This is a genomic window from Pseudoalteromonas rubra, from assembly GCF_005886805.2.
Lineage (GTDB): Bacteria > Pseudomonadota > Gammaproteobacteria > Enterobacterales > Alteromonadaceae > Pseudoalteromonas > Pseudoalteromonas rubra_D.
The window spans coordinates 1-57,671 of record NZ_CP045429.1; the positions used below are offsets into that span (position 1 = coordinate 1).

Below are 57,671 nucleotides of genomic sequence, written 5' to 3' on the forward strand. Positions count from 1 at the left end.
GTGTATCTGTCGGTTTGGCAAAGTTGTTTATATGTTTTGCAGGATGAGCTGCCTTCTCAGCAGTTCAATATGTGGGTGCGACCACTACAAGCAGAAAGTACCGAAGATACCTTGACCATCTATGCGCCAAATCGATTTGTTTTGGACTGGGTGAGAGAAAAGTATTTAAATCGCATCAGTGAGCTACTGACAGAGATTTGTGGCGATGAAGCGCCTGAGCTGCGATTTGATGTAGGTAGTAAACCTATTGGCGCTGTTAACAGTGCACCAGCCTCTAGCGAGAGTAGCCAGAGTGCGCAAACTGGAACTGTGACTAAGCCGGCTGCCTCATCGGCGGGCGAGCCCAGCTCGGCTAAAGTAGAACCTGCCCCCAAATCTGGGGTGAAGTCCAATATTAAAGAAAACTATACCTTTGATAACTTTGTTGAAGGTAAGTCGAATCAGCTTGCGAAGGCCGCTGCAACTCAGGTTGCCGATAATCCAGGTTCTGCTTTTAACCCAGTCTTTATTTATGGTGGAACAGGTTTAGGTAAAACCCATCTGTTACATGCGGTGGGTAATGGCATTATAGATAAAAAACCAGATGCCAAGATAGTCTACATGCATTCTGAACGTTTCGTTCAGGACATGGTTAAGGCATTGCAGAACAATGCGATTGAAGAGTTTAAGCGTTATTACCGCAGTGTTGATGCGCTGATGATCGATGACATCCAGTTTTTTGCAAATAAAGAGCGTTCACAGGAAGAATTCTTTCATACTTTTAATGCATTGCTGGAAGGCAATCAGCAGATCATTTTGACATCGGACAGATACCCGAAAGAAATTGAAGGCGTTGAAGATCGTCTTAAATCTCGATTTGGCTGGGGTTTGACGATTGCGATTGAGCCACCTGAGCTGGAAACGCGTGTTGCGATCCTGATGAAGAAAGCGCAACAGAGTAATATCAATTTGCCTCATGAAGTGGCATTTTTTATTGCAAAGAAATTGCGCTCTAACGTCCGAGAGCTAGAAGGGGCTTTAAACCGGGTGATTGCCAATGCCAACTTCACAGGCCGGCCGATTTCCATCGAGTTTGTAAAAGAAGCACTTCGTGACCTGCTGGCATTACAAGATAAGCTGGTAACCATCGACAATATTCAGCGTACAGTGGCCGAGTATTATCGTATTCGTGTTTCAGATTTACTATCAAAACGTCGTAGTCGCTCGGTTGCCCGACCCAGGCAAGTCGCTATGGCGTTGTCTAAAGAACTGACTAACCACAGTTTACCTGAGATTGGTGATGCTTTTGGCGGGCGTGACCACACCACTGTGTTGCATGCGTGTCGTAAAGTAAAAGCACTGCGTGACGAAAGTCACGAAGTAAAAGAAGATTATCAAAACCTGATCCGTACATTGTCGTCTTAAGGGCCTAGTATGCAAATTACGATTTCAAGAGAACAGTTTTTAAAACCCTTGATGCAGGTCTCGGGTGCCATTGAGCGAAAACACACACTGCCGATTTTGTCCAATGTTCTGGTCGAAGTGAAAAATGGCGTGTTATCGATGACAGGCACAGACTTAGAGATTGAGTTGGTTGCAAACGTGACACTGGAAGAGCAAGTCGCAGATGCCAGTATCACGTTGCCAGCGAAAAAGTTACTCGATATATGTAAGAGTCTCCCGGATGGATCTTTGTTGCAACTGAGTAGTCAGGAGCATCAGTTATTACTGACCAGTGGCCAAAGTCGATTCTCTTTAACGACCTTAGCAGCCGAAGACTTTCCAAATCTTGAACAGTGGGATGGCGAGGTTGAGTTTCAAATTACCCGACTTGAGCTGCGCCAGTTATTAGAAGCGACCCATTTTTCGATGGCCAATCAGGACGTGCGCTATTACCTCAATGGTATGTCCTTTGAGGTTGATAATAGTGAGATTAAAACAGTTGCAACCGATGGACACAGGCTAGCAATTGCCCAGCATCAATTAGGTGCGTCATTGAATACACAGCGTCAACTGATCATTCCACGCAAGGGTGTGCAGGAGATCATGCGTTTGTTACCAGCAGATGATGAGCCTCTCACCATTCAGTTTGGCAGTAATCATATTCGTATTTTAGATCCTGAGTTTACTTTGACAAGTAAGTTAGTGGATGGACGTTTCCCGGATTATCGCCGAGTGCTACCACGTGGTGGTGATAAGCTGGTGAATGCAAACCGAGAGTGGTTACGCAGTGCATTTCAGCGCGTCTCTATTCTGTCGAATGAAAAGTTCCGTGGAGTACGTCTTAATCTGTCGAATGGCATGTTAAAGATCAGTGCGAATAATCCGGAACAGGAGCAAGCAGAGGAAACTGTTGAGGTTGAATATCAGGGGGATGACCTAGAAATTGGCTTTAACGTCTCCTATTTGTTGGATGTACTTAACACACTAAAAACAGAAGATGTGCAGTTTACATTAGCAGATACCAATAGCAGTGCCCTGATCGAAGGGGCGAGCGACGACACTGCAATGTATGTCGTTATGCCTATGCGCCTGTAGAAATTAGTGTGTGCTCTTAAATGAGTTTAACTCAAATTAGCCTCAATAATTTTCGCAATATTGAGGCCCTCTCTTTTTCACCAAGCGAACAAATCAATATCATTTTAGGCGAAAATGGCAGTGGAAAAACCAGTCTGCTTGAAGCCATTTATTTCCTTTCTAATGGACGTTCATTTAGAACGAACAAACATAAGTTGATGATCCGTCATGAGCAAGATAAATGTATTGTTCATGGTAAAAAGCAACTTCATAGTTTATCTATCCCCATAGGTATAAGTAAAAACTTACAGGGTGAAACACAGCTCAGGATCCAGGGGCAATCGAGTCGAAAAATCGCTGAATTGGCGCAGATCCTGCCCACTCAGGTGATCACACCAGAGAGCTACGAGTTGTTTTTTGGCGGACCAAAAGAGCGACGAAAGTTTCTCGACCTTGGGGTGTTCCACGTGGAACATCAGTTTTATAGTGTCTGGAAAGACTTCAACAAAGTGCTTAAACAACGAAATGCTTTGCTGAAAACTAAGCCTGCTCAGTACCAACTTCAGATACGTACTTGGGACCGAGAATTTGTTCGTTTGGCTGAGCAAATAAATATGTTCAGAAAGGCGTATATAAGTAGGTTTGAGCGCCATTTTTTTGATAAGATAGGGGTGATAAGCCCCATCTTTAAAGGCCTTGAAATGCGTTATGACGCAGGCTGGAAAGGGGAACTAGCTGAGGTGCTAAATGCCCAACTGGAGCGGGATAGCAAGCTTGGCTATACAACTAAAGGGCCGCATAAAGCCGATTTTAATTTTTATGCTAATGGTCACGGCGTTGAAAATATACTGTCTCGGGGTCAGTTAAAGTTGACACTCTATGCGCTAAAAATCGCACAGAATAATTTAATTGAGGCCGAGACCGAGAAGCAATCCATATTGCTTATCGACGATTTACCTTCGGAGTTGAGCCAGGAGACGATGCTGAGCATCGCGCATTTACTTGCAGAATGTCATTCGCAGCTATTTATCACTGCGATAAACTCCGAAAGTATCCAGGCCATTGTGGAACCCATGAAACGAAATGTTGAGATGTTCCACGTGGAACATGGCCGCTTAATAACAAAATAATTGGAATACACCATGTCTGATAATTACGATTCATCGAGTATTAAAGTACTGAAGGGATTGGATGCAGTAAGGAAGCGTCCGGGAATGTATATCGGGGACACTGATGATGGTACTGGGCTACATCACATGGTCTTCGAAGTCGTCGACAACTCTATTGACGAGGCGTTGGCAGGACACTGTGACGATATTTTCGTTACTATCCATACTGATGGCTCTGTGTCAGTTCGAGACAATGGCCGTGGTATCCCAACGGAACTGCACCCTGAAGAAGGGGTGTCTGCGGCAGAAGTCATCATGACCGTGCTACATGCTGGTGGTAAATTCGATGACAATTCTTATAAAGTATCAGGCGGCCTACACGGTGTAGGTGTTTCTGTTGTAAATGCACTATCAGAAAAACTACAACTAACAATTCGCCGTGATGGCAAAGTGCATCAGCAGAAATACACTATGGGTGTACCAGATGCGCCACTGGGTGTAATTGGCGAAGCTGAGAGCACGGGAACAGAGCTGAGATTTTGGCCAAGTGCGGAGACTTTCTCTGATACCAACTTCCATTATGATATTTTGGCAAAACGACTGCGTGAACTGTCTTTCCTGAACTCAGGGGTAAGTATTATCCTGAGCGATGAGCGTGAAGAGAACAAGCAAGACCATTTCAAATATGAAGGTGGTATTCAGGCGTTCGTTGAATACCTGAACCGTAAAAAAACGCCTGTTCATCAAAATGTATTCAACTTCACTTCAGAACGTGAAGACGGCATTAGTGTTGAAGTATCCATGCAGTGGAATGATGGATTCCAAGAAAATATTTACTGTTTTACTAACAACATTCCTCAGCGTGACGGTGGTACACACTTAGCGGGTTTCCGTAGTGCACTGACTCGTACGCTAAACAACTACATGGAAAAAGAAGGCTTTAACAAGAAAGCTAAAACAGCAAGTAACGCGACAGGTGATGATGCGCGCGAAGGCTTAACGGCTGTAGTGAGTGTTAAAGTGCCAGATCCAAAATTCTCTTCTCAGACTAAAGACAAGCTCGTTTCAAGTGAAGTGAAGGGTGCGGTTGAACAAGCAATGGCTGAAAAGCTAACAGAGTATCTGCTAGAAAATCCAGGCGATGCTAAAACAGTTGTAAGCAAAATCATTGATGCTGCACGTGCCCGTGAAGCTGCACGTAAAGCGCGTGAAATGACACGTCGTAAGGGCGCCATGGACTTAGCAGGTCTACCTGGTAAACTTGCTGACTGTCAGGAACGTGACCCGGCAGAATCTGAACTCTACATTGTGGAGGGTGACTCAGCGGGTGGATCGGCTAAGCAGGGCCGTAACCGTAAGAATCAGGCTATTTTGCCACTAAAAGGTAAAATCCTGAATGTTGAAAAGGCACGTTTCGATAAGATGTTGTCTTCGCAGGAAGTTGCCACACTGATCACTGCATTGGGCTGTGGTATCGGCCGTGACGAATACGACCCGGAAAAACTGCGTTATCACCGCATTATTATCATGACCGATGCGGACGTCGACGGCTCGCACATTCGTACACTGCTGTTGACCTTCTTCTATCGTCAAATGCCGGAAATCATTGAGCGTGGTTACGTTTATATTGCTCAGCCGCCGCTGTACAAAGTGAAAAAAGGCAAACAAGAGCGCTACATTAAAGACGACCATGGGCTGACAGACTACCTGACAACGTTAGCGTTAGATGGTGCCAGTATCTACGCAAGCGAGGGCGCCGAGGCCATTTCCGGTAATCGCCTTGAGAATATGGTCCATGATTATCAGAAAACCATTGACGTGATCGAACGTCTGACACGTAAGTACCCACGTGCCATGATGTCTCGTCTGTTATACCAGAATGAACTTAGTGAAGCAGACCTGAGTGATGAAGCGAAAGTAACAGGCTGGATTCAAGCGTTCGTTGCTGACCTGGATAAGCATGATGAAGATGCCACTATCTACAATGCGGAAGTAAGCTATGATGACGAACGTCACATGTACTATCCGGTTGTGAATATTCGCCAGCACGGCGTGGATAAAGCTTATACACTGAATTACGACTTCATCACATCAAAAGACTATGTTCGCATTGTGAATACAGGTAAGTCAGTTGCACACTTGATCAGCGAAACTGGCTATGTACAACGTGGTGAAAAAACGCAGCCTGTTGAGACATTCGCTGAATCACTGGATTGGTTGATTGCAGAGTCCAAGCGCGGCTTGTATACACAACGCTATAAAGGACTGGGAGAGATGAACCCAGACCAGCTATGGGAAACCACAATGGATCCTGCAGCACGTCGCATGTTGCGAGTGACCATTGAAGATGCCATCGCAGCCGACCAGTTGTTTGCAACCCTGATGGGCGATCAGGTGGAACCGCGCCGCGATTTCATCGAACAAAACGCATTACGCGTTGTGAATCTGGATGTATAAACAAGTTATTACTTGTAGATAATCTTCAAAAAGCCACTCCATAGCGAGTGGCTTTTTTGTTTCATGCGCTCACTTTGATGCTTTGTCTGATATTTAAAGGCCAAAATGAGCGGGTAAACAGAGAGTGGGAAGCGTGGTTTTTTACGTGCTTTTTTAGTGATAACGCTTAAAACAGCGCGACGCTCGCGGTATACTGAGCATAATTTTCAGACATTATTAGCCCGGACTGGCCACTGTTTTGAGCAGCCACACTGGGTTCCATGTACCATACAAAAATAAGCCAACTATGCAAAAATACGATATCAAAACCTTCCAAGGGTTGATCCTGGCTTTACAGGACTATTGGGCACAGCAAGGCTGTGTTATTGCGCAACCACTGGATATGGAAGTGGGTGCGGGCACGTTTCATCCGCTGACCTTTCTTAAATCGATTGGCCCAGAGCCAATGTCGAGCGCGTATGCACAACCTTGTCGTCGTCCGACTGACGGCCGATACGGCGAAAATCCAAACCGCCTGCAACACTATTATCAATTTCAGGTCGTATTGAAGCCATCACCTGAAAATATTCAGGAGCTATATCTGGGCTCACTGGAAGCGCTTGGTATCGATACCCTGACTCATGAAGTGCGTTTCGTAGAAGATAACTGGGAATCACCGACGTTGGGTGCCTGGGGTCTTGGCTGGGAAGTCTGGTTGAATGGTATGGAAGTGACTCAGTTTACTTACTTCCAGCAGGTGGGTGGCCTTGAGTGCGCGCCGGTTACTGGCGAAATCACTTATGGTTTGGAACGTCTGGCAATGTATATACAAGGTGTGGACAGCATCTATGACCTGGTCTGGACCGATGGGCCTATGGGTCGTGTGACTTATGGCGATGTGTTCCATCAGAACGAAGTTGAACAGTCGACTTACAATTTTGAGCATGCGGATGTTGACGCATTGTTCAAGCAGTTTGATCAGTGTGAGCTGGAAAGCCAGAAGCTGATTGAAGCGGGGCTGCCTTTACCAGCCTATGAGCAGGTAATGAAGGCATCGCATGCATTCAATCTGTTGGATGCCCGTCATGCGATTTCTGTGACAGAACGCCAGCGTTATATTCTACGCGTACGTGCGCTGTCTAAGGCCTGTGCTCAGGCTTATTATGAGGCCCGCGAGGCACTCGGATTCCCGCTTTGTAAGGATTAATCATGACCACAGAAAATCTACTTGTTGAAATTGGTACTGAAGAGTTACCACCAAAAGCCTTACGCAAGCTGGCAGAATCCTTTGCTGACAATCTGCAGGTTGAGCTGACCGGCCTTGAGCTGGCATTTGAAGATATTAGCTGGTACGCATCACCACGTCGTCTGGGTTTAAAAGTCGCAAACTTACAAACCCAGCAACAGGACAAAGTGGTTGAGAAGCGTGGTCCGGCAACTAAAGCCGCCTTCGATGCAGACGGTAATCCGACTAAAGCGGCAATGGGCTGGGCACGTGGCTGTGGTATCGAAGTCTCTGAAGCTGAGACACTGGAAACAGACAAGGGGGCCTGGTTGTTGCACCGTGCCACTGTCGCAGGTCAACAGGCCAGCGCGCTGTTATCCGATGCCATTGCCAAGTCACTGGCCAAGTTGCCGATCCCAAAACCAATGCGTTGGGGTGCCAACAAAACACAATTTATCCGCCCGGTTCACACGGTCGCTGCCTTGCTAGGTGGGGAAATTGTACAGGGTGAAGTCCTGGGTAAAGTGATTTCAAACCAGCTACAAGGCCACCGTTTCCACCACCCGGAACGTGTGAGCATCAATCATGCCGATGACGCGTTTGATACGCTGAAAGGGGCCTATGTCATCGCTGACTATGAAGCACGTAAAGCGCTCATTCGTGAACAGATCAATGCTGAAGCGGACAAGCTGGGTGCGGTTGTTGCGATGGATGAAGATCTGCTGGAAGAAGTGACAGCCCTGGTAGAGTGGCCGGTTACTTTGGTGGCCTCATTCGAGGAAGAGTTCCTGTCGGTCCCTGCTGAAGCGCTGATCTACACCATGAAAGACGACCAGAAGTACTTCCCGCTACTGGATAAGTCAGGTCAGCTGATCAACAAATTCCTGTTTGTATCAAACATTGAAAGTAAAGATCCAAGTGTGGTCATCTCTGGTAATGAGAAAGTGGTTCGCCCACGCCTGGCGGATGCACAGTTCTTCTTTGAAACCGATAAGAAGAAAACGCTGGAAAGCCGTCTGGAATCATTAGGTACTGTGTTGTTCCAGAAACAGCTAGGCACATTGAAAGACAAGTCAGAGCGCATTGCCGCGTTGGCTGGCTTCATTGCTGAGCAATTGGGCTCAGATAAAGCATTAGCAGAACGTGCCGGCCTATTGAGTAAAACGGATCTGATGACTGAAATGGTCATGGAATTTACCGATGTACAGGGTGTAATGGGTATGCATTACGCACGTATTGACGGTGAGGCCGAAGAGGTGGCGGTGGCGCAGAATGAGCAGTATATGCCGCGCTTTGCTGGCGATGCTTTGCCTTCAAACCCAATCAGCTGCGCAGTCGCACTGGCTGATAAGTTTGATACCCTGGTGGGGATCTTTGGTATTGGTCAGACGCCAAAAGGTGATAAAGATCCATTTGCCCTACGTCGTGCTGCCATTGGTGCACTACGCATCATGGTTGAGAAAGAGCTGGAGCTGGACATTCATGCGCTGGTCGAAAAGTCTCGGGCTTTGTTCGGTGACAAGCTGACCAACGACAATGTTGGCGAAGAGGTCTTTGAGTTCATGCTGGGTCGCTTCCGTGCCTGGTATCAGGATGAAGGTATTGCGGTAGATGTGATCCAGGCGGTACTGGCGCGTCGTCCTTCTCAGCCGGTTGATTTTGATCGTCGTGTTAAAGCGGTGAGCCACTTCAGAACACTGGAACAGGCAGAAGCGCTGGCTGCGGCCAACAAGCGCGTTAACAACATTTTGGCGAAGAATAATGTCACCAGCGACGCTGAGGTGAATACAGCCTTGTTGTCTGAAGCTGCGGAGCAACAGTTGGCTCAGGAAGTCGCAGCACTGACCGCCGAGCTGGCACCGGTTTATGCGCAAGGGGATTACCAACAAGCGTTGACTCGACTAGCGAGTCTGCGCGAAGCCGTAGATAACTTCTTTGATAATGTCATGGTGATGGCTGACGACGAAGCAGTTAAGCAAAACCGTCTGGCGTTACTCAGCCAGCTTAGCCGTTTGTTCCTCAATACGGCGGATATCTCTGTCTTACAAAACTAAGACAGTCACTCTTAAAACAAGCCAGCATTCGTGCTGGCTTTTATTTTTGTGATCGGGATTAACAATGAAACAGCACATCATTGCCTTGATAATGGCATTGGGTTTGAGTGCCTGTACGACGGCACCTCATCAGTCAACGGATAGTTCAAGTGAGCAGCAAGTCACAAGCAATGCGTCTCCAGCGATGGACAGACCTATGTATTTACGCGGCGACTTTACTTTGTGGGATGCCGACGAAGTCTACCGATTGACACAGACCCAGACGGGTCTGTACAGCGTACGGGTCCGCTTTATGAGCCCTGGTAAAGTGTACGAATTTAAAATTGCGGATGCGAAATGGACGCCAGGTTATAACTGTGGCTTTCGCTACGATGGCAAAGTGAGTGTGGGCAAAGCGGTTGTCGCGGACTGTGACACGGTATATAACTACTTTGGATTTATGCCAGACAGAAAAGGCTGGTACCGCATTTCACTGGATTTGAGAGGCTCTGTCCCTCAGGTTGTTGTGCAGCGAGACTAATATCACGAAAAACAGTTTGCGCAATTTGGCTGGTGAGGTAATCGCACCAGCTTAAAAATCATTTTCCTTTCTTTACCAGGTAGCGGTAAGGGAGGTCATCCACTTCTTTTGCTACCAAAGTGTGATCCATAAACTCACAAAAACTGGGTATGTCCCGGGTAGTAGATGGGTCATCGGCCAGGATCAACAAAGTTTCACCCTCGCGCATCTTCCTCACTTTGCCGCGGATCATCATTACGGGTTCGGGACAACGTAAGCCAATCGCATCAAGAGTATGGTCAGTGTTGTCAAAGTTCATGGCAGTGTCCCCGGAAAGTAAAACGCCTATTCTAGCGCGCCTTGTATGACAAATAAATACTCGTGTGAATGGGTCGCTGCCAGGACATAAAAAAGGCAAGCTACGATATGCAGCTTGCCTTGGTCACCAAGTTAAAATGGTTAGGGAATCGCGTACTGGTTAGTCGTCAACGCGTTCAAACACGGTGGCGATACCCTGGCCAAGACCGATACACATAGTCGCAAGGCCATACTTTGCATCTTTGTCTTCCATAATATGGATTAAGGATGTGCTGATCCGTGAGCCTGAACAGCCCAGAGGGTGGCCCAGCGCAATCGCTCCGCCATTGAGGTTGACTTTCTCATCGGCAACATCCAGTAAGCCAAGGTCCTTCAGAACCGGTAATGACTGTGCAGCAAACGCTTCGTTCAGCTCTGCCACATCGATATCTTCAATGCTCAGACCTGCTTGTTTCAGCGCTTTCTGGCTGGCAGGAACCGGACCGTAACCCATGATGGATGGATCGCAGCCTGCAACCGCCATTGACTTGATACGTGCGCGGATCGGCAGGCCCAGTTCTCTGGCTTTTGACTCACTCATAACCAGCATGGCAGAAGCACCATCCGACAGAGCAGATGACGTACCTGCTGTGACTGTGCCTGAAGCCGGGTTGAATACCGGGCGTAACTGGCTCAGGCCTTCCATGGTGGTTTCCGGACGGATAACTTCGTCGTGTTCAACCAGGACAGGCGCGCCATCGGCATCGTGACCTTCCATCGGCAAAATTTCACGAGCGAAACGGCCTTCGACCGTGGCTGCGTGAGCGCGTTGATGAGAGCGCACCGCAAAGGCATCTTGTTGCTCACGGTTAATGCCGTGCAGGGTAGCCAGGTATTCCGCAGTCAGACCCATGACGCCTGCGGCTTGTGCAACCGAAGTCGACAAACCCGGGTGAAAGTCATTACCGTGCGTCATCGGGACATGACCCATGTGCTCCACACCACCGATCAGGTAAGTATCGCCAGCGCCAGTCATAATCGCACGTGCAGCATCATGCAGTGCCTGCATGGAAGAACCACACAAGCGGTTTACCGTGACCGCAGGTACGGTATGTGGAATACCAGCCAGCAGGGCGGCATTACGGCCCACGTTGAAGCCTTGCTCCAGGGTTTGTTGTACACACCCCCAATAAATGTCATCGATAGAATCCGGTGCCACAGCCGGGTTGCGATCTAGTAGCCCTTTCATCAAGTGGGCACTCAGATCTTCAGCACGTTTGTGTTTGAACACGCCAGCTTTGGAGCGGCCCATTGGCGTACGAATACAATCTACGATTACAGCCTGTTCCATGTTACTGACCCTCCACTTTGTAGAATACTTTACCGGCAGCTGCCCACTCACGGGTTTGCACCGACACCTGATAGATTTCGCCTAAATGTGCGTACTTATCGGCAATTGCTACAAATTCCGCCAGACCCAGTTGATCCAGATAACGGAATGCGCCACCACGGAACGGCGGGAAGCCAATGCCATAGATCAGTGCCATATCGGCTTCCTGTGGTGAGGCAACAATGCCTTCTTGCAGACATAGCAGGACTTCGTTGATCATCGGTACCATACAGCGCTCGATGATGGTTTGTTTGTCAAACTGTGCAGGTGCATCACAAATTTCACTCAGCAGGGCAACGGCGTCGGCATCTTTGCTCTTCTTCAGGCGACCTTTGCGGTCAGGTGCATACTGGTAGAAACCTTTCTGGTTTTTCTGTCCAAAGCGATTTGCGTTGGCCAGGTGGGCAACCGGATCTTTGTCTTGACGTGCCATGCGGGTTGGGAAACCATCTGCCATCACGCCGGTACAGTGATTGGCTGTGTCGATCCCAACAACGTCCAGCAGGTAAGCCGGCCCCATTGGCCAGCCAAAGACATTTTCCATGACTTTGTCGACTTGTGTGAAGTCAGCACCCTCTACGACTAGCTGGCTGAAACCGGCAAAGTATGGGAACAGTACTCTGTTCACGAAGAAACCCGGACAATCGTTCACAACGATTGGCGACTTGCCCAGTTTCAGAGCATAGTCGACAACAGCCGCAACGGTGTCATCGGAGGTTTTCGCGCCACGAATGATTTCAACCAGTGGCATCTTGGGCACTGGATTAAAGAAGTGCATACCACAGAAGTGTTCTGGGCGTTCCAGTCCTTCAGCCAGTTCGTCAATGCGAATGGTTGAGGTATTTGAAGTCAGGATGGTGCCTTGTGGCAATTGTTTTTCAAGACCAGCTAGTACGGTTTTCTTAATCTGAGGGTTTTCGACAACCGCTTCAACGATGATGTCACTGCCTTCCAGGTCACGGTCATTCAGCGTTGGTTTGATCTGCGCCAGTGTGCCAACCATTTTGTCCAGCTTCATGTGACCACGCTCGACTTTTTTGCCCAGCAACTTTGCCGCTTCGCCCATGCCTAAGTCCAGCGCACCCTGACTGATGTCTTTCATGACAATCGGTGTGCCTTTATACGCCGACTGGTAAGCGATACCGCCACCCATGATGCCCGCGCCCAGTACCGCAGCTTGTTTGATATCAGTCTGGCTTTGTTTCGCTTGTTTCTTAGCAACGCCTTTAATGTACTGATCGGCCAGGAAGATCCCGGTTTGTGCCGCCGCTTCAGCGGTTTTAGCCAACTTAGCGAAGCTCGCGTTCTCAACGGCCATGGCTTCATCGCGCCCCATATTGGCAGCAGCTTTGATGGTTTTAACCGCCATCACAGGAGCCGGGTAGTGACCTTTAGTTTTGGCCATCACCATGCCTTCCGCCATTGCAAAGCTCATGCCTTGCTCAACGCGGTTCATTTTCAGCGGGTCAAGCTTAACCTGACGTTTGGCGCGCCAATCCAGCTTGCCAGCAGCTGCTTGTTCCATGGTACGCAGTGCCGCGTCCATCAGCTTATCCTGAGCAACCACCGCATCCACGGCGCCTACTTTCAGGGCATCGGCTGCGCGGTTTTCTTTACCTGTGGTGATCCAGGTCATCGCGTTGTCCGCACCAATGAGGCGTGGCAGACGTACGGTACCACCAAAGCCAGGCATAATGCCCAGCTTCACTTCTGGCAGGCCAATCTTTGCGCTGTCAGAAGCAATACGATAATCGGTAGCAAGTACCCACTCACAACCACCGCCCAGTGCCAGGCCATTGACCGCAGACAAGGTTGGGAAAGGTAAATCTTCCAGGGCATCAAATACGTCGGTGGCTGCTTTAATCCATTCAACCAGTTCGGCTTCCGGGCGGTCAAAGGTGGGCAGGAATTCGAAAATGTCGGCACCAACAATAAAGTGGTCTTTGTCAGAGCTAAAAATCAGGCCGTCGATGTCATCACGTTGTGCCAGCTCTTTGAGCGCCGCATGACAATCTTGCAGGGTTTGCTGAGATAATTTGTTGACCGAACCTGGCAAACAAAACTTAAACTCAGCGATTTTGCCTTTGTAGAAATCCACAACAAAGGACTCGCGTTTCATTAACATACATGTTCTCCCGTGTTTTTACACTGGTACGATGAGTTGTCATTTCATTCAGTGTGGCGTCTTTAAAAGAAAATTGCAATGAAAAATTTACCGCAGGTTTACTGCAAAGGGTTAGGCACAATGCTAAGGTGGTTTGGCTGATTATTTTCCGGATGACAAGGTTTGTCCGGGCGTTAAGCCTTGGGCAAGTTGTCACACAATAGTCTGGTGTTAAACACACGACTGTTTGGTGTGCACACAGTGCGCCCGGGCAGGGAACTCACAGAAAGGAAGGTGTTTTGGTGTGGGCCTTATCTAGTTGCATTTTTGACACCCCAGAACATTGACTGCCAATCAAGAGAATGAAAGTTAAGCACTATGAAATTATGGTTTAGTCGTTTTGCTGTTACTTGCCTTGCAGTGTGCAGCGGGGCCTGGAGCCACCTGGGACAGGCTGCGGATCCGCATCAGGCGTTTAAAGACGCAGAGCGGGTCGCGTGGGGTGGCAATTATCAGGCCTTTAAAAAGTCGCTTGCCGAGCTCGATCACCCCCTCAAGCCTTATGTTGAGGCAACCTTCTATAAACGTCATCCGAAGCTTAAATATCAGGATGAGATAGGGCGCTTTTTGTCGATTTATGATCACACGCCACTGGACTGGATGGTACGAAAGAGTTGGTTGAATTATCTCAAGCGTCGCAATAAAAAAGCCCTCTTTATAGAGCATTATCAGGACACCACCAATGCGGATCTGAAATGTACCTACTTACAGTTCCAGCTGGACCTGGGCGCGCCAGAGAAAGCCATTTTGGATCAGGTAGAACCATTGTGGGTTGTCGGTAAATCACAACCTAAAGCTTGCGACAAGTTGTTTAGCCGCTGGCAAAAAGCCGGGTATCGGACACAAGCGTTGGTGTGGCAAAGGATCACGCATGCCGCGCAGGGCGGTCAGGCGTCGCTACTCAAGTATTTAAAAACCTTGTTGCCCCGCAAAGAAGCCTACTTGGCAGATCTCTATCTTAGCGTACGGCGCGATCCCAGCGCATCTGCTGGTCTTTACCGATATAAGCAGCGCTCTGCCAAAGAAGCAGAGATAGCCGTCTATGGTGTCCGGCGTTTGATCTGGCGCGATCCTAAGCTGGCATTGCGCGCCTGGGATAAATTGCAGGGCATGTTTACCTTTACGCAGGCACAACAGGACAGTGTGGCATATCGGTTTGCCCTGGCACTGGCTTCCAAAGGGCATGAGCAGGCTAAGTTCTGGCTCAACAAAGTGCCCCAGGAGTTACAGGATAAGAAACTGCGCCAGTGGCTGATGAGTAACATGCTTAAAGAGCAGGACTGGGAAGGGATCGCCGTGTTGTTTACGGGTATGGAAAATCTCAGTCATGGTCAGACATACTGGTTGGGCTATAGCTATGCCAAACGTAATCAGACGGAGAAAGCGCAAGCCTTGTGGCGACAAATTGCATCAAAGCGCGATTACTATGGCTTTCTTGCCGCTGCGCGCCTGGATCTGCCTGCGCAACTCAATGCTGAGCCGTTGAATGTGCCGCCGAGCATTGTGGCCAAGGTATCGGAAGCGCCAGGCTTCAAAAGGGCAAAAGCGCTCTATGAGCTGGAGCGTTTTACCGCAGCGCGGCGCGAGTGGAATTATTTAACCAATACTTCAAGCACCGCGGAAAAACTGGCGGCGTCGCTACTGGCCGCTGAACTCGATTGGTATGACAGCACCATTTATACGCTGGCACAGATCAAAGCCTGGAACTATGTAGACTTACGTTTTCCAATGGCATTTGACGATCTGTTCGTTCGTTACAGCGAACGCAATAAGGTTGATTTGGCGTGGAGCTTTGCCATTGCCCGCAGAGAAAGTTCATTCGCACCCGATGCGCGTTCCCATGCAGATGCATATGGTTTGATGCAGCTCCTGCCCAGCACCGCGAAGTATGTGGCTAAGTCACGGGTATCGACACGTCAATTAATGAAACCGGCGACCAATATTCGTCTGGGTACCGATTATCTCGATTACCTGAAAGGCAAGAATAAAGGCAATGAGATCCTGGCCACAGCCTCTTACAATGCCGGCTTTCATCGTGTGAAGCGCTGGATCCCGAAAGAGGCCATGCCTGCGGAGTTATGGATCGAATTGATCCCTTATCGGGAAACCCGTGACTATGTCAAAAATGTTATGGCGTATCGCCAGGTTTATCACACCAAGTTAGGTCGTGAGGGGAACATTCTGGCTGGCATTCTCGATATGCAGATTGGCGGTAAGTAAAGCGCATACCCTGTTCAGTTGTCGGTTTGTCTCGCGATAGCGAGGCTGACCGCGGCCGGCTTTACTTCTTTAAACCTGTGGCGCTATGTTAGACTCAGTGACAAGCGAATTAAATAAAATGGGTACACCAATGGAACAATTAGCAAATTTGTATGCCGAGCATATCGCAACGCTGCAACAGCGTACGAAGACCATAATTGAACGTGAGAATCTGGATGGGCTCGTGATCCACTCCGGGCAGGCCAAGCGCCAGTTTCTGGATGACATGTATTATCCGTTCAAGGTGAACCCGCAATTCAAGGCGTGGTTACCGGTCATCGATAATCCGCACTGTTGGCTGGTCGTGAATGGCACTGATAAGCCTAAATTGATTTTCTATCGCCCAGTGGATTTCTGGCACAAAGTACCGGACGAGCCCAGTGACTATTGGGCTGACTATTTTGACATTCAACTGCTGCTTCAGCCCGATCAGGTTGAACAATACTTACCGTACGACAAAGCAAACCTGGCTTATATTGGCGAGTATCTTGAGGTGGCACAGGCACTTGGTTTTACTCAGGTGAACCCGGAGCCGGTGATGAACTATTTGCATTTCCACCGCGCTTACAAGACCCACTATGAACTTACTTGTTTACGCGAAGCAAATCGCCTGGCAGTGCTGGGCCACAAAGCCGCGCGCGATGCTTTTTATGCCAAAGAGTCTGAGTACGGTATTCAGCAGGCCTATTTGCAGGCCACTGAACACATGGAAAATGACACGCCGTACGGCAACATTGTGGCGCTAAACGAGAATTGTGCGATCCTGCATTACACGCACTTTGAGCGTCGTGCGCCGCAGCAGCATTTATCTTTCCTGATTGATGCAGGGGCTAACTTCAATGGCTATGCATCTGATATTACGCGTACTTATGATTTCGCACGGCAGGGGGAATTTTCTGATCTTATCCAGGTGATGAATACCCATCAGATTGAATTAGGTCAAGGGTTACAACCGGGTAAGCTATATGGCGAGTTGCACCTGGACTGCCACAAGCGCATTGCTCAGGTACTGGTGGATTTTGATCTGGTGCGTGGTCTGAGCGTTGACGGGATCCTGGCGCAGGGCATTACATCGACGTTCTTCCCGCATGGTCTGGGCCACCACCTGGGCTTACAGGTTCATGACATGGGCGGTTTCATGGCGGATGAGCAGGGTACGCATCAGGCACCACCTGAAGGTCATCCGTTCTTACGCTGTACGCGTAAGATTGAAGCTGGTCAGGTATTTACCATTGAACCTGGTTTGTATTTTATTGATTCTCTGCTAGGTGAGCTGGCGCAAACGGACAACAAGCAGTACATTAATTGGGATAAGGTCGATACGTTCAAACCATACGGCGGGATCCGCATCGAAGATAATATCATTGTCCATGATGACCATCTGGAGAATATGACCCGGGATCTGGCGCTGGATTAACCCAGCGTCTGAGTTAACTGTGTTAGACTGGGAGCCTTGTGCTCCCTGTGTTGTTTTGTTGAATTCCCATGTCTGAATACGCCATTCCAAGCAGTACCATTTCACATCACGAAGAAATTAAGAAAAGCACGTTTATCGTGCACATTGCCCATACGCCCACTCTAGAGGATGCTAAAGCGTTTATCCGGGCTATTAACGAGCAATATCCGGATGCCCGGCATAATTGCTGGGCCCATATCGCCGGGGCGCCGGGTGGCAGTCATGTACTGGGCTTTTCAGATGATGGGGAACCCAATGGCACGGCCGGTAAACCAATGCTGAATGTGTTGCTGGGCTCCGGACTTGGAGAGATCACCGCCGTGACTACGCGTTATTTTGGGGGTATCAAGCTTGGTACGGGGGGGCTGGTGCGTGCTTATGGCGGAACACTCAACAATGCGCTGGACACACTGCCGACACAAATCAAGATCCCTGCCAGTACCTTAGTAGGTGAATCTGACTATGGTCTGCAGGGGAGTATAGAGCAGCACCTTAATAGCCAGTACACCGTGCTTAACATAGATAAGCAGTATGGTGCCTCTATCTCTTGGGAGATTGAACTGGATAGTCGTGAAGCAAAAACAGCGATTGCGTCGGTGCATGATCTGACTCATGGCGCCGTGTCACTGAGGTTCAAAGCGTCTTGAGACGGGTTTCGCGGTTTACTAACTGAGTGATGTATTAGACAATCAGGTGTAATTACAATAACTCGCGAATCGCGCCATGCAATTTCGTACCATTATAAAGATACTCGGACAGCTTGTAGCGCTCTTTAGTCTGACTATGGTGCCACCGGCTCTGGTGTCTTTGATCTATAAGGACGGCGGTGGTGTGCCGTTTGTCCTGGCATTTATCTTTAGCGTGCTGATTGGCCTGATGGCCTACTACCCAAACCGCAAAGAGCAGGGCGATCTGAAAGCCAGAGAGGGCTTCTTGATCGTGGTCTTGTTCTGGCTGGTACTGGGGGCTTTTGCGGCTGTGCCGCTGATCTTCTTAAGTGAACCCAATCTGTCGTTTGCCGATGCGGTTTTTGAGGCCTTTTCTGGCCTGACAACCACAGGGGCAACGGTATTGACGGGCATCGAATACTTGCCCAAATCTGTCCTTTTTTATCGTCAGCAATTGCAATGGCTCGGTGGTATGGGGATCATTGTTTTGGCCGTTGCGGTATTGCCAATGCTAGGCGTTGGTGGCATGCAGCTATACCGGGCCGAGACACCCGGTCCGGTTAAAGACTCGAAAATGACCCCCCGGATAGCCGATACCGCCAAGCATTTATGGTATATCTATGTGACTTTGACACTGGCCTGTACGCTGGCTTATGCCTGGGCCGGGATGAGCTGGTTCGATGCTATCTGTCATGCGTTTGCAACCATTGCTATTGGCGGGTTCTCAACCTATGACGCTTCAATAGGCCACTTCGACAGCCCAATGATCAATGCCATTTGTGTGTTCTTCCTGCTCATTGCCGCAGCCAACTTTTCACTGCATTATGCCGCCGTGGCGGGTCGTAACATTAAAGTTTACTTCAGAGACCCTGAGCTCAAAGTCTTTTTGTTTATTCAGCTTGCGCTGGTGGTGTTATGTTTTGCGGTGCTGTCGTCTAAGCAGGTATACAGCAATGGTGATGAAACGCTGGATCATGCGCTGTTTCAGGCGGTCTCTATCAGTACCACCGCAGGTTTTGCCACAGACAGCTTTGCGGCCTGGCCATTATTCCTGCCTATTTTGCTGATCTTTTCCAGTTTCATTGGGGGTTGTGCTGGGTCAACCGGCGGTGGCATGAAAGTGGTGCGGGTATTCCTGCTTTACTTACAGGGGATCCGAGAGCTGAATCGTCTGGTGCACCCTCGTGCCATATATTCCATTAAGCTGGGGCGTAAGGCACTGCCCGATAAAGTAGTCGAAGCCGTATGGGGATTTTTCTCGGCCTATGCACTGGTCTTTGTGATCATCATGATTGCTTTGCTGGGCACCGGACTGGATAACATCACGGCGTTCTCAGCAACCGCGGCATGTTTAAATAACCTTGGCCCGGGATTGGGTGATGTTGCGGCACATTATGGGGATATCCCCGACTCAGCGAAATGGATATTAACCTTGGCCATGGTATTCGGCCGTCTTGAAATTTTCACCCTGTTAGTACTGTTCACCCCCACGTTCTGGCGTGGGTGAGGCCAGACCGATATGCCAGTGGCATATCGCAGCTGGCCGAACGCGAGACCTTGGATGGTCGAGCCGGAATACACCGCCATGGATGGCTTTCTGCACCAATCTAAACTGGTTGGCCGAACGCGAGGCCGGGGGCACCGAGCTGTGGCTGGCCGAGCCGGAATACATCGCCATGGAAGGCTTTCTGCATCAATCTAAATTAGCTGGCCTAAGTGTCGAGGGGTTGGCTGGTTTTTATTTGTTTCAGCTTCCATCCAAAAAAGACCTGCCTGATTGCTTAGTTGTTGACACAAAGTAAGACAAGCCTATTGCTCAGCGTACTGCTTTTGCATATTAAAATGACCTGATTAAGGTATGTTTGTAAATTTTTTAATATTTGTTCTTCTGACTTTTACATTTCAAAAAAATTACAATTCTATTTAAATCATTGGTTTATTTTGTTTCCTATAAACTCACGCATTAGTCAAATTAACGCCAGTTAAAAAAATATATCAAAAAACGCAAAAAATGCATTTTTTCATTAGCAGTGGTGTCATATTTGTATCGTCAGGGTAAATACCCTACTTTTTAAGTTACCCACACCGGACAGTGGGTGTTGCCAGAAAACAAAACTATGAGGAATGGCCGAGATGTTTGCCATGTCACATCAAAATAAACATAAAGCAATTCAAGCAGGGATGATCAGCCGGGTAAATCTGGCTGGCGGCGCCAGTGACTTAACTGAATGTGTGGCTCAGCTCAACCAATATATGAGTGGGACCGGGTGCTTACAGTACGATAGCTGTTTGCCATCCGCTCACGGCAGTGTCCCGTTACAGCGTTACGATGGCGTCGAAGTCAGTGAGTGTGTGATCGGTATTATTTCAGAAAATGCATTGTGGCAAACGCGTACTTTGCCTCCTCTGGTACTCAAAGAACACACCGGAAAGCTAACACACACTGATCACGAGCACATGCTGGGTATTACTTTTATTACAAAACGTAATGGTGAACCTATGCTGTTCTTTACCGAACATTATGAGCAACATCTGGCACTGAGTACTCTTGAAGTGCAAAGCCGTATGATGACACTCAGAGATGCGGCAATTTTGCTGAAAGGACATTTACAACAGGGGTAAGCCTGTTCCTGTAATGGGGTTGAAACCATTATATTAATTGCATTTTGCTGCTACACTATCAGCAGAGTAGTTAGCAGGGTTACAAGATGTTGAAGCGTAAAACGCAACGGAGCAGGAAGCACTTAACGCAGATCCCCGCGGGCAGTCTGATTGATATTGAAATTGTCATGCCAGCCAGCCGGAAACGCGTCCGTACTGAGTTTATCGGGGTGCTTGAAGATCAGTATATTATTTTAAATTATCCCAACCCTAAGCGACTCGGCGCGGCGGCTGATTATGTGAAGACGGGGACGGAGATCATCGTCCGGGCCCTGCCTGAAGATAGTAATGGGCAGATCATTGCTTTCAAAGAGACCATTAAAGCCATTAGTAATCACCCCGCGCGGCTTATTTTTCTTTACTATCCCCATGAAGTACAAACCTATCAGCTGCGCGCTCAAACCCGCGTACCAGCCCTAATTCCTGCCATTTTGCAGTTGCCCGATTACAATGAAGTGGGCGTGATCAAAGACATTTCGCTGTCGGGTATGATGTTTGATATTCAAAAAGAACACCTGCCTGACGATCTGGAGTCAGAAAACTGTGAAGTATTGATTGAAGGTAAAGACGACAATGCGTCTGCTATCAAAGGCAAAGTGTGCCGTATTATTGAAAGTGCAGAGGGCAATGTGTCGTTGGGGATCCAGGTCGTGGGCCCGGATACGACCATCAAAGCGGTGTTAAAAGACTACCTGATAGATTTGTCTATTCTGTCTGAAGAAGACGAGCACTAGCTGACCAAACCAGTTGGTCAGCCAGGGTCTGAGCATTACACAAACAGTGCGCTGACCTGGAAGAGCTTTTCAACCACACCAATCTGTTTTTTGTCGATCAGAAACATGATGACATGATCTCCTGAGAGGATGATGGTGTCATCGTGGGCTATCAGTACTTCGTCGTCACGAACTATGGCACCAATGGTAGTGCCTGCTGGCAACTTGATGTCCCGAATGGCACGGCCAACCACTTTTGAGGTGTTCTCGTCGCCGTGTGCAACGGCTTCAATGGCTTCAGCAGCGCCCTTACGAAGTGAGTAAACGTTCACTATATCACCACGTCTGACGTGGGTGAGCAGGGCTGAAATGGTCGCTTGTTGAGGTGAAATCGCAATATCGATTTCTCCTCCCTGTACCAGGTCAACGTACGCGCCTCGCTGGATGAGCACCATGGTCTTCTGCGCACCCATGCGTTTGGCCAGCATCGCTGCCATGATGTTGGCTTCATCGTCATTGGTGACCGCAATGAACACATCAACCTGTTCAATATGTTCTTCGGATAACAGTTCCTGATCAGACGCATCACCACAAAAGACCACGGTGTTGTCGAGCATTTCTGACAAGGACGATGCCCGGTCATGATTACGCTCGATGAGTTTAACACTGTGATTTTTTTCTAATGATCTGGCCAGACCGGCACCGATATTACCACCACCTGCGATCATAATTTTACGATAAGACCGTTCGAGCTTTTGCAGCTCGTTCATGACCGCACGGATATGTTTAGTGGCTGCAATGAAGAACACTTCGTCGTCGGCTTCTATCACAGTGGTGCCTAACGGCTTAATGGCTTTGCCCTGACGGTAAATGGCAGCGACCCGGGTATCTACATTCGGGATATGCTCTTTTAATGCAGACAGTGCATAGCCAACCAGCAGACCACCATAGTAAGCCTTAACAGCCACTAGAGATAACATACCCTCGGCAAATTGCAGTACCTGCAATGCGCCGGGGTAATCGATCAGGCGGCGAATATAACGGGTCACCAGTTGCTCTGGTGCAATATAGTGATCGACCGGTAAGTCGTCGTTATGAAATAACTTTTCCCGATACTTCAGATATTGCTCAGAGCGGATCCGGGCAATTTTAGTGGGCGTATTAAAAATACTATATGCCACCTGGCAGGCGATCATATTCACTTCATCCGAACTGGTCACCGCAATGACCATATCGGCATCTTCGGCACCGGCTTGTCGGAGCACATCCGGGTGGGCACTATGTCCCGTCACGCCTTGCAGGTCATACTTGTCCTGCAATTCCCTTAATCGTTCTCCGTCAATATCGACAACGGTAATTTCATTCTGTTCGCCGACCAGGTTTTCGGCCAGTGTACCACCGACTTGTCCGGCACCTAAGATTATGATTTTCATACGTTAGTTAAGCGCTATTATTGTTTTTCCAGCCGTGCGTAATAAAAGCCATCAGTATGACCTGGCAGCAGTTGCAAGCCAGGCGTGTCTGGTGTGTCCTGGTCGTGCAATGGCGTGAGTTGAGCATCCGCCGTGCGTGATAAAAACGCTGCGACTTGCTCTGCGTTTTCCTGAGGCAACACGGAGCAGGTCGCATACACTAAGGTACCGCCGGGCTTGAGTAATGGCCAGATTGCATCCAGAATACTGGCCTGTAAAGTTGCGAGCTCATCAATGTCGGTGGCGCGACGCAACCATTTGATGTCCGGGTGTCGACGGATCACGCCAGTTGCTGAGCAGGGCACATCTAATAAAATGCGATCGAACTGTTCACCTTGCCACCAGGTATCTGGTGCGGCCGCATTGGCTTCAAGGCACTGCGCACTGAGATGCAGACGCTGCAGGTTTTCGTCAACGCGTTTCAGGCGCTCACCATCGGCATCCAAAGCAATCACATTGGCATCGGCTAATTCGAGAATATGACAGGTTTTGCCTCCTGGTGCGGCACAGGCATCCAGAATATGCTCGCCGTCTTGTGGTGCAAGCAAACGGGCGGCCATTTGCGCTGCTGCATCTTGCACTGAGCTGGCACCTTGAGCAAACTCAGGCAATTGTTGAACATCAACAGGTTTGGTCAGCAAAATGCCATCTGCAAAGTCCGCATCCAGGGTATGAGCAATGCCTTGTGCATCAAGACGCTCTGCATAATCTGCTGTGGTTGATTGACGCTGGTTAACGCGTAGCCACATAGGTGCCTGTTGCTGATTGGCTGTTAAAATTTCTTCCCACTGCTGTGGGTAAGCGGCTTGCAGTTTCTTAATGAACCAGCCCGGGTGGTTGTACCGACAGACCGGGATTGCATTGGCGCTGGCTTCTAACGTGTCCTGAGCACGTTGGAAGTTACGTAGTACTGCGTTGATTAGCCCCTTCAAACCTGGTGCCTGTAGTTTATTGGCTGCATTGACCGTTTCTGCCACTGCGGCGTGAGCAGGCACGCGCATATGTTGCAACTGATAAATACCCACGTATAACAAAAACTGGAATACCCGGTTTTTACCTTTGAGTGGTTGCTCGAGCAATTGCTGGCAATAGTGTTCCAGACTGGGCAGGTGGCGTAAAACGCCATAGCAGATCTGTTGCAACAGGGCGCGATCTTTCACTGGCAGCTGACGGCTGGCATAAGGCAGTTGGGTTGTCAGGGACTGGCCTTTATCAACGACCTGAAACAGAGTTTGCGCGGCGAGCGCGCGTACATTGGCCATCAGGCACCCACCTGGCTACCGGGGGCTACCCAGTCGCTGCGGCCATTCAGGAAGTCTTGTGCCGACATGGGCTTTTTACCTTGCGGTTGGAGCTGTGTGATGGTCAGTGCTTGCTCACCACAGGCGATAGTGATCCCGTTCTTGTCTGCGCTGAGTACTTGTCCGGGTGTGCCTTTATTAGAGACAACCTGGGCTTGCCAAATTTTAACTGTCTGGCCCTGCATCTGGGTGTAGCATACTGGCCAGGGGTTAAAGGCGCGAATGTTACGCTCAATTTGCAGTGCGTCTAGTTGCCAGTCAATATTGGCTTCTTCTTTAGAGAGCTTTTTGGCGTAATTGGCCTGGGCGTCATCCTGTGGCTCGGCGTTCAGCGTGCCAGCAGCCAGTTTATCCAATGTGGCAACCAGCGCGTCCGGTCCGAGCTCGGCCAGCTTGTTATACAGGCTGGCACTGGTTTCGTCTTCATCAATCGGGCAGGTAGCGATGTGCAGCATGTCGCCGGTGTCCAAGCCTTCATCCATTTGCATAATGGTCACGCCGGTTTCTTTATCGCCTGCCCAGATGGCACGTTGGATTGGGGCTGCACCACGCCAGCGTGGCAGAATTGAACCATGGACATTCAGACAGCCCAAACGAGGTGTGTCCAGAATGGCTTTAGGCAACAGTAGGCCATACGCTACCACCACCATTACGTCGGCATTCAGTGCAGCAAGTTCAGCCTGTGCGTCGTCAGACTTGAGTGATTGTGGTTGGTAGACGGGCAGATCGTGTTCCAGTGCCAGAGTTTTCACTTCGCTGGCTTTGAGTTTTTTACCGCGGCCGGCGGGGCGGTCTGGTTGGCTGTAAACAGCGACAACGTCATGATGTGATGCGATCAGTGCAGCCAAATGCTTGGCAGCAAAATCCGGGGTGCCCGCAAAGACAATACGCAGAGATTTGCTCACTTGAGGTTCCAGTTAGGTAGTATATTGATAGTCGATAACGACACGCTTACGCGCGTGCCGCCAGTTTGGCTTCTTTTTCGATTTTTTTGCGGATCCGCTGGCGTTTTAGCGGCGACAAGTAATCGATGAACAACTTGCCCTGCAGGTGGTCTAGTTCGTGTTGCACACACACGGCCAGTAAGCCGTCGGCGTCAAACTCATAGTTTTCACCATGCTCGTTAAGTGCTTTAACCGTCACCGTTTCTGCGCGATCCACTTTGGCATAGGAGTAAGGCACTGATAAGCAGCCTTCTTCACTGATGGTAGAGCCATCTTTTGCGATGATTTCCGGGTTGATCAACACACGCGGTTCGTCGCGCTCTTCTGAGACATCGATCACCACAATACGCTGGTGAATGTCTACCTGCGTAGCAGCAAGGCCAATACCATTTTCTTCATACATAGTTTCCAGCATGTCTGCGACGATCTGACGGATCTCGTCATTTACTTCGGCAACCGGTTTTGCAACCGTGCGCAAACGTTCATCTGGAAAACTCAGTACTGCTAACTTAGCCATAGATACCTTTTACACTTGAATTAAATGGGGTAATGTATGCTCTTATTTTAGCCATTCACGTTCCCCTTTAACAGGTTTTGGTGGATAATATCGAAAAATAACTCAAGGAAGCCTGCATGAAATCTCATATTGCCGCCCTTTTGCTGGCAACGAGTGCTGTTTTTCCTGCCCTAGCACAAACGCTGGCGGTAAAAACCAGTGCGCCCGAGCGTTATGTTGTTAAGAAAGGGGATACCCTTTGGGATATTTCTAGTCTGTATCTGAACAGTCCCTGGAAGTGGCCTGCATTGTGGCAGTGGAATCCACAGATCAAGAACCCGCATCTGATTTATCCGGGGGACGTGTTATCGCTACATTACGACAGCGAGGGTAATCCGCGTCTAAGCCTGGCTAAAGGGGTACGTCGGTTGTCCCCTCAGGTTCGTGTTGTAAGCGATAAAAATCAGGCCATACCTACCTTGCCATTGGCGGTAATGGAACCGTTTATGCGCTTTGAACAAGCGATGGCTGAAGGCGACTTTGCGCAATTGCCTATGGTGCTGGGGTCAAACTTTAATTATAAAATGAACATAGAAGGACACCTTTTATATGTAAAAGGGGATCTCCCCCGGGGTGGCAACTATGGTATCTACCGCAAAGGAGATGCTTACCGTGACCCGGATAACGGCGCGATATTGGCCTATGAGTCGATTCTGGTCGGAACGGGCCGGGTGATAAGGACTGGCAACATTGAGGCAGGTCAGCCAAGCACGGTAAAAATAGAATCAGTGCGCCGGGAAGTGAAACCCAGTGATGTGTTGATGCCCATCTCCAGCGGGCAAAGTTACTCGGCTAACTTTAAAATGACTCAGCCTGCTCAGGCCATTTCTGGCAATATCATTGCTAGCAGTAATAAACTGCGAGAATTCAGTACCATGGCGGTGGTGGTTATCGACTTAGGTCGTAAAGATGACCTGCAAGAGGGGAATGTACTTGCAATTCATCGTCAGTCTCCTACAGTGATTGAAAGTGACGCGGGCCCAAGTTATGTCGAGGATGCCAGCAGCCTGGATAAGGTGATCACCGAAGTTAGCGAATGGTTTGGTGAAGGGAATGACGAAGACAGCGTCGTCTGGCATATGCCACAGGAAAAAGTGGGTGAACTGATGCTGTTTAAAGTATATGACAACATTAGTTATGCCATGGTCACTAAGACCCGACAGCCCGTAAGAGTGGGAGATTCAGTTAGCAGTCGTTAATCTTCCTCGCCTAAATAAAGCTGATTGAATTAAGCACAGTAACTGGACAGGCTCAAGGAGGGAGCATGACAACACTGGATTTACGGCACAGTCTGGCACTGAGACTATGCCCAGGGTTGGGGAGTCGCACACTGGAGCGCGCGACTCAACACCTCTCACCTGCCGAACTCTTTGTTGCCACCGCCACCACATTGCGCGAGTTTGGGCTATCTCAGGATGCTGTTCATTATCTGCAAGCGCCAGACTGGCATAAGATAGATACTCTGATACAGCAATGTATTGCGCAGCATATTCAGTTAGTTGGTTATTTTGATACTGCGTATCCCCCGCTGTTAAAACAGATCAGTAGTGCCCCCTTGATGTTATTTTGCAAAGGACGATTGTCTTTGCTGTCTCAACCACAAATTGCCATTGTTGGTAGTCGTAACGCCACAGCCACCGGATTAGATATTGCCCGGGAGTTTGGTCGCTCGCTCAGTGACGTGGGTATGGCGGTGACCTCAGGTCTGGCAAGAGGCATAGATGGCGCGGCTCATCAGGGGGCGTTGAGTCAGGGGGGACCGACTTTGGCTGTGCTTGGCACCGGTGTTGATGTGATTTATCCGCGACGACATCTTCACTTGTATCAGCAGGTGGCTGAGCAGGGCCTGTTGATCAGCGAGTTTTTGCCTGGGAGTCAGCCCAGAGCCGAGCACTTTCCACGTCGTAATCGCATTATTTCCGGACTGTCGTTGGGGGTGCTTGTGGTTGAAGCTGAAATAAAAAGTGGCTCTTTGATCACCGCGCGTTATGCTCTGGAGCAGAACAAAGAAGTGTTTGCTGTGCCCGGGTCGATCAGAAACCCCTTGTCTCAGGGGTGTCATTATCTGTTAAAAGAGGGCGCAAAACTCACCGAGCGAGTTGATGATATTCTCGAAGAGGTAAGATTTTTCTCCGAAAACGGTCTATATATAGTAGAAAGTGATAAACAACAGGAGCACTGCCCCGTATTGCAACATCTCGGCTTTGAGGTAACCAGTGTAGATACCTTATCGCAGAGGACCCAGTGGCCAGTAGAAAGGGTGCTTGCCAGACTGCTGGACCTTGAGCTTGAAGACAAAGTAGAACGCGTACTAGACGGCTACATCAAATTAGCGAGGGGTTAATTATGTTTGATATCCTAATGTATTTATTCGAAAACTATATTCACAGCGAAGCGGATATCTTCGTCGAACAAAACGAACTCACAGATGAACTGGTCGGGGCCGGTTTTAATCAAGACGAGATTTACAAAGCACTGGACTGGCTTGAACAACTGGCCGATTTACAACAATCTGATGAAATTCCCTATTTAAACGCCCGCCCGGATAGCGCGATCCGGATCTACACTGAGCAAGAATGTGCCATGCTGGACATCGAATGTCGGGGCTTTCTGATGTTTGTTGAGCAAATCGGGGTGATAGATAGCACCACGCGTGAAATGGTCATTGACCGTTTATGCGCGTTGGATAAGAAGGCCATCTGTCTGGACGATCTGAAGTGGGTGATCCTAATGGTACTGTTTAATGTCCCCGGTAAAGAGCATGCCTATGCGCAGATGGAAGACCTGATCTTTGAAGAGCCAACCGGCCCGTTGCACTGAGTTTCTCTTATTCTATCCCGAAAGGCGATGTCGTTAAGTCAGGCAGATTGCCTGACTGACGTAACTGTGTTCCTTATATCACGTTCCCTTGATACTATTATGGGCGCAAACCAAAGGGGTGAAGTGGACGGGGACTTGTTATGAGTAAAATAGATCATTCATTGTTTAATGCAGACCAGCATGCCCTGGAACGGGAATATGAAGTGTGTCCTAAATGTGGCTCCGAATTGGTGATCAAACACAGTAAATCAGGTCCTTTCCTTGGATGTGCCAGCTATCCGGCGTGCGATTATATTCGCGCCATCGCCCACCATGATAACCACGACATTAAGGTGCTTGAAGACAGTGCCTGTCCTTTATGTAGCGAACCTTTAGTGGTGCGCAATGGCCGTTATGGGATGTTTATTGGCTGTACCGGCTATCCTCAGTGTCATTATATTGCTCATGATGAAGAGCCGGAAGAAGCGCCTGGTCCGCCTTGCCCCAAATGCCACAAAGGCACATTACATAAACGTAAAAATAAGTATGGCAAGTTTTTTTACGCCTGCGATACCTATCCACAATGCAAGTATAGCGTTAACCATCCACCGATAGCACATCCTTGTGAGGCCTGTGGCTGGCCCGTCATGGTGCAAAAACACCGGGGTGGAAAAGCTGTGCTACAATGCCCGCAGAAAGTTTGTCAGCATACAATTGAGGAGCCTCAGTGAGCGAACAAGACACGCAACGCCAGTTACCCCAAAATGCCGTCGAAGCATTACAGCAAGGGGGGCTGATCTGTTACCCGACCGAAGCGATTTTTGGTCTGGGCTGTGATCCCGATAACGAACAAGCCGTCCATGCGCTGTTAGCACTGAAAGACCGCCCGGTAGAGAAAGGGCTGATCCTGATCGCCGATAATTTTGCACAGTGCCTGCCGTACGTTGATGACAGTAAAATTCCGCAGGATAAACGTGCCGAAATATTTTCCTCCTGGCCAGGCCCTGTGACCTGGTTGTTGCCAGTCAAGGCGACAGCCCCAGAGTGGGTGACCGGCGGCAACCCAAGCATTGCAATTAGAGTGACCGATCACCCTGTCGTTAAACAGCTGTGTCAGACATTTGGTAAACCGATTGTTTCTACTAGTGCGAATTTTAGCGGCGAAGAGCCAGCCAAGACGCTGGCTGAGGCTGAGGCTGCTTTTGGTGATCGAGTGGCATTTTATCAGTCGGGCGAATTGGGTAAGCAAACCAGCCCAAGTCAGATCCGTGATGCCCTGAGTGGCAAAATCATAAGGAGTTAACGACCTTGAGTCAGGTGAACTTAGAGTCCGTTAAAGCGTTCTTACTCGCCCTGCAGGACGAAATATGCCAGGGTCTGGAGCAAGCGGATGGCAGTGGCAAGTTTATAGAAGATGCGTGGCAGCGCGAAGAAGGCGGCGGTGGTCGTACTCGTGTGATGCGTGACGGTGCAGTAATCGAGCAGGGGGGAGTAAACTTCTCCCATGTTTATGGCGCGTCAATGCCAGCATCCGCAACAGCACATCGGCCTGAACTGGCGGGGCGCAGCTTCCATGCCTGTGGTGTGTCTTTGGTGATCCACCCCAAAAATCCACACATCCCAACCAGTCACGCGAATGTGCGTTTCTTCATTGCCGAAAAAGAAGGTGAAGAACCCATCTGGTGGTTCGGTGGTGGGTTTGACTTGACGCCTTTCTATCCTGTACTGGAAGATGTTAAGCACTGGCATAGTGTGGCTAAGGCACTGTGTACGCCGTTTGGTGAGCAGGTCTATGATGAGCATAAAAAGTGGTGTGATGATTATTTCTATCTTAAACACCGTAAAGAAACCCGGGGTGTGGGTGGCTTGTTCTTTGATGACCTAAACCAGTGGGGTTTTAATACCAGCTTTGAATATATGCAGGCGGTTGGCAAAGGTTTCCTGAAAGCGTATGTGCCTATCATGGAGAAGCGCAAAGACACGCCATTCAATGAAGCACAACGTCAGTTCCAGTTATATCGTCGTGGTCGCTATGTGGAGTTTAACCTGGTCTGGGACCGGGGTACTTTGTTTGGTCTGCAAACGGGTGGGCGAACAGAGTCAATCCTGATGTCTATGCCACCATTAGCTCGCTGGGAATATGACTTTACGCCAGCCGATGATTCGCCAGAGGCTATGCTGTATAAGCATTTCCTGCGTCCGCGAGACTGGTTGGCAATGACCTCGTTAGAGGACTAGCTCAATGACTTAATAAAAAAGGCGCCGACGGCGCCTTTTTTATTTCAGGACCCGGTTATTCAAGCCGGAAGCTGCGTACTTGCTCATCTAAAGAGCGGGCCAGTTCAAGTAGGTTTTCACTGATCTGCTTGCTGCCATGAGCATCAATCAAAGATTGCTCTGCGTTGTCACGAATAGCGACCACACTCTGATTGATCTCCTCTGCGGCCAGATTCTGTTGCTCCGTCGCATCGGCAATTTGCACATTCAGTGCGTTAATCTCATGCATCTGATTAGAAATATCTTTGAGTGCCTGTGCCACCTGTTTCACTTGCATGGCGCGATCATCGGCTTCCTCACAAGACGCACTCATGGCGCTCACGGTTTGCGCTGCTTCGTTTTGCAGCTTGTCGATGGTGCGTTTGATTTCGTCCGTTGAGTCATGCGTGCGGGTCGCAAGGGTACGGACTTCGTCGGCAACCACAGCAAACCCGCGGCCTGCTTCTCCGGCACGCGCCGCTTCGATAGCCGCATTCAGCGCCAGCAAGTTAGTTTGTTCGGCAATACTGCTGATCACTTCCAGGACTTTACCTACCTCTAAGGTCTGAGTCTGCAGCTGACTGACCTGATCGGCTGCCTGGCGTACATCACGTGCCAGCTGATTGATGCTCTGCTCCGTATGTTCCGCAACCGCCATGCTTTGCTCGGCCAGGTGATTACTGCTATCGGACTTTTCAGAAGCAAAGTGGGTGGTATTCTTTACCTCGCTGGACGAGCTTTCCAGTTCATTGATAGCGGCAGCGACTGAATCAGTGCCTTGTTTCTGTTCCTGAATGGCCTGCTCTGTGGTGTCAGCAGCGTTGTAGATTTGCTCAGCTGATTGGATCAGGACATGGGATGAGGCTGATACCTGGGCAATGTTATCTTTAAATGAGGCCATCATCTTGTTGAAGTTAATGGCTAGCCGACCCAGTTCATCGTCTATAGTATCGTCGATACGTAATGACAGGTCCTTATTCTGGGTGGCCAGGCGCATCGTACGACCCAGTGTTTTCAGTCGGACAATAAAGAGCTTACGGAAGATGATACCCAGAATGACAAAGGTGGTGGCAAAGATGCCGGTCAGCAAGCCTGTGCTGATCCAGGTGTTATTGTGTACGGTATCGTCAATGTCTTCGAGTGAGTAACTAATGCGCACCGCACCCAGCACCTCACCTTCTTGTGCCTGATGACACCCTAAGCAGTTAGTCCCTTTATAGTTTTCTCTTGCCACCATTGGCTTAAGGTAGGTCATGATACGCTTGCCGTCACGCTGTTCAATGACCAGTGTTTCCTCACCTTGTAATGCCGCCCGCTCCACGTCGCTGGTGGGTTGCTGGTTAGGATTACCCATGCCATATAGCTTGTTAATTTTATCGCCCCGAATGATATGCGCATCTTCAATATTATCGTGATTGCGCATCTTATCGCTGAGGATCTCACGGTTTGCCATGGTGCCCGTGAGCATCATGGTGTTGATCGAATCGAAATAGTTGTCTGCCAATAAGCGAATATTGGTCTCGACGGTTTCTTCGGCCAGTTGTTTTTGTTGGCTGGAGTTACTTAGTATACTGGCGATGAGTACCAGCACGCCTGTAATGGCAAGTAACGCATAAATTTTATGTTGAATGGATTTCACACGCATCGCACCTTAAAAAAGCTGAGCCGTTATTATGCGTGTTTAGTAACCAGGCCAGTTTGACTTAGCGCAAAAAATTATTGCGCTAATTTAATATAAAATTAATACTTTAGTCGTGATTTATCATGTGAGTGGCTAATTGAGCCAGCGATTTTCGCAACCCTTCTCGTAACAAAGGGTTGTCCACTTCCAGATCCAGTGCCTTGTCCATGCAATACATCCACTGATCGCGCAGGTCTTTATTTATCGTAAACGGCATATGGCGCATTCTAAGTCTGGGGTGGCCATATTGCTCCGCAAACAAGTCTGGGCCACCCAGCCAGCCTGATAAAAACTCAAAAAACACCTGACGGATGCGATCCAAGGGTAATGGATGCATATCGTATAGAGGTTTTGCGTAAGGGTCACTTTCCATAATGTCATAGAAACGGTTAGCCAGTGCTCGGGTCCCAGTTTCACCGCCTATGATCTCGTAGGGTGTTTTCTCGGGCGTTGGTGCCTGGTGTGTTGTACCTGAGGATTGATTGTCACTTGCATCTTGGTTAAAGATACGTTTAATTAACTGCTTCATATAACATCACTATATAGTTAGGCTGTTCAATGGATAAATACGCGGTTTTTGGAAACCCAATTAAGCATTCTAAATCTCCTGCCATTCATACGCAATTTGCTGGTCAGTTTAATTCAGTCATCGAGTACCGGGCTATACTGGCCGAGCTCCCTGAGTTTGAAGCGGCCGTTACGACTTTTTTTGCCGAAGGAGGCTTGGGTGCAAATGTCACGCTGCCTTTTAAAGAGCGAGCATATCAATTGGCCGGGCAGTTGACGGAACGGGCTCAATTAGCCGGTGCGGTCAATACTTTGTTGCCGCAACCAGATGGGGCATTGCTGGGTGATAATACAGATGGTGCAGGACTCGTTGCTGACTTATTGCGTCATACCGAGACTTTATCAGGTGCCAGCATTCTGTTGATTGGTGCAGGAGGTGCTGCTCGCGGTTGTGTGTATCCGCTTTTGCAGGCCGGGGTAGCAAGTGTTGTGATTGCCAATCGCACCGCGGAAAAAGCGCAGCAACTTGCGCAGTTGTTTTCTGACTATGGCAATGTTCAGGGGGTGGCACTGAATGAGGTGCCTGTGCAGAGCTATGATCTGGTGATCAATTCAACGTCGTCGAGTGTGACAGGTCAAGTGCCTGATATCGACCCACAGCATGTGAGTACCTGTATGCTGGCATACGACATGTTCTACAGCGATCAGCAAACTGCCTTCTTAGCCTGGGTTGCTACTCACAATGCAGCAGCAGAGTGTGTAGATGGTATGGGGATGCTGGTAGGGCAGGCGGCTGAAGCGTTTGCCTTGTGGCGAGGCCAAACACCAGAGGTAGCGCCTGTGCTTAATGCAATGAAAGAGGGGAGCCTGTGAATCAGCAAATCCTAATCAATGATGATATTCACTACGATGAGACCCGGCAATGTTTGATTTTCACGGCCATGGTGTCGGGGATGCTGGTTTCTTGTGTGATTGCGACCTCCCTAACCAAACAACAGGCCCTCACGCACTTTAAAGCACATCAGTTTGATTATGAAATGCAAGCCGAGCAGCTAATAGAAGACGAGGCGTACTCGGCACAAGGAGAAATCGAGTTAGTCCAGCTCTGAGAGGTAGTCATCCTTTAGTTCGACATAGTTCTGCGCCGATGTTTTGAGAAACGCAATCTCCTGCTCGTTGAGTGGACGAGCTTGTTTAACCGGGCTGCCTACATACAGGTAGCCCGATTCAAGACGTTTATTAGGGGGGACTAAAGCACCGCCACCGATGATCACATCGTCCTCTACGACAACATTGTCCATAACTATCGCGCCCATACCGACCAGGATGCGATTACCCAGCTGGCAGCCATGTAACATCACTTTGTGACCAACGGTAACATCATCTCCAATGATCAAAGGGTAACCATCCGGGTTTCCAGCGCTTGATCGCGTAAGGTGCAATACACTGCCATCCTGAATATTGGTGCGTTGACCAATCCGGATATAATTGACATCGCCTCGTGCAGCCACTAAAGGCCAGACACTGCTGTGTTCACCCACTTCGATATCACCAACCAGAACGGCGCTTTCATCCACATACACGCCGGTGGCTAGTTTTGGGGTTTTGCCTTTATAACTTCTGCCTTTGTACTTATTTGTCATTTTAGTATCCCTTTTTTACCTGCTATTACCGATAGTCTCAGTGATAAGTCCCAGTGTAGAGCTTTGCCTTGTAGAACTCCAGCCTCAAAAAAGTGCAATATTGCATGTTTTACATTCACTTTTACTAGGTTTGGTGTGATTTTTGTCCGAACGCATTGTTTTTCTCACTTTTCTTCAAAAAAGGGGTTGCGCTGGGTTTCGATTTCCCTATAATGCGCATCCACCGACACGGGGCACAACGCTGAAAAGCAATGAGCCAACGAGTTGGGAGTCAAATAAAACTTGATTCTGAAATTTCTCAAAATTAAGTGTTGACATAAAATGGGAAGTGATTAGAATGCACAACCCTCAGCGCTAACAGCGCGGCGACATTGAGTCGCACCGGGTAACCGGATTATGTTCTTTAAAAATATGAAGCAATCATCTGTGTGGGCACTCGTACAGATTGAGTTCTAACAGCGAATTTCAGTTTACTGAATGACGCACAAAAATTTAGAGTCTCAACTGAACTGAGTGACTAACATAGTCAATTCGTTTTGATTTTACTTTTTTAAAAGTAGAAACAGACAAAATCAGAATTCATTGAGCATGGTTTGAAGTTTACTTCAAACAAAAAACTTTTAATTGAAGAGTTTGATCATGGCTCAGATTGAACGCTGGCGGCAGGCCTAACACATGCAAGTCGAGCGGTAACATTTCTAGCTTGCTAGAAGATGACGAGCGGCGGACGGGTGAGTAATGCTTGGGAACATGCCTTGAGGTGGGGGACAACCATTGGAAACGATGGCTAATACCGCATAATGTCTACGGACCAAAGGGGGCTTCGGCTCTCGCCTTTAGATTGGCCCAAGTGGGATTAGCTAGTTGGTGAGGTAACGGCTCACCAAGGCGACGATCCCTAGCTGGTTTGAGAGGATGATCAGCCACACTGGAACTGAGACACGGTCCAGACTCCTACGGGAGGCAGCAGTGGGGAATATTGCACAATGGGCGCAAGCCTGATGCAGCCATGCCGCGTGTGTGAAGAAGGCCTTCGGGTTGTAAAGCACTTTCAGTCAGGAGGAAAGGTTAGTAGTTAATACCTGCTAGCTGTGACGTTACTGACAGAAGAAGCACCGGCTAACTCCGTGCCAGCAGCCGCGGTAATACGGAGGGTGCGAGCGTTAATCGGAATTACTGGGCGTAAAGCGTACGCAGGCGGTTTGTTAAGCGAGATGTGAAAGCCCCGGGCTTAACCTGGGAACTGCATTTCGAACTGGCAAACTAGAGTGTGATAGAGGGTGGTAGAATTTCAGGTGTAGCGGTGAAATGCGTAGAGATCTGAAGGAATACCGATGGCGAAGGCAGCCACCTGGGTCAACACTGACGCTCATGTACGAAAGCGTGGGGAGCAAACAGGATTAGATACCCTGGTAGTCCACGCCGTAAACGATGTCTACTAGGAGCTGGGGTCTTCGGACAACTTTTCCAAAGCTAACGCATTAAGTAGACCGCCTGGGGAGTACGGCCGCAAGGTTAAAACTCAAATGAATTGACGGGGGCCCGCACAAGCGGTGGAGCATGTGGTTTAATTCGATGCAACGCGAAGAACCTTACCTACACTTGACATACAGAGAACTTACCAGAGATGGTTTGGTGCCTTCGGGAACTCTGATACAGGTGCTGCATGGCTGTCGTCAGCTCGTGTTGTGAGATGTTGGGTTAAGTCCCGCAACGAGCGCAACCCTTATCCTTAGTTGCCAGCGATTCGGTCGGGAACTCTAAGGAGACTGCCGGTGATAAACCGGAGGAAGGTGGGGACGACGTCAAGTCATCATGGCCCTTACGTGTAGGGCTACACACGTGCTACAATGGCATATACAGAGTGCTGCGAACTAGCGATAGTAAGCGAATCACTTAAAGTATGTCGTAGTCCGGATTGGAGTCTGCAACTCGACTCCATGAAGTCGGAATCGCTAGTAATCGCGGATCAGAATGCCGCGGTGAATACGTTCCCGGGCCTTGTACACACCGCCCGTCACACCATGGGAGTGGGTTGCTCCAGAAGTGGATAGCTTAACCTTCGGGAGGGCGTTCACCACGGAGTGATTCATGACTGGGGTGAAGTCGTAACAAGGTAGCCCTAGGGGAACCTGGGGCTGGATCACCTCCTTATCGACTTAGAACTAATTTGTTCGAAGTGTCCACACAGATGATTGTTGCTTGGTAAGGTAACTTACTGAGTGATATTGCTCTTTAAAAATTTGGAAAGCTGATATTAAATTCTCGGAATGACAATGAAAATTGTTGTTCTATAGAGTTTTCGAAAGAAAAATGCCGATTAATCATTTAGTGATTAATTAGCGTCTACTTTAGTATTACTTAACTTCTGGCGAAGTTAAAACTGTCTTTAGCAGTGCAATTCAAAACTATTTTGGGTTGTATGGTTAAGTGACTAAGCGTACACGGTGGATGCCTTGGCAGTTGGAGGCGATGAAGGACGTACTAACTTGCGATAAGCCTAGTTGAGCCAGTAAGAGGCACTTGAGACTAGGATTTCCGAATGGGGAAACCCGGCCCTTTGGGTCATCATGCAGTGAATACATAGCTGTATGAAGCGAACGCGGAGAACTGAAACATCTAAGTACCCGTAGGAAAAGAAATCAACCGAGATTCCGAAAGTAGCGGCGAGCGAAATCGGATTAGCCCTTAAGCTTTAATGTAGTTAGTGGAACATTCTGGAAAGTATGACGATACAGGGTGACAGTCCCGTACACGACAACTTATTTAAAGTGAAATCGAGTAGGTCGGAGCACGTGAAACTTTGACTGAATATGGGGGGACCATCCTCCAAGGCTAAATACTCCCAACTGACCGATAGTGAACCAGTACCGTGAGGGAAAGGCGAAAAGAACCCCTGTGAGGGGAGTGAAATAGAACCTGAAACCGTGTACGTACAAGCAGTAGGAGCCCCTCGAGGGTGACTGCGTACCTTTTGTATAATGGGTCAGCGACTTATATTCTGTAGCAAGGTTAACCATTTAGGGGAGCCGTAGCGAAAGCGAGTCTTAACTGGGCGCTTAAGTTGCAGGGTATAGACCCGAAACCCGGTGATCTAGCCATGGGCAGGTTGAAGGTCAGGTAACACTGACTGGAGGACCGAACCCACTAACGTTGAAAAGTTAGGGGATGACCTGTGGCTAGGAGTGAAAGGCTAATCAAACCGGGAGATAGCTGGTTCTCCCCGAAATCTATTTAGGTAGAGCCTCGGACGAATACTTACGGGGGTAGAGCACTGTTAAGGCTAGGGGGTCATCCCGACTTACCAACCCTTTGCAAACTCCGAATACCGTAAAGTACTATCCGGGAGACACACGGTGGGTGCTAACGTCCATCGTGGAGAGGGAAACAACCCAGACCGTCAGCTAAGGTCCCAAAGTGTATGTTAAGTGGGAAACGATGTGGGAAGGCTAAAACAGCTAGGAGGTTGGCTTAGAAGCAGCCATCCTTTAAAGAAAGCGTAATAGCTCACTAGTCGAGTCGGCCTGCGCGGAAGATGTAACGGGGCTAAACATACCACCGAAGCTACGGCTGCGAACTTAGTTCGCGGGGTAGGGGAGCGTTCTGTAAGCGGCTGAAGGTGAACTGTAAGGTTTGCTGGACGTATCAGAAGTGCGAATGCTGACATGAGTAACGATAATGCGGGTGAAAAACCCGCACGCCGGAAGACCAAGGGTTCCTATCCCATGTTAATCAGGGTAGGGTGAGTCGACCCCTAAGGCGAGGCTGAAGAGCGTAGTCGATGGGAAACGGGTTAATATTCCCGTACTTGGTATAAATGCGATGGGGGGACGGAGCAGGCTAGGCAAGCATGGCGTTGGTTGTCCATGTGAAAGGCTGTAGGCTGGTGACTTAGGAAAATCCGGGTCGCTAAGGCTGAGAGTCGAGACGAGCCACTACGGTGGTGAAGTTGTTGATGCCCTACTTCCAGGAAAAGCCTCTAAGCTTCAGTTTATATCGAATCGTACCCTAAACCGACACAGGTGGTCAGGTAGAGAATACTAAGGCGCTTGAGAGAACTCGGGTGAAGGAACTAGGCAAAATTGTACCGTAACTTCGGGAGAAGGTACGCTCTTACTTGTGAAGACTTCGCGTCGTAAGCAGGCGAGAGCCGCAGTGACCAGGTGGCTGGGACTGTTTATTAAAAACACAGCACTGTGCAAAATCGTAAGATGACGTATACGGTGTGACACCTGCCCGGTGCCGGAAGGTTAATTGATGGGGTTAGCTTAGGCGAAGCTCTTGATCGAAGCCCCGGTAAACGGCGGCCGTAACTATAACGGTCCTAAGGTAGCGAAATTCCTTGTCGGGTAAGTTCCGACCTGCACGAATGGTGTAACCATGGCCACGCTGTCTCCACCCGAGACTCAGTGAAATTGAAATCGCAGTGAAGATGCTGTGTACCCGCGGCTAGACGGAAAGACCCCGTGAACCTTTACTACAGCTTGGCACTGAACATTGACCCTACATGTGTAGGATAGGTGGGAGGCTTTGAAGCGCAGTCGCTAGATTGCGTGGAGCCGTCCTTGAAATACCACCCTTGTAGTGTTGATGTTCTAACTTAGGCCCCTAATCGGGGTTGAGGACAGTGCCTGGTGGGTAGTTTGACTGGGGCGGTCTCCTCCCAAAGAGTAACGGAGGAGCACGAAGGTTGGCTAAGTACGGTCGGACATCGTACGGTTAGTGTAATGGTAGAAGCCAGCTTAACTGCGAGACAGACACGTCGAGCAGGTACGAAAGTAGGTCATAGTGATCCGGTGGTTCTGAATGGAAGGGCCATCGCTCAACGGATAAAAGGTACTCCGGGGATAACAGGCTGATACCGCCCAAGAGTTCATATCGACGGCGGTGTTTGGCACCTCGATGTCGGCTCATCACATCCTGGGGCTGAAGTCGGTCCCAAGGGTATGGCTGTTCGCCATTTAAAGTGGTACGCGAGCTGGGTTTAGAACGTCGTGAGACAGTTCGGTCCCTATCTGCCGTGGGCGTTTGAGAATTGAGAGGGGCTGCTCCTAGTACGAGAGGACCGGAGTGGACGAACCGCTGGTGTTCGGGTTGTCATGCCAATGGCATTGCCCGGTAGCTACGTTCGGAATCGATAACCGCTGAAAGCATCTAAGCGGGAAGCGAGCCTCGAGATGAGTTCTCACTTTGACTTTAAGTCAACTGAAGGGCCGTTGAAGACTACAACGTTGATAGGCGAGATGTGGAAGTGGTGTGAGCCATTGAGCTAACTCGTACTAATTACCCGTGAGGCTTAACCATACAACGCCAAAGTGGTTTTGTTTGTTAGAAGTTAAGAATTAAAGTAGACGAAAGAATTTAATACGCTTTTCCAGATTTTAGTGAGATGTTGATAAACATCTTGCACACAGAATTTCCTGGTGAACATAGCATTTTGGAACCACCTGACTCCATGCCGAACTCAGTAGTGAAACGAAATAGCGCCGATGATAGTGTGGGGTTTCCCATGTGAAAGTAGGACATCGCCAGGGCCTAATAAAAGAAACCCGTTGCAGCAATGCAGCGGGTTTTTTGCTTTGTGCGATTTAAAAAGCGCCGATGAGCTGTAGCTGTAGATAGAATAGCATCGCCTATTCACCCATGAAGCTGGGTTGGATCGTAAAACTTGTACTGAACAACCTTTGGGGACACTTCCTTGTGGAGGGCTCCCGGCTCGGCGTCCATGCCTCGCGTTCATTGCGCCGCGAAGCGGTGCTTCGGTCGCAATTCACCCATGAATATCATCGACATTCGTACTTCCATGTACGTCAAACCCGTTGCAGCAATGCGACGGGTTTTTTGCTTTGTGCGATTTAAAAAAGTTGTATAACTTCCCGATCATAAACCCCACACCACCGTCATCCCGCACTTGATGCGGGAACTGCTCACAGGCCACACGGCGACTATGAATGACACGTCGACCAGGCAATCACTGCCAAGCGGCTAATTAATACCAATTTCACTTAATACCTGGTCTATTTGAAGGAGCAAATAGGACGCTAACGGCGTTAAAAATTTCTTATTTAGAACAACTAAATAGCAAAATTTTTGCCTTGTTATCGACCCTATTTTCTCGCCTCAAAATAGATCACTTAATTAAGCAAATTGGTATAAGTTATTTTCGCCCTGTGCATCTATGTAACCATATATCCAGATATCTCTTATGACGAACAACGCTGAAGTTTTCTTCAGGTTTAGGCAACACCAAGAAAATGGTTGAACAAAATCCCGCACTTGATGCGGGAACTATTAACAGGTCACATGATGAGTATGAATGACACATCGACCTGACAATGATTACCCGACACGTAATTAGGTTATTTTCGCCCATGTCTATTCATGCAACCATGTATCTATATATCGAGTGATGCCAGCAGCGCTGAAGTTTCCTTAGCCACCAACTGCAATGATTAATAACACCTCCAAAAGATTCTATAAGATCCTACATCGAGTGCAGGACGACGACACTGTGGCGTCAGGTGCGAAATAGAATTAGGATGATTTGATGCTGCTACCAGGAGATCGCTTGCTTGTTATATTGTTTATTATTGAGCTAGTAAAGAAATGCAATGACGCCCTCGCGATTAAACTTTTCTAGTTTATTTATTATATGAGTTTCTAATACTCCCGGCAGAGGACGATACTGAAAGCTGGCTGTGAGCAATATGGTCGGTGTAATGACGTAATTATGTGATCTTATCCACAGTGTGGTGTGTATATCTTGTTTTTAATTTATGTATATTCTGAGGGTGAAAGTAGAGGTCATTTTATTAATAAAAAAAGAGAAAAAAGGGGTTGCAATGGTTTTCGATTTCCCTATAATGCGCATCCACCGACACGGAGCACAACGCTGAAAAGCAACGAGTTAAGTGAAGGGAAAGCCAAACGGAAAGCTTAATTAAGAAAAATTAAATTTTCTAGTTGACTTTAAAAGTGAAGCGGTTAATATGGCGCTCCACTTCGCAGCGAGGCTGCGGTAACTAACGAAGTTTAGTTACATAGTTCTTTAAAAATATGAAGCAATCATCTGTGTGGGCACTCGTACAGATTGAGTTCTAACAGCGAATTTCAGTTTACTGAATGACGCACAAAAATTTAGAGTCTCAACTGAACTGAGTGACCAACAGAATAAACATAGTTTATTCAGCACAGTCAATTCGATTCGAAAGAATCAAAATCAGAATTCATTGAGCACGAATCTTCGGATTCAAAAAACTTTTAATTGAAGAGTTTGATCATGGCTCAGATTGAACGCTGGCGGCAGGCCTAACACATGCAAGTCGAGCGGTAACATTTCTAGCTTGCTAGAAGATGACGAGCGGCGGACGGGTGAGTAATGCTTGGGAACATGCCTTGAGGTGGGGGACAACCATTGGAAACGATGGCTAATACCGCATAATGTCTACGGACCAAAGGGGGCTTCGGCTCTCGCCTTTAGATTGGCCCAAGTGGGATTAGCTAGTTGGTGAGGTAACGGCTCACCAAGGCGACGATCCCTAGCTGGTTTGAGAGGATGATCAGCCACACTGGAACTGAGACACGGTCCAGACTCCTACGGGAGGCAGCAGTGGGGAATATTGCACAATGGGCGCAAGCCTGATGCAGCCATGCCGCGTGTGTGAAGAAGGCCTTCGGGTTGTAAAGCACTTTCAGTCAGGAGGAAAGGTTAGTAGTTAATACCTGCTAGCTGTGACGTTACTGACAGAAGAAGCACCGGCTAACTCCGTGCCAGCAGCCGCGGTAATACGGAGGGTGCGAGCGTTAATCGGAATTACTGGGCGTAAAGCGTACGCAGGCGGTTTGTTAAGCGAGATGTGAAAGCCCCGGGCTTAACCTGGGAACTGCATTTCGAACTGGCAAACTAGAGTGTGATAGAGGGTGGTAGAATTTCAGGTGTAGCGGTGAAATGCGTAGAGATCTGAAGGAATACCGATGGCGAAGGCAGCCACCTGGGTCAACACTGACGCTCATGTACGAAAGCGTGGGGAGCAAACAGGATTAGATACCCTGGTAGTCCACGCCGTAAACGATGTCTACTAGGAGCTGGGGTCTTCGGACAACTTTTCCAAAGCTAACGCATTAAGTAGACCGCCTGGGGAGTACGGCCGCAAGGTTAAAACTCAAATGAATTGACGGGGGCCCGCACAAGCGGTGGAGCATGTGGTTTAATTCGATGCAACGCGAAGAACCTTACCTACACTTGACATACAGAGAACTTACCAGAGATGGTTTGGTGCCTTCGGGAACTCTGATACAGGTGCTGCATGGCTGTCGTCAGCTCGTGTTGTGAGATGTTGGGTTAAGTCCCGCAACGAGCGCAACCCTTATCCTTAGTTGCCAGCGATTCGGTCGGGAACTCTAAGGAGACTGCCGGTGATAAACCGGAGGAAGGTGGGGACGACGTCAAGTCATCATGGCCCTTACGTGTAGGGCTACACACGTGCTACAATGGCATATACAGAGTGCTGCGAACTAGCGATAGTAAGCGAATCACTTAAAGTATGTCGTAGTCCGGATTGGAGTCTGCAACTCGACTCCATGAAGTCGGAATCGCTAGTAATCGCGGATCAGAATGCCGCGGTGAATACGTTCCCGGGCCTTGTACACACCGCCCGTCACACCATGGGAGTGGGTTGCTCCAGAAGTGGATAGCTTAACCTTCGGGAGGGCGTTCACCACGGAGTGATTCATGACTGGGGTGAAGTCGTAACAAGGTAGCCCTAGGGGAACCTGGGGCTGGATCACCTCCTTATCGACTTAGAACTGATTTGTTCGAAGTGTCCACACAGATGATTGTTGCTTGGTAAGGTAACTTACTGAGTGATATTGCTCTTTAAAAATTTGGAAAGCTGATATTAAATTCTCGGAATGACAATGAAAATTGTTGTTCTATAGAGTTTTCGAAAGAAAAATGCCGATAAATTCGAGAGAATTTATTAGCGTCTACTTTAGTATTACTTAACTTCTGGCGAAGTTAAAACTGTCTTTAGCAGTACAATTCAAAACTATTTTGGGTTGTATGGTTAAGTGACTAAGCGTACACGGTGGATGCCTTGGCAGTTGGAGGCGATGAAGGACGTACTAACTTGCGATAAGCCTAGTTGAGCCAGTAAGAGGCACTTGAGACTAGGATTTCCGAATGGGGAAACCCGGCCCTTTGGGTCATCATGCAGTGAATACATAGCTGTATGAAGCGAACGCGGAGAACTGAAACATCTAAGTACCCGTAGGAAAAGAAATCAACCGAGATTCCGAAAGTAGCGGCGAGCGAAATCGGATTAGCCCTTAAGCTTTAATGTAGTTAGTGGAACATTCTGGAAAGTATGACGATACAGGGTGACAGTCCCGTACACGACAACTTATTTAAAGTGAAATCGAGTAGGTCGGAGCACGTGAAACTTTGACTGAATATGGGGGGACCATCCTCCAAGGCTAAATACTCCCAACTGACCGATAGTGAACCAGTACCGTGAGGGAAAGGCGAAAAGAACCCCTGTGAGGGGAGTGAAATAGAACCTGAAACCGTGTACGTACAAGCAGTAGGAGCCCCTCGAGGGTGACTGCGTACCTTTTGTATAATGGGTCAGCGACTTATATTCTGTAGCAAGGTTAACCATTTAGGGGAGCCGTAGCGAAAGCGAGTCTTAACTGGGCGCTTAAGTTGCAGGGTATAGACCCGAAACCCGGTGATCTAGCCATGGGCAGGTTGAAGGTCAGGTAACACTGACTGGAGGACCGAACCCACTAACGTTGAAAAGTTAGGGGATGACCTGTGGCTAGGAGTGAAAGGCTAATCAAACCGGGAGATAGCTGGTTCTCCCCGAAATCTATTTAGGTAGAGCCTCGGACGAATACTTACGGGGGTAGAGCACTGTTAAGGCTAGGGGGTCATCCCGACTTACCAACCCTTTGCAAACTCCGAATACCGTAAAGTACTATCCGGGAGACACACGGTGGGTGCTAACGTCCATCGTGGAGAGGGAAACAACCCAGACCGTCAGCTAAGGTCCCAAAGTGTATGTTAAGTGGGAAACGATGTGGGAAGGCTAAAACAGCTAGGAGGTTGGCTTAGAAGCAGCCATCCTTTAAAGAAAGCGTAATAGCTCACTAGTCGAGTCGGCCTGCGCGGAAGATGTAACGGGGCTAAACATACCACCGAAGCTACGGCTGCGAACTTAGTTCGCGGGGTAGGGGAGCGTTCTGTAAGCGGCTGAAGGTGAACTGTAAGGTTTGCTGGACGTATCAGAAGTGCGAATGCTGACATGAGTAACGATAATGCGGGTGAAAAACCCGCACGCCGGAAGACCAAGGGTTCCTATCCCATGTTAATCAGGGTAGGGTGAGTCGACCCCTAAGGCGAGGCTGAAGAGCGTAGTCGATGGGAAACGGGTTAATATTCCCGTACTTGGTATAAATGCGATGGGGGGACGGAGCAGGCTAGGCAAGCATGGCGTTGGTTGTCCATGTGAAAGGCTGTAGGCTGGTGACTTAGGAAAATCCGGGTCGCTAAGGCTGAGAGTCGAGACGAGCCACTACGGTGGTGAAGTTGTTGATGCCCTACTTCCAGGAAAAGCCTCTAAGCTTCAGTTTATATCGAATCGTACCCTAAACCGACACAGGTGGTCAGGTAGAGAATACTAAGGCGCTTGAGAGAACTCGGGTGAAGGAACTAGGCAAAATTGTACCGTAACTTCGGGAGAAGGTACGCTCTTACTTGTGAAGACTTCGCGTCGTAAGCAGGCGAGAGCCGCAGTGACCAGGTGGCTGGGACTGTTTATTAAAAACACAGCACTGTGCAAAATCGTAAGATGACGTATACGGTGTGACACCTGCCCGGTGCCGGAAGGTTAATTGATGGGGTTAGCTTAGGCGAAGCTCTTGATCGAAGCCCCGGTAAACGGCGGCCGTAACTATAACGGTCCTAAGGTAGCGAAATTCCTTGTCGGGTAAGTTCCGACCTGCACGAATGGTGTAACCATGGCCACGCTGTCTCCACCCGAGACTCAGTGAAATTGAAATCGCAGTGAAGATGCTGTGTACCCGCGGCTAGACGGAAAGACCCCGTGAACCTTTACTACAGCTTGGCACTGAACATTGACCCTACATGTGTAGGATAGGTGGGAGGCTTTGAAGCGCAGTCGCTAGATTGCGTGGAGCCGTCCTTGAAATACCACCCTTGTAGTGTTGATGTTCTAACTTAGGCCCCTAATCGGGGTTGAGGACAGTGCCTGGTGGGTAGTTTGACTGGGGCGGTCTCCTCCCAAAGAGTAACGGAGGAGCACGAAGGTTGGCTAAGTACGGTCGGACATCGTACGGTTAGTGTAATGGTAGAAGCCAGCTTAACTGCGAGACAGACACGTCGAGCAGGTACGAAAGTAGGTCATAGTGATCCGGTGGTTCTGAATGGAAGGGCCATCGCTCAACGGATAAAAGGTACTCCGGGGATAACAGGCTGATACCGCCCAAGAGTTCATATCGACGGCGGTGTTTGGCACCTCGATGTCGGCTCATCACATCCTGGGGCTGAAGTCGGTCCCAAGGGTATGGCTGTTCGCCATTTAAAGTGGTACGCGAGCTGGGTTTAGAACGTCGTGAGACAGTTCGGTCCCTATCTGCCGTGGGCGTTTGAGAATTGAGAGGGGCTGCTCCTAGTACGAGAGGACCGGAGTGGACGAACCGCTGGTGTTCGGGTTGTCATGCCAATGGCATTGCCCGGTAGCTACGTTCGGAATCGATAACCGCTGAAAGCATCTAAGCGGGAAGCGAGCCTCGAGATGAGTTCTCACTTTAACTTTAAGTTAACTGAAGGGCCGTTGAAGACTACAACGTTGATAGGCGAGATGTGGAAGTGGTGTGAGCCATTGAGCTAACTCGTACTAATTACCCGTGAGGCTTAACCATACAACGCCAAAGTGGTTTTGTTTGTTAGAAGTTAAGAAATAAAGTAGACGATAAGAATTTAATACGCTTTTCCAGATTTTAGTGAGATGTTGATAAACATCTTGCGCAACAGTTTATGCTTGGTAACCATAGCATTTTGGAACCACCTGACTCCATGCCGAACTCAGTAGTGAAACGAAATAGCGCCGATGATAGTGTGGGGTTTCCCATGTGAAAGTAGGACATTGCCAAGCTCCAAATAAGAGAAACCCGTTGCAGCAATGCAGCGGGTTTTTTGCTATGTGCGATTTAAAAAGCTGTAAATAGAGTAGCATCGCCTATTCATCCATGAAGCTGGTATCTAGCAGTCTTTGGGGGCACTTCCCTGTGGAGGGCTCCCTGCTCGGCGTCCATGCTTCGCGTTCATTCATGTAACCACGTATCCTGAGCGCTCTTCTGGTGCACAGCACCGAAGTTTCTCAATAGTTAAGTAACACCGATATAGCGGCTCATATTGGCGGAGCTATGCTTTGCGCTCGTCAAGGTGCTTACATTGCTCTGTAGGCAATGACCCGTTATGATGAATGCTGGTTGTTGAGGTTATGAGTTGATTGTGTCCCTATACTTACTTGTCTTGTTTGTTATTTTTGCCCTATTTGGCTGTGCTTCCACTTACCTGGTGAAGTTTATTTATTGTTATTGGGTGAAGAAGCAGATTGAGATCCGATATGTATGGCGGGCATGTTTGTGTGCTCTGCTCATTATACCTATTTCTTTACTGAGTCAGTGGTTGGTTTAGTTGTCGGGTGGGTTAAGTGTTAACTGCCAGGCAAAGGCTTAGCTTGCTGGCAGTAAAAGCATTAAGGCAGAGGTTATTTCAATGTGATGGCCTGACATTGGCTATTGATGCAGAGCGCCTGGATAGGTAGCACCTGCTTGCACACTTCACTGGGTGGTGTTTGCTGATTGATAGCGCGCTCTTTTTTGGTTATTGCAACGGCCATTTGTTCTACCTGAGTTTCATCGACGTTGCGAACCGAATAGACGACGTACTGGCTTGGACCACCGCAGGTTTGCCGCTCTCCTACTCCAATGACTTTACACTGAAAGCTCGCATCACAGCCTTTGTCTGCAACGAATTCTGCCAGCGCAAAGTCATCACCATTGCTTGCAGACTGCGCGGTCTGTGTGGCGCTACAGCCGCTGAGCAAGCCTGTCAGTAAAAACAGCGTCAAACACTGATACTTCATCGAAATTCCCTAGTAGGTTGCCTGATTTGAATGCTCGAGTTTAACACATTTATTGTTAACGCACTGAGTTGCTGGCGCGCTCAGGTGTTCGCAAATACTGATCATCCGATTTTTGGCATTATAGGTGGCTTCGGCATGGGTAAGCTTGTCAGCCAGTTCTTTTACTTTGTCGGGGTCGGCCGTTTTTGTAGAAAAAATCACATAATCAGATGGGCCTCCGCATGCACGACTACCGACAGGCAGGACTTTGCACTGAGTCGTGGTATCACATTCTTTGTCTTTGGTAATGAATTTCAGATAGGCACGTTGATTCTTCAGGCCGGCTTCGTTGATCGCGTCTTTATCTATGTGCGCGACAGGTTCTTTTTCCATGACTTTGTCTGCTGGGGAAGGTTTACTGTGTCCAACATCATGGCGTACCGCTGCTTTTTTTTGCAGCTTGGCAGGTTCAACCGCACGCTGCTCCGCAGAGTCATGTTGCGTGGTGACGGTTTCCTCATTGTTTTGGGGTTCACTGTGTGAGGCATTGCAGCCTGCAATGAATAACAAACTGCAAAGAGAGAGTTTAAACGCGTTCATATTCGATCCTGTTAATTTTTTATCCAGTGTGCCGCGCTTTTTCTCCAGATACAAGAGGTCACGCGCCATAATAACAGGCGCGTGATTTGCTTATAGGCCACCGAGCGTGAGTTTTTGCGGGTCTAGTAATTCGCGTAACTGGGATTCGCTTAGCTCAGTGTGCTCTGCGGCAACTTCTATGATTGGGCGGCTTTGCTGATAGGCTTGCTTGGCAATAAATGCCGCCTTCTCATACCCGATCACCGGATTCAATGCCGTGACCAGGATAGGGTTGCGGGTGAGTGCCTGTTGTAGACTCGATTCGTTGACCTTGAAAGTAGCGATAGCTTTGTCTGCAAGCAAACGGGACATATTTGCCAGTAACTCGATACTTTGCAGGATATTGTAGGCAATGACCGGCAGCATCACGTTAAGCTCAAAGTTACCTGACTGGCCTGCCACAGTGATGGTAGCATCATTGCCAATTACCTGAGCACTGACCATTGCTGCGGCTTCCGGGATCACCGGGTTAACCTTACCTGGCATGATGGACGAACCTGGTTGTAAAGCTTGTAGCTCTATCTCGCTTAACCCTGCCAGAGGGCCTGAATTCATCCAGCGCAGATCGTTGGCGATTTTCATATTGGCGACGGCCAGCGTTTTTAACTGACCCGATAACGCCACAATGGCATCTTGTGAGCCGATGTTATAGAAGAAGTTTTTACTCGGGGTGAAGCGGATCCCAACATTACTGCTTAAGTAGCTGTTAAACGTAGCCGCGAAACGTGCATCGGCATTTACACCAGTACCAACGGCGGTGCCGCCCTGGCCAAGCTCATAAATCTTTTCCAGTGCCTGGACAATACCCTCACAGGCAGAATCGATCTGATGCTGCCAGCCGCTGAGTGTTTGTGCAAAGGTAACCGGCATAGCATCCATCAGATGGGTGCGGCCTGTTTTAACCAAATGACCGACCTCTTTGCTTTTGTGCTCAATGGTCTGAGACAGGTGCTTGAGTGCTGGCAGTAATTCATATACGGCCAGTATGGCACTGCTGACGTGAATCGCAGTAGGGATAACATCATTGGAGCTTTGCCCCATATTAACATGGTCATTGGGGTGGACCGTTTCGCCGCTGAGCTGAGTGGCCAAAGAAGCGATGACTTCATTGGCATTCATGTTGGAGCTGGTGCCTGAACCAGTCTGGAATACATCGACAGGAAATTGAGACAGGTGTTCTCCGTCAATGATCTGCTGACAAGCAGAGACGATGGCCTGAGCCTGGCTCGAAGGCAGGTGACCCAGCTCCTGATTTGACTCCGCGGCTGCTTGTTTTATGTAAGCCAGGGCACGAATAAAGCTACCGGGTAATGTCAGGCCACTGACGGGAAAATTATTAATGGCCCGCTGAGTTTGCGCCTGGTAAAGCGCATCTTGTGGTACGTCTAATACGCCCATGCTATCTGAAACTTGACGAAATTCGCTCATAACAACTCCTAGCTGTACGGATTAAATTCATGGCTAATGATTCTGGCTTCCCGCTCAAGCAGGTAAAACTTGTGTAACCCTCTGCGCTTAGCTTTGTAATAGCGTTTTAGGGCCAGCAGGGGTTTGTAAATCTGCTCCAGACATTGTTGTCTGATGCAGGTATGAACCAGTGGATCAGCAATGTGGTTAAGTAGTTCAAAGAATACTCGTCTGAGGTACAGCTCCTGTAGTAACGCACAGGATTGTCGCTCATACCATTTTGCTAACTCGCAGCCAGTGCGTATGAACTCCGCAACTTGTTGTGGTGCATCAAGGTGAGGGCGTGTGCAGTGCGCGTTGAGATGCGGCTTAAAGTTAATAAGCGCAAGCGGGGTCAGCATAGTGGAATATCCTTTAGTGTAACGATAATAATTATCATTACACTAAAGGGCAAGGTAAGCAAGCCCGGATTGTTGTCAGGGCGTTTAATTGTCTAGTTATAGCCAAGTAGAAATTGCTGTGAGGTCTTTTCTCGTTCTTGCTCCGGGCTGGTCAGGATGTTGGCAACTTCCTGACAGTAGTCCTGGCTTTCCAGTAAATTAGGTTCCGCTTCCGTGTCGACCAGACCACGGCTTTGTAACGGGGTTTGAGAGAGATCTGAGGTTGTCATAATGTGCTCCAAGCGTTAAGTGGAATTTTCAGTATAGACAATGCATGCTTTATACCAAGGATAAAAGCTTATATTTTTTATGTGTTTAAGGTTATGCAATCTAAAATGACTTGCATTTTAATGGCAAGATTGCCTCAATAGAGCGCAAACTTGGATCACAGAGGTGCAATATGGACAAACCTTTCTCACAAGCCTGTGAAAACAATAAGCGACCGATACTGGAAAAAATACGACCCTGCCTCACTGAGGTGACGTCTGTGCTGGAAATTGGCTCAGGCACTGGTCAGCATGCCGCTTTTTTTGCCAGCGCGCTGCCTCATTTAATCTGGCAGTGCAGCGATCTGGCGGTGAATCATGCCGGTATCCAAATGTGGTGCGAAGACAGTGGTGCAGCGAACTTACCGGCGCCGTTGACCCTTGATCTGTCATCAGTACCCTGGCCGGTCACGCAAGTGCCTGCGATTTATACCGCCAATACTTTACATATTGTGTCTGAAGCCCTGGTTGAAGCCTTCTTTGCCGGAGTCACGCAGCATCTGACGTCAGGTGGGTTACTGATGATATATGGACCTTTCAATTACCATGGCCAATTTACTTCTGCGAGCAATCAGGAGTTTGATGCGTTTTTACGGAGTCGCAATTCGCACAGTGGGATCCGTGATATCGAATGGATCTGCTCGCTGGCCAGCAGTGCCGCACTGATGCTACAAGAAGACAATGCGATGCCTGCGAACAATCGTTTATTGATCTTTAAACGGCAGTAACTCAGCACATTGATTCAGGTAATGGGCCATATGGACACGTTCACGGGTCAGGTAGTCGTCAATTGCCAGAGCAAAGTCAGGGTGACGAATATGGTGATAAGAATAAGTGAAGACGGGCTCGAATCCACGCGCCAGCTTATGCTCGCCTTGTGCACCTGCATCAAAGCGAGTTAATCCGCGACGAATGGCATACTCGATGCCCTGGTAATAGCATAACTCAAAGTGCAAATGCGTGTGGCTTTGAAGTGCGCCCCAGTATCGCCCATACAGCGTATGCTGGTCATGCAAGTACAGGCTGGCGGCCACGATTTCTCCCTGTTGGTATGCGCATACAATCGCAATCTGATCGCTCATAGTGTCACAGATCTGCCGGAAAAACGCTTCGTTCAGGTAACCCTGGTGCCCTGAGCGTTTCAGATAGGTGGTGGTGTAGCACAGATAGAATGCTTGTCGTATTTCATCAGTGATTTCGGCGCCCTGATACCAGCGAACGATTAACGCCTGATTGGTGACCGCTTTGCGCTCTTTTTTGATAGATTTGCGTTTGCGAGAGGTCATGGCATTTAAAAAGTCGTCAAAGTGCTTGTAGTCCTGGTTTTTCCAGTGAAACTGGACACCTTGACGTTCCATCAGCTGTTGTTTTTGCCAGCCAGCCCGTTGTGCCGGAAAGTTGATATGCCACCCTGACCAGTTCTGGTGTTGTGCTTCCTGGTGCAAGGCCGTTGTGACATAGTCATACAAAGCATCAGAGATCGGTTCACCGGACAGCATACGACTGCCCACCACAGGCGTGAAGGGAATGGCACAGATCCATTTAGGATAGTAGGCAAGCTGGTGGCGTTCGTATGCTTCAGCCCAGGCCCAGTCAAAAACATATTCACCATAAGAATGGAGCTTGATATATCCAGGCAGAAGCGCGACCAGTTGACTGTCACGGTATACCAGTAAGTGGTACGGCAGCCAGCCCGTGTCTTCGCCTACACAGCCGCTTAATTCCAGCGCTTCCAGCCACTGAACACTGCTAAACGGGGTATGGCCTGACAGTGCTGCTCGTTCGGTCTCTGTGAGGGTCGCCAGGTCAGTACTAAAGCGGTGTTGATACATAGTTTACTGCATTGCCTTGTCTAAAAACGTGACCAGCTGAGTGGTCATAGGGTCATAATCCGGATTAAAAGACACCCTGATTAGCGGCGTGTACTCAGCAAGGTTTGCTTTGCTGCGCTCACCAAAATTCGGTGTGTCCGTGGTTTTGCAGTGGGCAAAGGCACTGGTGTCGTCCAGGTAAGCATCGCAGTTTCGAAACACACCAGTTTTGCCATAGTAAGGGTGGTCGGGTGGATTTAAAAAGCCAATGTGTGACATATCAATCACGCCGTCCAGCGTTTTGATTTCAGTGACATCGATAGACTCTGGCAACGCGGTGAGCGCATTGGGTGTGTAGACTCGCAGTGCCAGTGGCGCTGTACGTGCTTGCGCCCAGCGTGATAAGAGCTGATAAGTGACCTGGCTATTAATGGTGGCATCGACATCACTGGCAATCACCAGCGTTGGCAAAGAAGCCGGTAAACTGGCCTCACGCATATCTGTCATCGCTTGCTCCACCAGGGTGACTGCATGCAGTGGAAATGACTCATACTTTGCCAGGTCCAGATCGGCTCCCTTATCCACCCAGTCAACCCAGGGGAGCCAATCCAGCCATTTTGCCAGCCAGGCTTTCTCACTGTGGCTCTGTGTTGCGGGCGCAACCAGTACCAGGGCAGCTAAATTATCTGGCCGACGTGCAGCAATTTCTGTGGTTGCCAGCGCGGCGCCGGTTGAATAGCCCAGCACAGCAAAGTCGCTGTAATCACTGGCTGTACGTGAAATGGCAAAGCGCACATGCTGTTGCCAGTCGCGGTAGTCTGTTTCTTTGAGGTCGCTGGCCGCTGTGCCATGCCCGGGCAAGAGCATAGTTCTCACGTCGTAACCCTGTGCATACAGATCTGCGGCCAGAGCGTGAAAGGTAAAAGGCGAATCGGTCAAGCCATGGATCAGCAGCACCGCTTTTTGGTTGTTCGGATGCGTTAACTCAAATGGAGCAACGTAATCTGCGATCTGGGTTGGTTTACTGGGCAGCAATGCAGAGACTTTGGTTGCCAGCTCACAGGGGATCGTTGCTTTGGGATTGCGTGCAAAGATCAGTGCCTGAGTTGTGCGGATATATGCTGAGTATGACTGCGCCTCGGGTATGTCCCGGATCGCATCACCGGTGCCGTTAGCAAAGCGATAGCTGCCCTGGTTAGCATCAGACTGATAGCGAGGCAGATCGGTCACTAAACTTTGGCATGTTTGCGCCTGCACTGGCATGGCCATCAGATGGATAAGTGGAGCCAGTAGGGAAACTAACAATCCTTTTTTCATCATGATTTTCGGTATTGTGTTAAGCATTGCACCAGCTTATCGCGCTCCAGCGGTTTTGCAAGGTGGCTGTTAAATCCAACTGCCAGTGCGTAAGTTTTATCTTCGGGCATCACATCCGCAGTCAGGGCGATGACAGGCAATTGCTGCTGAGTGAAGCGTTTACGCAGCAGCGCGGTTGCCTGATAACCGTCAAGGAGTGGCATCTGACAGTCCATGAGCACCAGATCAAAGGCTTGGTCTTGGCAGGCGTCTACGGCTTGTTGGCCATCACTGACCAAGACGAACTCCACGTCAATCGATTGTAGCATGGCTTTGATGACAAGCTGATTGACCGGGTTATCTTCGGCAACCAGTACCTGCATGCCTTTGAGTAAGGTTGGATCAGCCTCGATATTTTGCGCCAACTGCGCATCGCCAAAGGGGCAACGCAACGCAAAGGTAAAGGTACTGCCTTGTCCCGGTGCGCTTTTAACTGTGAGCTCGCCTGCCATGAGTTCTACCAGCTCTTTGCTGATTGCCAGGCCCAGACCGGTGCCGCCAAAGCGCCTCGATGTTGAGGCGTCGGCCTGTGTGAAAGGGGCAAAAATCAATGGCTGTTTGTGGTAATCAATGCCAATACCGGTGTCGATGATAGAGAAGGTAAGCAGGTAATCACTATCACCATGTAGTACTTCACAGTGCAGGGTTACTTTACCGTTGTCGGTAAACTTGACGGCATTACTGCACAGGTTTAAGAGGATCTGCTCCATCCGCAGCTCATCGGCTTTGAGCCAGCAGGCGCCGCTGATGTTAGTATTCAGCTGCCACTGCAACCCTTTGTCCGCAGCACTGGTGGCAAACAGGCTATCTATGCGGCCGAGTAAATGCTGCAAGTTAAAGTCGTGTTGTTCAATGACCAGATGGTTCGACTCGATTTTGGCAATATCAAGAATATCATTCACCAGGTTGAGCAAGGTTTTTGCTGCCATATCAATCCGGTTGGCATAAGACTGAAGGGTGTCAAATGAGTCGGTCGTCTTCATTAAAGAGGCAAACCCCACCACCGCATTTAGTGGGGTACGCAGTTCGTGGCTCATATTAGCCAGAAAGCGGCTTTTAGCCTGGTTGGCACGCTCGGCATCTTCAACGGCCTGGCGCAGGGACTGAGTGCGCTGCTCAACCAGATGATTGAGTTCGTAGTGCTGATAGTTGTTAAGCAGCACGATAAAGATGATCAAGGCGGTGATACTGAGCTGTAATAGCAACAACAACACGGTTTGTCGGTGGTTGAGGCTGGCAACAAAATCAGCCCTGAGCTCCAGCTTGATCCGCCAGACTTGGCCACCAAACTGAATACGGGTTTCAAACAGGTTTTCTGCTGCCACCTCAGCGGCTGAGAGCGCATGGTTACTATAGAAAGGCTCGGCCTCATTGCCATCATACACCGCAATATTATAGCTGCCGGCCTGTGACTGCTTCAGTGCCGAACCCAGCAGCGTATCGGTTTGTACCACCGCTGTGGCATAGCCAAGAATATCCGCTTGAGGGTCGGTTGCGCCGCGTCGGTAGACCGGGGAGAACAACAAATAAGCCGGCACCGGCGTATTACTTTGAATTAATTCTATGATGTCTGTGGCCTGTGGTTGCACGGCAATAATCGAGTTTTCTAGCGCTTGTTTGCGATTTTCACGCGAATACACATTAAAGCCCAGTGCACTGAAGTTTTCTGTTTGCGGTGAAATGTAGGTGACCACTACCAGAGGATCATCTGGGGTTAGGGGCAGCCCTTTGAGTTTCACCCGGCCGTCATATAGCGTATCAAACTTTTCCTGAAGGGCATTCCCCTGTGTTTGATCCAGCCTGACATTCCATGAAATCGCTCGCAAAAATGGATAACGAGCGCGCTGTTGCTCGGCGATTTGGTGAAACTCGTCAGCGTTTACCTCGCTCAGAGACTGCAACTTAGCAGCTACGCCCTGCACGGCCAGCATGCTGAGATTGACCTGTTGTAACAGCAGGTTTTCTATTAACCTGAGCTCTCTTTGCGCTTCTCGTTTGGCGGCCTGAACATTACCTTGATTGTATAAGTAGGTGGTCAGCACCACAGATAAAAACAGTACAAAGCTGGTGGCAAACACATTGCGACTGCGGTGATAACTGTGTTGTTTGAATGCCCATGCATCCAGCATCAGCAGCAGTAACGGGGTAAAGATCAGTATGCCCAGGCTATCGCCCAGCCACCAGGCCACCACATTTTGCCAGTGGTGGCTAAACTGATACTCAGGGTTAAACAGGCTAAGTGAGAAGACGCCAATGTTGGCCGAGATCAGGTTACAAAATATGCCGACCAAAAAGATGTAGTAGGCAATGTGTTTGCGGGTTCGCATTCGCAGCGGATCGCCCAACCAATGACGCAGAATAGAGCCACCGACCAGTCCCTGCAGGCAGGCGCCCAGCGCAATAATTGAGACTTGCAGCTGTTGCGATAAGGTCGCCTCGGAAAAAGTATTGCCGTGGGCTGTGGTCCAGTTAAACAGCGCCGAGGCGATAAATAAGCCGGGTAGAAAGCGCCAGCCCCAGATCAGCACACCTACCAGGCCGACGCCTGCGGGCAGCCAAATGGGCAGCACCTGATCCTGAAACGCAAAAGCGGTGAGTATTTTTCCCAGCACAAAGTAGCTCACTGTCATGAGCAAATAGGTAGCCCATTGGTGGTACGCTGTGCGAAATTGGAACTGCATGTTGATCCTGTCCTTTCGTTAAACTGGCAGGGGGCGTTTGGTAAACGTTTGTTTCAATACTATGGTCGACTCAATCCCTGCAATACAGCCGATGGCGCCAAGGCGGTGTTTGACAAAGTGCTCATAGCTGGGCAAATCTTCGGCAATGATCTCGAGTAAATAATCATGTGCACCGGATACCACAGAGCAGCTGAGTACCTGCTGCAGTTGTTCCACATCAGATTCAAACTGAGTGGCCGCTTGCGCAGAGTTCTCGCTCAGGCGAATAAAGGCATAGACCAATACAGTATAGCCTAGTGGCTGTGGTGCCAAAGTGGCGTGATAACCGAGAATAACACCATCTTGTTGTAACTTTTTGACACGCCTTAAGCAAGGGGTGTCTGATAAACTGGCTTGTTCCGCAAGTTGCGCATTGCTCAGCCGGGCGTTGTGCTGCAATGCCCTAAGTAGGATACGGTCTTTATTATCAAGGTGCGCCATAGTAGTGGATTCTGCTAACTGATGATGATTTATTTATAATTATTACTAATCCAGTCTAGCGTTTACATGAATTTTAGCAAATTTTAGCGCAAGAGTTTTGATAGCCTGAGAGCTCGGAAGTTAAGGAGTTTGTCATGACTACGCTGACACAGGCATTTGATCACTGGATCCGCAGTGATTTTGTTACGCTCAACGACACGCTGGAGGCTGCATACTGGCAGCAGCAGGATAAGGCGAATGTTGTGGGTGTAGAAGACCAGATAAAACAACAACTATTAAACGAAGGTCAGCAACACATCCAGGCCTTGCTGGCAGAGGGCAATACCGATGAAGGCTTCGATAATGCGTTCGATCTGCTTGGCAATGTTGGCCTGTACATGGCGGCATGTCGTCGTCATGAACTGACCGAGCCCAGCCGGGAGCACTATTCACCACTCAAGGAAGCCTCTGCGCTGGCCATGCACATTGGTGCGTCGATTGGCGTGACCCCTCGCTTTGCTACAGCGCACCTGACCACACATAATCGTGCAGTTGATGGGGTGTATAAACGCTTTACCAGTCATCCGGCTGAGCAGCTATTCATTGATTACAATACCCGTGCTATTTTGGCTTATAAACGTGCCGCAGAGTGTTTGTTAAAGATCCAGCCGCTGGGTATTTCGCACCCCATGACGCCAGTGCTGCTGGCCCAGGTCAAAGAAGGCCTGTTAGATGTGATCCGCTCTAATCAGTGTTTGTTTGAGCAGCTGGATACCGATGCTTTCTTTTACGTGGTGCGGCCTTATTACAAACCTTACCGGGTGGGTAAGGAGGTGTATCGCGGCGCTAATGCCGGGGACTTCGCCGGGATCAAT

General features: G+C 49.1%; 43 protein-coding genes and 6 rRNA genes (1 of these 49 running past the window's edge). 30 read left to right on the forward strand and 19 right to left on the reverse strand.

Annotation, left to right across the window (positions count from 1 at the left end; translation table 11 throughout):
- From dnaA to CWC22_RS00035, 7 genes are all read left to right on the forward strand, one after another.
- Entirely contained in the window at positions 1-1,404 is a 1,404-nt protein-coding gene (gene dnaA, locus CWC22_RS00005) for a chromosomal replication initiator protein DnaA (RefSeq protein WP_138536317.1), read from the forward strand.
- 9 nt (positions 1,405-1,413) lie between these two features.
- Positions 1,414-2,517 carry a DNA polymerase III subunit beta gene (dnaN, locus tag CWC22_RS00010; protein ID WP_125561177.1) on the forward strand — a complete coding sequence of 368 codons (1,104 nt, stop codon included), beginning with the start codon at positions 1,414-1,416 and terminating at the stop codon, positions 2,515-2,517.
- A gap of 20 nt (positions 2,518-2,537) precedes the next feature.
- Positions 2,538-3,626 (forward strand): DNA replication/repair protein RecF, encoded by a 1,089-nt coding sequence (gene recF / locus CWC22_RS00015; RefSeq protein WP_138536319.1) that lies wholly within the window; start codon positions 2,538-2,540, stop codon positions 3,624-3,626.
- A 12-nt stretch (positions 3,627-3,638) separates the two neighbouring features.
- Positions 3,639-6,062 carry a DNA topoisomerase (ATP-hydrolyzing) subunit B gene (gene gyrB / locus CWC22_RS00020; protein WP_138536321.1) on the forward strand — a complete coding sequence of 808 codons (2,424 nt, stop codon included), beginning with the start codon at positions 3,639-3,641 and terminating at the stop codon, positions 6,060-6,062.
- Between the two features lie 286 nt (positions 6,063-6,348).
- The gene (gene glyQ / locus CWC22_RS00025; RefSeq protein ID WP_138536323.1) at positions 6,349-7,248 is read left to right on the forward strand and encodes a glycine--tRNA ligase subunit alpha; all 900 of its coding nucleotides are present in this window, start codon (positions 6,349-6,351) and stop codon (positions 7,246-7,248) included.
- 2 nt (positions 7,249-7,250) lie between these two features.
- Complete coding sequence (gene glyS / locus CWC22_RS00030) at positions 7,251-9,320, forward strand: glycine--tRNA ligase subunit beta (protein WP_138536325.1); 2,070 nt, start codon at positions 7,251-7,253, stop codon at positions 9,318-9,320.
- A gap of 64 nt (positions 9,321-9,384) precedes the next feature.
- Positions 9,385-9,840, forward strand: coding sequence for a hypothetical protein (locus CWC22_RS00035; protein WP_125561185.1), 456 nt, complete (start codon positions 9,385-9,387; stop codon positions 9,838-9,840).
- A 58-nt stretch (positions 9,841-9,898) separates the two neighbouring features.
- On the opposite strand, the gene tusA is transcribed toward CWC22_RS00035, so the two are convergent.
- The 3 genes from tusA to fadB form a co-directional block, all read right to left on the reverse strand.
- A complete protein-coding gene (tusA, locus tag CWC22_RS00040) occupies positions 9,899-10,138 on the reverse strand; it encodes a sulfurtransferase TusA (protein WP_010384842.1) in 240 nt (79 codons plus the stop codon).
- 159 nt (positions 10,139-10,297) lie between these two features.
- Positions 10,298-11,467, reverse strand: a complete 1,170-nt coding sequence (gene fadA, locus CWC22_RS00045; protein ID WP_138536327.1) for an acetyl-CoA C-acyltransferase FadA — start codon at positions 11,465-11,467, stop codon at positions 10,298-10,300.
- 1 nt (position 11,468) lies between these two features.
- Positions 11,469-13,631: a fatty acid oxidation complex subunit alpha FadB gene (gene fadB, locus CWC22_RS00050; RefSeq protein WP_138536329.1), complete on the reverse strand. Its 2,163-nt coding sequence runs from the start codon at positions 13,629-13,631 to the stop codon at positions 11,469-11,471.
- Positions 13,632-13,988: 357 nt separating this feature from the next.
- Between fadB and CWC22_RS00055 the strand changes: the two genes are divergently transcribed.
- From CWC22_RS00055 to CWC22_RS00085, 7 genes are all read left to right on the forward strand, one after another.
- Complete coding sequence (locus tag CWC22_RS00055) at positions 13,989-15,890, forward strand: lytic transglycosylase domain-containing protein (RefSeq protein ID WP_230090600.1); 1,902 nt, start codon at positions 13,989-13,991, stop codon at positions 15,888-15,890.
- Positions 15,891-16,020: 130 nt separating this feature from the next.
- Positions 16,021-17,346 (forward strand): Xaa-Pro dipeptidase, encoded by a 1,326-nt coding sequence (gene pepQ, locus CWC22_RS00060; protein ID WP_138536331.1) that lies wholly within the window; start codon positions 16,021-16,023, stop codon positions 17,344-17,346.
- Positions 17,347-17,414: 68 nt separating this feature from the next.
- Positions 17,415-18,032, forward strand: coding sequence for a YigZ family protein (locus CWC22_RS00065; protein WP_138536333.1), 618 nt, complete (start codon positions 17,415-17,417; stop codon positions 18,030-18,032).
- 76 nt (positions 18,033-18,108) lie between these two features.
- Positions 18,109-19,560, forward strand: a complete 1,452-nt coding sequence (locus CWC22_RS00070) for a TrkH family potassium uptake protein (RefSeq protein WP_010384834.1) — start codon at positions 18,109-18,111, stop codon at positions 19,558-19,560.
- 82 nt (positions 19,561-19,642) lie between these two features.
- Positions 19,643-19,855 carry a hypothetical protein gene (locus CWC22_RS00075; RefSeq protein WP_138536335.1) on the forward strand — a complete coding sequence of 71 codons (213 nt, stop codon included), beginning with the start codon at positions 19,643-19,645 and terminating at the stop codon, positions 19,853-19,855.
- Between the two features lie 331 nt (positions 19,856-20,186).
- Complete coding sequence (locus tag CWC22_RS00080; protein ID WP_125561193.1) at positions 20,187-20,675, forward strand: hypothetical protein; 489 nt, start codon at positions 20,187-20,189, stop codon at positions 20,673-20,675.
- A gap of 86 nt (positions 20,676-20,761) precedes the next feature.
- The gene (locus tag CWC22_RS00085; RefSeq protein WP_010384831.1) at positions 20,762-21,448 is read left to right on the forward strand and encodes a flagellar brake domain-containing protein; all 687 of its coding nucleotides are present in this window, start codon (positions 20,762-20,764) and stop codon (positions 21,446-21,448) included.
- A gap of 35 nt (positions 21,449-21,483) precedes the next feature.
- Here the strand turns inward: CWC22_RS00085 and trkA are convergent, their stop codons facing one another.
- The 4 genes from trkA to def are packed head-to-tail and all read right to left on the reverse strand — an operon-like array spanning position 21,484 to position 25,661.
- Positions 21,484-22,860 carry a Trk system potassium transporter TrkA gene (gene trkA / locus CWC22_RS00090; protein ID WP_010384830.1) on the reverse strand — a complete coding sequence of 459 codons (1,377 nt, stop codon included), beginning with the start codon at positions 22,858-22,860 and terminating at the stop codon, positions 21,484-21,486.
- A 17-nt stretch (positions 22,861-22,877) separates the two neighbouring features.
- Positions 22,878-24,161 carry a 16S rRNA (cytosine(967)-C(5))-methyltransferase RsmB gene (rsmB, locus tag CWC22_RS00095; RefSeq protein ID WP_125561195.1) on the reverse strand — a complete coding sequence of 428 codons (1,284 nt, stop codon included), beginning with the start codon at positions 24,159-24,161 and terminating at the stop codon, positions 22,878-22,880.
- Positions 24,161-25,105, reverse strand: coding sequence for a methionyl-tRNA formyltransferase (fmt, locus tag CWC22_RS00100; protein WP_138536337.1), 945 nt, complete (start codon positions 25,103-25,105; stop codon positions 24,161-24,163). Before fmt ends, rsmB begins: the two co-directional genes overlap by 1 nt.
- Positions 25,106-25,151: 46 nt before the next feature.
- A complete protein-coding gene (def, locus tag CWC22_RS00105; RefSeq protein ID WP_125561199.1) occupies positions 25,152-25,661 on the reverse strand; it encodes a peptide deformylase in 510 nt (169 codons plus the stop codon).
- A 116-nt stretch (positions 25,662-25,777) separates the two neighbouring features.
- Here def and CWC22_RS00110 point away from each other — a divergent pair, with 116 nt between their 5' ends.
- The 6 genes from CWC22_RS00110 (at position 25,778) to hemF (ending at position 30,737) form a co-directional block, all read left to right on the forward strand.
- Positions 25,778-26,899, forward strand: a complete 1,122-nt coding sequence (locus tag CWC22_RS00110) for a LysM peptidoglycan-binding domain-containing protein (protein ID WP_138536339.1) — start codon at positions 25,778-25,780, stop codon at positions 26,897-26,899.
- 65 nt (positions 26,900-26,964) lie between these two features.
- On the forward strand, positions 26,965-28,044 hold the full coding sequence (dprA, locus tag CWC22_RS00115) for a DNA-processing protein DprA (protein ID WP_138536341.1): 1,080 nt from the start codon (positions 26,965-26,967) through the stop codon (positions 28,042-28,044).
- Between the two features lie 2 nt (positions 28,045-28,046).
- Complete coding sequence (locus tag CWC22_RS00120) at positions 28,047-28,520, forward strand: DUF494 family protein (RefSeq protein ID WP_010384823.1); 474 nt, start codon at positions 28,047-28,049, stop codon at positions 28,518-28,520.
- A 140-nt stretch (positions 28,521-28,660) separates the two neighbouring features.
- Positions 28,661-29,230, forward strand: coding sequence for a type I DNA topoisomerase (locus CWC22_RS00125; RefSeq protein WP_125561205.1), 570 nt, complete (start codon positions 28,661-28,663; stop codon positions 29,228-29,230).
- Positions 29,227-29,802, forward strand: a complete 576-nt coding sequence (locus tag CWC22_RS00130; protein WP_138536343.1) for a Sua5/YciO/YrdC/YwlC family protein — start codon at positions 29,227-29,229, stop codon at positions 29,800-29,802. Before CWC22_RS00125 ends, CWC22_RS00130 begins: the two co-directional genes overlap by 4 nt.
- A 5-nt stretch (positions 29,803-29,807) precedes the next feature.
- Positions 29,808-30,737: an oxygen-dependent coproporphyrinogen oxidase gene (gene hemF / locus CWC22_RS00135; RefSeq protein WP_138536345.1), complete on the forward strand. Its 930-nt coding sequence runs from the start codon at positions 29,808-29,810 to the stop codon at positions 30,735-30,737.
- 55 nt (positions 30,738-30,792) lie between these two features.
- On the opposite strand, the gene CWC22_RS00140 is transcribed toward hemF, so the two are convergent.
- The gene (locus tag CWC22_RS00140) at positions 30,793-32,400 is read right to left on the reverse strand and encodes a methyl-accepting chemotaxis protein (RefSeq protein WP_125561211.1); all 1,608 of its coding nucleotides are present in this window, start codon (positions 32,398-32,400) and stop codon (positions 30,793-30,795) included.
- Positions 32,401-32,503: 103 nt separating this feature from the next.
- The gene (locus CWC22_RS00145) at positions 32,504-32,965 is read right to left on the reverse strand and encodes a group II truncated hemoglobin (protein ID WP_125561213.1); all 462 of its coding nucleotides are present in this window, start codon (positions 32,963-32,965) and stop codon (positions 32,504-32,506) included.
- 29 nt (positions 32,966-32,994) lie between these two features.
- Between CWC22_RS00145 and aroE the strand changes: the two genes are divergently transcribed.
- Both aroE and CWC22_RS00155 read left to right on the forward strand, forming a co-directional pair.
- Positions 32,995-33,816, forward strand: a complete 822-nt coding sequence (gene aroE / locus CWC22_RS00150; RefSeq protein WP_125561215.1) for a shikimate dehydrogenase — start codon at positions 32,995-32,997, stop codon at positions 33,814-33,816.
- Positions 33,813-34,052, forward strand: coding sequence for a DUF1488 domain-containing protein (locus tag CWC22_RS00155; RefSeq protein WP_125561217.1), 240 nt, complete (start codon positions 33,813-33,815; stop codon positions 34,050-34,052). Before aroE ends, CWC22_RS00155 begins: the two co-directional genes overlap by 4 nt.
- Here the strand turns inward: CWC22_RS00155 and CWC22_RS00160 are convergent.
- A complete protein-coding gene (locus CWC22_RS00160; RefSeq protein WP_125561220.1) occupies positions 34,038-34,586 on the reverse strand; it encodes a gamma carbonic anhydrase family protein in 549 nt (182 codons plus the stop codon). The two genes, CWC22_RS00155 and CWC22_RS00160, sit on opposite strands and share 15 nt — an antisense overlap.
- A gap of 621 nt (positions 34,587-35,207) precedes the next feature.
- Between CWC22_RS00160 and CWC22_RS00165 the strand changes: the two genes are divergently transcribed.
- The 6 genes from CWC22_RS00165 to rrf (CWC22_RS00190) all read left to right on the forward strand — a co-directional run bounded on the left by CWC22_RS00165 (position 35,208) and on the right by rrf (CWC22_RS00190) (position 46,762).
- Positions 35,208-36,740, forward strand: a 16S ribosomal RNA gene (locus CWC22_RS00165).
- Between the two features lie 270 nt (positions 36,741-37,010).
- A 23S ribosomal RNA gene (locus CWC22_RS00170) occupies positions 37,011-39,890 on the forward strand.
- A gap of 115 nt (positions 39,891-40,005) precedes the next feature.
- Positions 40,006-40,120: ribosomal RNA gene (gene rrf, locus CWC22_RS00175) — 5S ribosomal RNA — on the forward strand.
- A 1,727-nt stretch (positions 40,121-41,847) separates the two neighbouring features.
- A 16S ribosomal RNA gene (locus CWC22_RS00180) occupies positions 41,848-43,380 on the forward strand.
- Between the two features lie 269 nt (positions 43,381-43,649).
- Positions 43,650-46,529, forward strand: a 23S ribosomal RNA gene (locus tag CWC22_RS00185).
- Positions 46,530-46,647: 118 nt separating this feature from the next.
- Positions 46,648-46,762 (forward strand): 5S ribosomal RNA (rrf, locus tag CWC22_RS00190).
- Together the 16S, 23S and 5S rRNA genes form the textbook arrangement of a ribosomal RNA operon.
- Before the next feature lie 618 nt (positions 46,763-47,380).
- On the opposite strand, the gene CWC22_RS00195 is transcribed toward rrf (CWC22_RS00190), so the two are convergent.
- The 5 genes from CWC22_RS00195 to CWC22_RS00215 all read right to left on the reverse strand — a co-directional run bounded on the left by CWC22_RS00195 (position 47,381) and on the right by CWC22_RS00215 (position 50,453).
- A complete protein-coding gene (locus tag CWC22_RS00195; protein WP_125564736.1) occupies positions 47,381-47,758 on the reverse strand; it encodes a hypothetical protein in 378 nt (125 codons plus the stop codon).
- 9 nt (positions 47,759-47,767) lie between these two features.
- The gene (locus tag CWC22_RS00200; RefSeq protein WP_138539791.1) at positions 47,768-48,337 is read right to left on the reverse strand and encodes a hypothetical protein; all 570 of its coding nucleotides are present in this window, start codon (positions 48,335-48,337) and stop codon (positions 47,768-47,770) included.
- Positions 48,338-48,427: 90 nt separating this feature from the next.
- Positions 48,428-49,804 carry a class II fumarate hydratase gene (locus CWC22_RS00205; RefSeq protein WP_138539792.1) on the reverse strand — a complete coding sequence of 459 codons (1,377 nt, stop codon included), beginning with the start codon at positions 49,802-49,804 and terminating at the stop codon, positions 48,428-48,430.
- 8 nt (positions 49,805-49,812) lie between these two features.
- Positions 49,813-50,184 (reverse strand): hypothetical protein, encoded by a 372-nt coding sequence (locus CWC22_RS00210; protein WP_125564730.1) that lies wholly within the window; start codon positions 50,182-50,184, stop codon positions 49,813-49,815.
- Between the two features lie 92 nt (positions 50,185-50,276).
- Positions 50,277-50,453: a hypothetical protein gene (locus tag CWC22_RS00215; protein ID WP_171045162.1), complete on the reverse strand. Its 177-nt coding sequence runs from the start codon at positions 50,451-50,453 to the stop codon at positions 50,277-50,279.
- Positions 50,454-50,623: 170 nt separating this feature from the next.
- On the opposite strand from CWC22_RS00215, the gene CWC22_RS00220 reads away from it, so the two are divergent.
- Positions 50,624-51,217 (forward strand): DUF938 domain-containing protein, encoded by a 594-nt coding sequence (locus CWC22_RS00220; protein ID WP_138539793.1) that lies wholly within the window; start codon positions 50,624-50,626, stop codon positions 51,215-51,217.
- Here the strand turns inward: CWC22_RS00220 and CWC22_RS00225 are convergent.
- From CWC22_RS00225 to CWC22_RS00240, 4 genes are read right to left on the reverse strand one after another with little or no spacing between them, the layout of a single operon-like run.
- Positions 51,194-52,321: a GNAT family N-acetyltransferase gene (locus CWC22_RS00225; protein ID WP_138539794.1), complete on the reverse strand. Its 1,128-nt coding sequence runs from the start codon at positions 52,319-52,321 to the stop codon at positions 51,194-51,196. The genes CWC22_RS00220 and CWC22_RS00225 overlap by 24 nt on opposite strands.
- A gap of 3 nt (positions 52,322-52,324) precedes the next feature.
- The gene (locus CWC22_RS00230) at positions 52,325-53,644 is read right to left on the reverse strand and encodes an alpha/beta hydrolase (protein WP_138539795.1); all 1,320 of its coding nucleotides are present in this window, start codon (positions 53,642-53,644) and stop codon (positions 52,325-52,327) included.
- On the reverse strand, positions 53,617-56,337 hold the full coding sequence (locus CWC22_RS00235; RefSeq protein ID WP_138539796.1) for an ATP-binding protein: 2,721 nt from the start codon (positions 56,335-56,337) through the stop codon (positions 53,617-53,619). Before CWC22_RS00235 ends, CWC22_RS00230 begins: the two co-directional genes overlap by 28 nt.
- A gap of 18 nt (positions 56,338-56,355) precedes the next feature.
- On the reverse strand, positions 56,356-56,817 hold the full coding sequence (locus CWC22_RS00240) for an Lrp/AsnC family transcriptional regulator (protein ID WP_125564720.1): 462 nt from the start codon (positions 56,815-56,817) through the stop codon (positions 56,356-56,358).
- Positions 56,818-56,951: 134 nt separating this feature from the next.
- Here CWC22_RS00240 and CWC22_RS00245 point away from each other — a divergent pair, with 134 nt between their 5' ends.
- Positions 56,952-57,671 carry the 5' portion of a PrnB family protein gene (locus CWC22_RS00245; protein WP_138539797.1) on the forward strand. The gene runs 465 nt beyond the window's last position, so only the first 720 of its 1,185 coding nucleotides appear in the window; it begins with the start codon at positions 56,952-56,954; the stop codon falls past the right edge of the window.

Excerpts from the sequence above, each read along its gene's own strand:
- dnaN (WP_125561177.1), top strand. The coding sequence starts at position 1,414 with ATGCAAATTACGATTTCAAGAGAACAGTTTTTAAAACCCTTGATGCAG.
- recF (WP_138536319.1), top strand. The coding sequence starts at position 2,538 with ATGAGTTTAACTCAAATTAGCCTCAATAATTTTCGCAATATTGAGGCC.
- gyrB (WP_138536321.1), top strand. The coding sequence starts at position 3,639 with ATGTCTGATAATTACGATTCATCGAGTATTAAAGTACTGAAGGGATTG.
- glyQ (WP_138536323.1), top strand. The coding sequence starts at position 6,349 with ATGCAAAAATACGATATCAAAACCTTCCAAGGGTTGATCCTGGCTTTA.
- glyS (WP_138536325.1), top strand. The coding sequence starts at position 7,251 with ATGACCACAGAAAATCTACTTGTTGAAATTGGTACTGAAGAGTTACCA.
- CWC22_RS00035 (WP_125561185.1), top strand. The coding sequence starts at position 9,385 with ATGAAACAGCACATCATTGCCTTGATAATGGCATTGGGTTTGAGTGCC.
- tusA (WP_010384842.1), bottom strand. The coding sequence starts at position 10,138 with ATGAACTTTGACAACACTGACCATACTCTTGATGCGATTGGCTTACGT.
- fadA (WP_138536327.1), bottom strand. The coding sequence starts at position 11,467 with ATGGAACAGGCTGTAATCGTAGATTGTATTCGTACGCCAATGGGCCGC.
- fadB (WP_138536329.1), bottom strand. The coding sequence starts at position 13,631 with ATGTTAATGAAACGCGAGTCCTTTGTTGTGGATTTCTACAAAGGCAAA.
- CWC22_RS00055 (WP_230090600.1), top strand. The coding sequence starts at position 13,989 with ATGAAATTATGGTTTAGTCGTTTTGCTGTTACTTGCCTTGCAGTGTGC.
- pepQ (WP_138536331.1), top strand. The coding sequence starts at position 16,021 with ATGGAACAATTAGCAAATTTGTATGCCGAGCATATCGCAACGCTGCAA.
- CWC22_RS00065 (WP_138536333.1), top strand. The coding sequence starts at position 17,415 with ATGTCTGAATACGCCATTCCAAGCAGTACCATTTCACATCACGAAGAA.
- CWC22_RS00070 (WP_010384834.1), top strand. The coding sequence starts at position 18,109 with ATGCAATTTCGTACCATTATAAAGATACTCGGACAGCTTGTAGCGCTC.
- CWC22_RS00075 (WP_138536335.1), top strand. The coding sequence starts at position 19,643 with ATGGCTTTCTGCACCAATCTAAACTGGTTGGCCGAACGCGAGGCCGGG.
- CWC22_RS00080 (WP_125561193.1), top strand. The coding sequence starts at position 20,187 with ATGTTTGCCATGTCACATCAAAATAAACATAAAGCAATTCAAGCAGGG.
- CWC22_RS00085 (WP_010384831.1), top strand. The coding sequence starts at position 20,762 with ATGTTGAAGCGTAAAACGCAACGGAGCAGGAAGCACTTAACGCAGATC.
- trkA (WP_010384830.1), bottom strand. The coding sequence starts at position 22,860 with ATGAAAATCATAATCTTAGGTGCCGGACAAGTCGGTGGTACACTGGCC.
- rsmB (WP_125561195.1), bottom strand. The coding sequence starts at position 24,161 with ATGGCCAATGTACGCGCGCTCGCCGCGCAAACTCTGTTTCAGGTCGTT.
- def (WP_125561199.1), bottom strand. The coding sequence starts at position 25,661 with ATGGCTAAGTTAGCAGTACTGAGTTTTCCAGATGAACGTTTGCGCACG.
- CWC22_RS00110 (WP_138536339.1), top strand. The coding sequence starts at position 25,778 with ATGAAATCTCATATTGCCGCCCTTTTGCTGGCAACGAGTGCTGTTTTT.
- dprA (WP_138536341.1), top strand. The coding sequence starts at position 26,965 with ATGACAACACTGGATTTACGGCACAGTCTGGCACTGAGACTATGCCCA.
- CWC22_RS00120 (WP_010384823.1), top strand. The coding sequence starts at position 28,047 with ATGTTTGATATCCTAATGTATTTATTCGAAAACTATATTCACAGCGAA.
- CWC22_RS00125 (WP_125561205.1), top strand. The coding sequence starts at position 28,661 with ATGAGTAAAATAGATCATTCATTGTTTAATGCAGACCAGCATGCCCTG.
- CWC22_RS00140 (WP_125561211.1), bottom strand. The coding sequence starts at position 32,400 with ATGCGTGTGAAATCCATTCAACATAAAATTTATGCGTTACTTGCCATT.
- CWC22_RS00145 (WP_125561213.1), bottom strand. The coding sequence starts at position 32,965 with ATGAAGCAGTTAATTAAACGTATCTTTAACCAAGATGCAAGTGACAAT.
- aroE (WP_125561215.1), top strand. The coding sequence starts at position 32,995 with ATGGATAAATACGCGGTTTTTGGAAACCCAATTAAGCATTCTAAATCT.
- CWC22_RS00160 (WP_125561220.1), bottom strand. The coding sequence starts at position 34,586 with ATGACAAATAAGTACAAAGGCAGAAGTTATAAAGGCAAAACCCCAAAA.
- CWC22_RS00195 (WP_125564736.1), bottom strand. The coding sequence starts at position 47,758 with ATGAAGTATCAGTGTTTGACGCTGTTTTTACTGACAGGCTTGCTCAGC.
- CWC22_RS00200 (WP_138539791.1), bottom strand. The coding sequence starts at position 48,337 with ATGAACGCGTTTAAACTCTCTCTTTGCAGTTTGTTATTCATTGCAGGC.
- CWC22_RS00205 (WP_138539792.1), bottom strand. The coding sequence starts at position 49,804 with ATGAGCGAATTTCGTCAAGTTTCAGATAGCATGGGCGTATTAGACGTA.
- CWC22_RS00210 (WP_125564730.1), bottom strand. The coding sequence starts at position 50,184 with ATGCTGACCCCGCTTGCGCTTATTAACTTTAAGCCGCATCTCAACGCG.
- CWC22_RS00215 (WP_171045162.1), bottom strand. The coding sequence starts at position 50,453 with ATGACAACCTCAGATCTCTCTCAAACCCCGTTACAAAGCCGTGGTCTG.
- CWC22_RS00220 (WP_138539793.1), top strand. The coding sequence starts at position 50,624 with ATGGACAAACCTTTCTCACAAGCCTGTGAAAACAATAAGCGACCGATA.
- CWC22_RS00225 (WP_138539794.1), bottom strand. The coding sequence starts at position 52,321 with ATGTATCAACACCGCTTTAGTACTGACCTGGCGACCCTCACAGAGACC.
- CWC22_RS00230 (WP_138539795.1), bottom strand. The coding sequence starts at position 53,644 with ATGCTTAACACAATACCGAAAATCATGATGAAAAAAGGATTGTTAGTT.
- CWC22_RS00235 (WP_138539796.1), bottom strand. The coding sequence starts at position 56,337 with ATGCAGTTCCAATTTCGCACAGCGTACCACCAATGGGCTACCTATTTG.
- CWC22_RS00240 (WP_125564720.1), bottom strand. The coding sequence starts at position 56,817 with ATGGCGCACCTTGATAATAAAGACCGTATCCTACTTAGGGCATTGCAG.